The following is a 56,121-nucleotide window of genomic DNA, read 5'->3' as shown; positions in this document are numbered from 1 at the left end:
AGGGAGGGTACCGGCGCTGGCCCTCTTGCTTCTACCGCGTGGTCCAAAGTGCTGCGGTTATTCTATGAATCCAGGTCATTGAGTTCGAAGAGTTGCGCAGTCATGACATCTCTTTCGCGCAAGCTCTCTAACGAGGGGAAGGGGATGCCCGCTCGTATTGCTTGGCGATACATACGATGCAGTGCGGCCCGTGATAGCTCGGCACTGGCCTTCTGCTCGTCCGCCACCAGGCCGCCACCGATGTCTTCGCTGATTCCGGGACAGAGCTCTTCCCGCCACTGGGGGTTCCGCCCGCCCAAGGGGCGACAGCGGCGATAGAAGCGCCGCTCATGGGCGGCGATCAGATGCAGGGCACGCTGGCAGTCCGGATGAAGGGGGCCGCCATCGTCGAGCACCGGTGTCAGTGGGTGAAACCAGTCCAACGGACCCATTTCGGGATGGGTGCGATCCACGCAGTCGAACAGGCCGGCGAACACCAGTCGAACCTCGGCATCTTCAAAGCGATAGCCGTTCCCTTCCTGCTCGCAGACCTCATCGAGCAGCTCGCGCACGAAGGCCTTGGCCATGGCGGCGCCGAAATCGAAGCCGAAGACGGACACCCGGATCTGGGTCAGGGGAAGCGAACTGTTCTGCTTCACGTCTTGCACGCTTTGTCGAAAATCGCGAATGGCACTCGACTGGCGCGTATGGGAGCCGCTCATCAACAGGTTGGCGGCGAGGGAATTGTCCCGAATGGGGGCCAAGGCCTCGGCCCCGGTGCGTACTGCCGAGTCCCGCGCCTGCTTGACCCAGTTCCAGGGGCGCGTGAGCGAGCCCTTGAAGGTGCGACCGAAGACTTCCCACCAGCGCCCCTGGCGACCGCCGGAAGCCGCCTCCCCCGCTGCTTCGAGGGCGCCGTCGCGCAACCGGGCATCGCGGGTGGTCTCCGCCTCGCCGGGAGCGCGGTGGGCCATCCCTGCCAGGTTCTCGGAGAGGCTGGCTTCGAAGGGGGTGCCTAGGCCAGAGTAGTAGCGCTTGCTAACCTTTCGGGTACGGCTAGCTGTTTCCAGGGGATAGGCTTCAAACAACTTTCCAATATTGCTGACCCTGTCCTCTAGCAGGTCATTCTCCAAGTTCCGTCCCATGCCATCAAAGAAAAACCCGATCTCTAATACCTGATGGCAGTTGGCTCCCAGGCGGGGCGCAGAAGCATCACTGACTCTAGAGTTAAATGCCGCGACACCCTCCATCGTGCAAGAATCAATCATTTATTGATCTCCGGCTGTACTGACTAAGCTTTGGAGACCGGATGTTTTCGCTCCAAACGAGGTCGACCTGGCCGCCTGGAAGAAAGTGGACATGTAGGTACTGATCCCCTCTGTTATGTTCTGGCATGGATAGCGTAACACTATGTCGCTCTGACTCCATTCCCGCCCGCTCTTGCTCGCCGGTCATGCTAAGAATCCAGGTAACCTCTACAATGTCACCATTGAAAGACCAACAACAGGTGGTTCCTCCCCAGGAGTGGGCCGTTATATTTCCGCCATAGTTTCCATCGACCCAAAATCGGAAAATCGGTCGATCAGTATGATTGTAACCGGCGATGCTGCCACTCACGGAAGGGGAGAAGACACTCTGCCAGCTCACGATAGCTATAATGCCGGCCGCCATAACGACCTGAAGCCAGACAGGAATCAGACGGAAAAAACGGTTGATGGCCAAACGTACTAGCATTGCCCTTATCCTTGCTGGTTTCGAGTGGTATGACTACGGCCAATAAATCGCTCGGCAAGCGGTGACCGCAGGGTTGGGCTCCAGGCCATCTCTACCCGGTTCCCGGGAAGAAAGTGAACGTGTAGGTATTGATCCCCTCGGCTATATTCAGGCATGGGTAGCGTAATACTGTGTCGCTCTGACTCCATCCCCGATCGCTCTTGCTCTCCGGTCATGCTAAGGATCCAGGTGACCTCTACGGTGTCACCCTTGAAAGACCAGCAGCAGGTTACCCCTCCCCTGGTATAGGGCCCTCCAGAGTATGCTGACAGGTTCCCCCCCCAGTTGTCGTTAACCCAGAAGCTATAGATCGGACGGTCTATGTGCGTATGGCCGGTTAACGACCCTCTAACAGGCATACGGAAGTAAGACTGCCAAACCACGGCAATGATAACGCCTATCACTAGACATACCTGAAGCCAGACAGGAATCAGACGGAAAAAACGACTTATTGCCCAGTTGGCCAGCATCAGATTGGCTCCCCATAGGCGTTGTCGAGCAGGTCGAGCAGGGGCGTTTCGCCATTGGCGGCGTGCTCCAGCCAAGAGCGCATCTCGTCCGATTGCCAGGCGGCCTCCCCCTGGCTGAGTTGCAGATAAGCATACACTCGGCGATCTGAAATACGTGTCAATCCATACGAGTCGGCTTGTTCCAGCGCTAGTCTGACCAGGCGGGGGCGATCGCAAGAGCAGATGTCGCCGAACAACTCGGGGACAATATCGACCAGCTCGGCCGTCAGCCCCATGACCTCTGTATCACCATGCAGTGCCATCCATAGCTCATCGCCGACTCTCAACTCCCAGGGTCCCGAGGGGGCCTGGCGTGAGAAGCCTTCCAGTGCCACCCACTCTTTTCCCCCAGATCGATACCACCAGCGCTGAATATTGCCGAACAAAGCGTCATGACATGCTTGTGGAGCATCGGCATGTAGCCGCTCGATGACCTCCGGTAAATAGAAGCGCAATAGAGAGCGCCTGCCCATAGAGTTTTCGATGACCATGGCCGGGGCCAGCTGAGACGCGAGCTGTTCTCCTGGGAGCTCGCTTTCGATCCAGGCATGAAGCGCACAGTCAATCGACTCGAGGTTTCGCCAGGCGTCACCACGGGTGTCGTTGACTTCCAACAGCCATGGGCCTTCACGCTGTAAATGCGGTTGGGACGGGTCATCGAGCAATGGCCAATAGTGATCGTCCGCTTGGAATGCCGCGAAGAGCTCCGTGCGTGCATATGCCGGCAGCGAGGCCAGCTCCACCAAGGCATAACGCTTCACCTGGTAGAGAGGTGTTGTTGTCTGCCATGCACCGGGAGTCCAATCATTGTTCATGCGTTGTCCTCCGCAATGGCATATTGCCCTTCCTCAACGGCTTTTTTCCAGCACGCCTCGCACACTTCCGGAACCTTGAGTCGGGTCGTCAGCAGTGCATCCTGTGCAATACCTGCTACCCGCGTATGTGTCTCGGTTACTGCATGCCCCGGCAGCAGCGGAGCCTCGGCGGCCTGGCCGGAGCCCGAGCCGGGGCTGCCGCCGGCATTGATCTTGACGCTCGGGCCGGCCAGGGTCACGCCGCCGCCGTCGAGCTTGAGGAAGCTGCCGCCGGCGTTCAGGGTCAGCTCGCTGCCGGCCTCCAGCACCACCTTGTGGCCGGCCTTGATATGCAGCTCGCGGCCACACTCGCTGAGCCAGGCCTGGCCGGCCCGGACGTGCAGGCTGCCCTGGACGATCAGGTGCTGGTTGCCGTCGCTCTGCTCATGGCGGTTGCCGTGGACGCGGTGGTGGTCGTCGTTGTCGATTTCGGCGAGTCGGTCGTTCGCGACCCGCAGGAAGCTGTCGTGGCCGATCGCCTCGGTGCGGTCGTTATTGGTCAGCAGTTCCAGGTCCTTCTGGGCGTGCAGCCAGATTTGCTCCTGGTCGGCCTGGTCCTCGAAGCGCAGCTCGTTGAAGCCCTCGCCCTGGTGGCTCTGGGTGCGCAGCACGGTGCGGGTCTTGTGCTCGGGCAGCGCATAGGGCGGGGTGTTGACCGCGTGGTAGGTGCGCCCGGTGATAAGCGGCTGGTCCGGGTCGCCCTCCAGGAAGCTGACGATCACCTCGTGGCCGATGCGCGGGATGGCCATGGCGCCGTAGCCGCCGCCGGCCCAGCCCTGGCTGACCCGCAGCCAGGCGCTGGCCCCTCTTTCAGCGGCTGCGCCGCCAGCCCCGGCGGTATCCGGGGCCGCATAGCGGTCCCAGGGAAACTGCACCTTGACCCGGCCGTGTTCGTCGCAGTGGATCTCCTCGCCCTCGGGGCCGACCACGAAGGCCACCTGGGGGCCGTCGACCCGGGGCCGGATGGGCGGTTCGGGACGCCAGGCGCGATCGGCGGGGGCCAGCACCAGGTCGTTCGCATAGCGGGTCAGGCCGTCGGCCTGGGCGGCCTCCTCCTCCAGGGCCTGGGGCTGGCTGCCGCTGTGAACCGCCGCCACCACCTGCCAGTCGCGGTTGGTCTCCTCGAGGTCGTGGCCCTCGAGGGTGAAACGGGTGCCGGGGGCCAGCTCCGGCAGGTCGCTCTCGGCCTCGGCGGTCAGCGCCTGGCGGCGCAGGGCCTCGAGGCGGATGCGGGTAAAGGCCGTGCCGGAGGCGTCGGCCTTGTAGCGGCCCGGGTAGTCGTAGTGCTCGTACCCTCGATCAACGACGCCACGTTGCGCATGCGCATCGAGCCCGTCGGCGGCATGCTCATGCAGCTGCGAATAGGCCGGCTGCTTGAAGGAGTAGTCCTTGAGCACGGCGCTGGCCGGGGCCACCCGCGCGACCTGCTTAAGCCTGCGCAGATGGCGCCGCGGCGGGGTGCCGCCGGCGCGGCCATGGTAGGGACGCGGCCCCAGGCCGCCCAGCACCTGGGGATCGTCGGCAAACACCAGGCGATGGGTGCCGCCCTCGGCGTCTTCAAACTCGTGGAAGAAGCACAACCCCTCCTCGGCGGCCAGGCGCTGGATAAAGGCCAGGTCGCTCTCGCGGTACTGCACGCAGTACTCGCGCTCCTCGGGCTCGCGGGTCACGGCGAAGGCCACGTCGGTGAGGCCGCGCTCCTCGCACAGGGTGTTGATGATGGTCAGCGGCGAGACCCGCTGGAAGATCCGCGCGTTGTGGCGCAGGCCGAGGCGCCACAGCGCCGGGCGGACCTCGAGGTGGTAGAGGGTGCGGCGGTGGCCGCGATCGCCGCGGGCGAACTCGCTGACCAGGCCATGGACGCGGCGCAGCGGCTCGCCGTCCTGCCAGACGGTGAGGCTGGCCTCGCGGTCGAGGAAGGCCTCGGCACTCAGCTCGCCGTCGCGGCTGGCGACCTGCAGCGTCAGGCGGAAGGGCGCCGAGAGGGCCTCGTCGAGGGTGAAGTCGAGCACCGCCAGGTCGAGGTCATCGGCACCGGCGAGGGTCAGGGTGAAGTGCAGTCCGCTTGCGTGGGCCATACGGCGTCTTCCCTCCTGGAAGTCGAGTGACAGAGCTTAACGCCTCGACGCGGCGAGGCAAGGGCGCCGTGAAACGCCGACCGGCTGACGCCAGGGCGCGTCACCCCGCCCTGGCGTCAGCCGGCTCGCGATGATGGCCGCCCGCAGGCGGCCATCCTGGGGCTTACGCCTCCAGCGGCGCGCGCCAGTCGTCGGACCCGGAGGTACCGGCCACGGTGTGCTCCCAGTCGATCTTGCGATAGGCCAGGGAGACGTCCATCAGCTGGGTGAACTCGGACTGGGTCGAGTCCTGGGCATGCGGCATACGCAGGTTGATGTCGACGATGGTGGCGTCGGTCAGGGAGGTGGTGAAGAAGTGCTCCTGACGGCCCTCCACGGAGGTGCGGTACCACTTCAGCTCGACGGTCGGCAGCATCTCGCCGGAGGCCAGGGCGTTGTACATCAGCGGCACGGCCTTGTTCAGCGCCACGGTGAAGATGAACGGCTTGTGGGCGCGCTGGCCGGCGGGCTGGCCGGACTGCGGGTCGGTGGGCACGGTGACGATGTGCTTGAACTCCTGCACCAGCATCTCGTCTTCGTGGCCTTCCACGTAGATGTTGCCCACGGAATCCGGGGTGAAGGCGCCGGCGGTGATATGGCCCTGGGTCTGACCGTGGATGCTGATATAGCAAGGTGTCGGCATGAGTCTGCTCCTTGACGGTATGAGAAAATGTCCTGAGGACACCCTTTATAGCGCAGGAGCCATGCCAGAAACCACAAAGTCATTGATAATCAATGTGCTATAAAAATCATCGCGGTAAAAGCATCCCGATCGGGCAAGAAGTGGCCCGGTGATTTGTTGCCACAGGGTTGTCATTGGTTACGGGAGTTACATCCACCACCGGCGTAGCGCAGGGGCGGCGCCTTGTCCCGAAAACGGACACCTCTGTACACTGCTCGCTCTTTCCCGAGCGAGAGCGCCGCCATGCCCACCACCGATCGCGCCACCGATACGCCCGCCAAGGGCTCCCGGGACGCCTGGCTCGAGGCGGCTTTCGAGTTGCTGCTGGAATCCGGCGTGGACAGCGTGCGCATCCTGCCCCTGGCCAAGCGACTCAGGCTCTCGCGGACCAGCTTCTACTGGTTCTTCAAGGATCGCGAGGCGCTGCTGGAGGCGCTGATCGAGCGCTGGCGGGAGAAGAACACCCGGGGCCTGGTGCGCCAGAGCGAGGCCTACGCCGAGAGCATCGTCGAGGCGATGCTGAATGTCTTCGACTGCTGGCTGAATCCGCGGCTCTTCGACGCCCAACTGGAGTTCGCCATGCGCAGCTGGGCGCTGCAGTCCGAGGCCGTGGCCCGGGAGATCGACGCCGCCGACGAGGCGCGCATCGAGGCGCTGACGCGGATGTTCGTCGCCCACGGCTATGACGGCCTGGCGGCCAATGTGCGCGGGCGCACCATCTACCTGACCCAGATCGGCTATATCTCCATGAAGACCCGGGAGTCGCTGGCGGTGCGCATGGCACGCATCCCTGCTTATGTGGAGATCTTCACCGGCCAGCCCCCCACGGAACGGGAGCTGAAACGCTTCCATGCCCGGCATGGGCATACGCCACCACCGAACGCCGACCTGGGCACTTCCTGACCCCGCTCCCAGGCATCCCCCCTACGACATCCGCATACAGGATTGCGCCGGCCTAAGCGCCGGGCGGCGATCGGGCCTGGCCCTGTCTCGCCGATGAATGTACACCTATGAACACAAAGACAACGATGCTGTACATCCAGGCCACCCCACCCCCGAGAACAACGAGACACCCCCGAGGCCCACCCATGGCGAACGACCCGCTGCTGCAGCCCTTTCGGCTCAAGCACCTGACCCTGAAGAACCGCCTGATGATGACCGCCCACGAGCCCGCCTACCCGGAAGACGGCATGCCCAAGGCGCGCTACCGCGAGTATCACGTCGAGCGCGCCCGGGCCGGCATCGGCCTGACCATGACCGCGGGCTCGGCGGCGGTGGCCCGGGACAGCCCGCCGGTGTTCAACAACATCCTCGCCTACCAGGACGAGGTGGTGCCCTGGCTGCGCGAGCTCGCCGACGCCTGCCACGAGCACGGCACCGCGGTGATGATCCAGCTGACCCACCTGGGCCGACGCACCCGTTGGGACAAGGGCGACTGGCTGCCGGCGGTGTCGGCCTCCCACCGCCGCGAGGCGGCCCACCGCGCCTTTCCCAAGCGGGTCGAAACCTGGGACATCGAACGCCTGATCCAGGACTACGCCGACGCCGCCGAGCGCATGCAGGCCGCCGGCCTCGACGGCATCGAGCTGCAGGCCTACGGCCACCTGCTGGATCAGTTCTGGTCGCCACTGACCAATACCCTCGACGCCCCTTACGGGGGCGATCTCGATAACCGGCTGCGCTTCACCTTCGAGGTGCTCAGCGCCATTCGCCAACGGGTCGGCGACGACTTTATCGTCGGCGTGCGCTACACCGGCGACGAGCGGCTGGAGGGCGGGCTGACCGCCGAGGAGGGATTCGAGATCTCCCACCGCCTGAAGGCCAGCGGCCAGGTCGATTTCCTCAATGTGGTGCGCGGGCATATCGACACCGACCCGGGGCTCACCGACGTCATCCCCATCCAGGGCATGCCCAGCGCCCCACACCTGGACTTCGCCGGGGAGATCAAGCGCCGGGTCGATTTCCCCACCTTCCACGGCGCCAAGATCCAGGACGTGGCCACCGCCCGCCATGCCATCGCCTCGGGCAAGGTGGACGTGGTCGGCATGACCCGCGCCCATATGGCCGACCCGCATATCGTGCGCAAGATCATCGAAGGGCGTGAGGAAGAGATCCGCCCCTGCGTCGGCGCCAACTACTGCCTGGACCGCATCTACCAGGGCGGCGCCGCCTACTGTATCCACAACGCCGCCACCGGGCGGGAAACCCATATGCCCCACACCCTCCCCAAGGCAACGCAACGGCGAAAGGTGGTGATTATCGGCGCCGGGCCCGCGGGCCTGGAGGCGGCCCGGGTGGCCGCCGAGCGGGGCCATCGGGTGCTGGTGCTGGAGGCTGCCAGCGATGCCGGCGGCCAGGTGCGCCTCACCGCCCAGAGCGAGCGGCGCCGCGAGATGCTGGGCATCATCGACTGGCGCCTGGCCCAGTGCGAGGCGCTGGGCGTCGAGATCCGCTACAACGTCTGGGCCGAGGCGGAGGACGTACTGGCAGAAAACCCGGAGGTGGTGATCGTGGCCACCGGCGGTTTCCCCGCGGAGGACCAGCCGGCGCAGGGCCGCGACCTGGTGGTCACCAGCTGGGACATCCTCTCCGGCCATGTGGCGCCGGGAAGCCGGGTGCTGCTGTTCGACGAGGCCGGCGACCATGCCGCGCTCCAGGCCGCCGAGATCATCGCCGCCAGCGGCGCCAAGCTCGAGATCATGACTCCGGATCGCACCTTCTCGGCGGAGATCATGGCCATGAACCTGGTGCCCTATATGCGCGCCCTGCAACGCCCCAACGTCACCTTTACGCCCACCTACCGGCTCGAGTCCGTGACCCGGGACGGCGGCGAGCTGCTGGCGACGATCGGCAGCGACTACCTGGACCTGGATCAGCAGCGACGCCTCGACCAGGTGGTGGTCAACTACGGCATCACGCCCATGGAGGAACTCTACTTCGCACTCAAGCCGCACTCGTGCAACGGCGGCGAGGTGGACTACGACGCCCTGATCGCCGGTCGTCCTCAGGCGGTGGTGCGCAACGAGGCAGGCAGCTTCCAGCTGTTTCGCATCGGCGACGCCGTGGAACCCCGCAATACCCACGCGGCTATCTACGACGCCCTGCGGCTTCTCAAGGAGGTGTAAGACTCGGGGCCCCAAACCAACCGCGGGGCGCCCACTCAGGGCACCCCGCGGTTGCGGTTCAGGCGATGAACAGGCCTTAGCCGGCGGCGGCGCGGGCCTCGGCGAGCCAGGCGTCGAACTGTTCACGATGCGCCTCTATCCACTCGGCGGCGTGGCGCCGAATGTCTTCGGAACTATCCTCGCCTTCCTGCATGCGCAGGTTCTGGGCGCTCTCGTCCTCGGTGGTGAGCTGCACCCGGGCGAGAAACTCGCGGGCGGCGGGGTTCTGCTCGGCGAAGTCGCGATTGAGCAGCGACTGGATGGCATCCACCGCGAAGCCCAGGTTCTGACCATTGAAGTGGGTATTCACGTCGTTGTTGCCATCCGGCAGCGAGGTGTGCGGCACCTCCAGCCAGACCACGTCTTCGCCCGGCACCAGCACCCCGGAGATCCACTGCGGCACCCAGGTGTAGTAGAGGATCGGCGCGCCCTGCTCGTGGCGAGCGATGGTGTCGGCCATCAGCGAGAAGTAGGGGCCGCGGTGATGGGTGACGGTATTCGTCAGGCCGTAGGAGAGCAGGTGGTAGTCGATCACCTGCTCGCAGCCCCAGCCGGGGTTGCAGCCGGTGAGGTCGGCCCGGCCATCGCCATTGGCATCGAAGAGCGCGGCGACCTCGGGGTCGCGCAGGTCCTCCAGGGAGGTGATGCCATGCGCCTCGGCGGTGGCGCGATCGATCAGGTAGCCCTGGAGCACCCCGGGGATGATCTCGCCGGCCTTGACCAGCGCCTCGTCGCCGCCGACCTGCTGGTAGAAGTCGTCGTGCAGCTTGTCCCAGGCATGGACGGTGAAGTCCCCCTCGCCATAGGCCAGGCCCAGGAGGATGCCGGCATACTCGGTTTCCCGGGGCGCCTCCACCGCATAGCCCAGCGCCTCCAGGCCCATGATGGCGATCTGGCCGCGGAAGTGCTCCTCGGCCACCGACGGGAAGATGGGCGTGACGCTCACGCCCTCCCCCGGCCGCGCCTCGGCCAGGGCAGGCAGCGGCGTCAGGGCGGCGGTGGCCAGCGCCAGGGCGGTCAACATCGGTTTCCTGCGAATCAATCTCATGACTTACCTCTTGTTGTGGTTATTACGGTCTTGCGATCCGGTGCCGGGTCCGGGAGACCCGGGGTTCGGCGCCGGGGTGAAAAGCCAAGACAGGCAACCGGGACGTCCGCCCCGCTTGGCTTCTCGGTCGGGTGCGATGCAAAAAGCCCCATGTCGTTGAGACGGCATGGGGCGCTTTCGACTATCGTGGTAGGGGGCCTTCCGGGATCATCGGGGGCGATCAGTAATCGACCACCACATCGCCCAGTGGCTTGCTGCAGCAGGAGAGGATATAGCCCTCGGCCACGTCCTCGTCGGTGATGCCGCCGTTGTGCTCCATCTCCACCTGACCGGCGGTGAGGGGCACCCGGCAGGTGCCGCAGATCCCCATGCCGCAGGCCTTGGGAATATGCAGCCCCAGCTTGGCGGCGGCGGTGTGCACGGTCTCGCCGGGCTGGATGCGCACGCTCTTGCCGGTGGTGGAGAACTCCACGCTGAGCATATCGGCGACATCCAGTTCCTCGGCTTCCACCTCGGCCTGCTCGGCATGCTCGATCGCCTCCTCCTGCACATCGGCCGGGGTCTCCCCGAAGGACTCCTCATGGTAGTGGGCCATGTCGAAGCCGTTGTTCTTGAGCAGGTTCTTGACGGCGTTCATATAGGGAGTGGGGCCACAGCAGAAGATCTCCCGCTCCATGAAGTCGGGGGCCATCAGCTCCAGCATGGCCTGGCTCAGGTAGCCGCGGAAGCCGGCCCAGGCCTCGCCCAGCTCGTCGCTGCGTTCGCAGACGATATGCAGCTTGAACTCGGGAATCCGCGAGAAGATATGCTCCAGCTCGCGGTGGAAGATCACGTCCTTGGGCGAGCGGGCGCTGTGCACGAACTCGATGTCCACCAGGGAGTTGGTATCGAAGAACCAGCGCGCCATGGACATCAGCGGGGTCACGCCGACGCCGCCGGAGAGCATCAGGATCTTCTCCGCCGGGTAGTCGATGCAGTTGAAGTTACCCACCGGGCCATGCACCGCCAGCTCGTCATTGACGCGCAGGTTGTCGTGCAGCCAGTTGGAGACCCGGCCCCCGGGCATCCGCTTGACGGTGATGGAGAAGCTGTAGGGCACCGAAGGGGAGCTGGAGATGGTGTAGGAGCGCATCACCTGCTCGCCGTCGATCTCCAGCTCCAGGGTCACGAACTGCCCCGGCTTGAAGAAGAACATCACCGGCTGCTCGGCCATGAAGCAGAAGGTACGCACGTCCCAGGTCTCCTGGATCACCTTGACGCAGCGCACCAGGTGGCGGCCATTGGTCCAGGTCTGGGTGGTGACGGGGTTGAGGAAGTTCATTGTCATTATCGGTTCGCCTGGGCTGCACCATGGGGGCTGTCTCCGACCGCGGTGCCACCGCTTGTCGTTGAGCGAATTTTGCGCCAAGGGATAGCGTCGTCACATGCCTGTTCGCGACACGGGCATATCCCTGGCATCCAGGCCCCGAGGGCGATATTTCGCCGGGCGTCGCCGGCGCATCACCTTTTGTCGCCGGCAGATAACTGTCTTTCCCGACTCTGCCCCACACTCGCCGCAAATCAGGGTCACGCCGATGCAGCGCGACCCCCAGCCGCTGACGAAGCTCACAATCAACAATGACTCGGCCTGACCCGCCGCCCGTAATGAGGAAGTGCCCCATGGAATCCAAGCCCCTCGCTCGTCTGGACGATCCGCTGGCCCCCGCCCGGGAAGCCACCGCGGAGATGCTGCGCAGCCGTCAGCGGAATTTCTCCCTGCCCCAGCCCTTCTACAATGACGAGCGTGTCTTCGCCCTGGACATGCAGGAGATCTTCGGCAAGGAGTGGCTCTTCGCCGGCATGACCAGCGAGATTCCCACCAAGGGCAACTTCATGACCGTGGAGATCGGCGACAACCCGGTGATCCTGGTGCGCGGCAACGACGGTCAGGTGCATGGCTTCCACAACGTCTGCCGCCACCGCGGTTCGCGGCTGTGCGTCAAGGAGAAGGGCAAGGTCGCCAAGCTGGTCTGCCCCTACCACCAGTGGACCTATGAGCTGGACGGCCGCCTGCTGTTCGCCGGCTCCGACATGGGCGAGAACTTCGACCTCAACCAGTACGGCCTCAAGCCGGTGCAGGTGAAGACCGGGGGCGGCTTCATCTTCGTCAGCCTGGCCGACGAGCCGCCGGCCATCGATGACTTCCTGGCCACCCTGACGCACTACCTCGAACCCTATGACATGGAGAACACCAAGGTCGCGGTGGAGTCCTCCATCGTCGAGCAGGCCAACTGGAAGCTGGTGATCGAGAACAACCGGGAGTGCTACCACTGCAACGGCTCCCACCCGGAGCTGCTCAACTCCCTGCAGGAGTTCGACGACACCGACGACCCCCGTGCCACCCCCGCCTACAAGGCCCTGGTGGCCCAGAAGCAGTCCGACTGGGACGCCCTGCAGGTGCCCTGGCAGCTCAAGCGCTTCGGCAAGCGCAACCGCCTGACCCGCACCCCGCTGCTGGACGGCGCCGTCTCCATGACCATGGACGGCAAGCCCGCTTGCCAGAAGCTGATGGGACGCCTCCAGAGCGCCGACCTGGGCTCGCTGCGCATCCTCCACCTGCCCAACTCCTGGAACCACTTCATGGGCGACCATGCCATCGTCTTCCGGGTGCTGCCGCTGGGTCCCCAGCAGACCCTGGTGACCACCAAGTGGCTGGTGCACAAGGATGCCGTGGAGGGCGTCGACTACGACCCCGCCGAGATGCGCAAGGTGTGGGACGCCACCAACGACCAGGACCGTCGCCTGGCCGAGGAGAACCAGCGCGGTATCAACTCCCAGGCCTACCAGCCGGGTCCCTACTCCGAGACCTATGAGTTCGGCGTGATCGACTTCATCGACTGGTATGGCGAGCGCCTGCTGGAGAACCTGGGCCACACCGCCCCGGAACTCAAGGTGGTGCAGGGCTAAGCCCCTTCGTTCTGCCCCGTCGTCCCCCGCAGGCCCGCCATCGGCGGGCCTGCGGCGTTATGGCCGGCGGCTGGATTTTCCCCGGTGCCCATGGTGGGATAGGACGGCCCCTATCACGACGAGCCCCTATGCGCCTGCGCAATATCATTATCGCCACCGTCCTGACTCCCCTCTTCCTGGTGCTGCTGGTGGTCAGCCTGGTGGCCATCGTCTCCCTCGAGGACAACCTACGCACCAAGCTGCAGAGCGAGGTGCAGATCCTCAGCCAGGCCATCGGCACCTCCCTGGGCTATGCCCTGACCCAGGAGGCGCCCCGGGAGGCGGTGCAGGAGTCCCTGCATGCGGCCTTCTCCTTCCATCGCATCTACGGCGCCTATGTCTTCGACACCCGGGGCGACAAGGTCTATGGCCTGGGCCTCGGCGAGACCCTGTTCGCCCCCGAGGAGATCCGTGCCGTGGCCGAGAGCGGCGAGGAACTGGGGGAGTACCGCCAGCACGAGCGCTGGAGCTACTACTCGGCCCTGGTACCCCTGACCACGCCGGGGGGCGAGCCCCGCGGCGTGCTCCAGGTCAACCGCCTCAACACCGGGGTGGAGAACTACATCGGCTTCCTCAGCCTGGTGGCCCTGGGCGCCTTCCTGATCGCCGCCGTCGGCATCGTGGCGATGATCTGGTGGGGCTTCCGGCGCCATATCGAGCGCCCCCTGGAGCGTCTGCTGGCGGTAATGGAGCGGGTCGGGAGCGGCGAGCGCCAGCGTCGCGCCGAGGTCGAGGGCCCCGCCGAGTACCGCCGCCTGTCGCTGGCCCTCAACGAGATGCTCGATGCCCTGGCCGAGAAGGATGCCGATATCGAGGCACGGCGGCGCAAGGAGATCGCCCTGGAGCGGCGCCTGCGCAAGTCCAGGAAGCTCGCCGAGCTCGGCGTGCTGGCCGCCGGCGTCGCCCACGAGCTGGGGGCGCCGCTGTCGGTGATCGACGGCCAGGCCCAGCGCCTGGAGCGCCGTGCCACGGACGAAACCCAGCGTCGCCCGCTCGCCCGGATCCGCGGCGAGGTGGCACGGATCGTCACCATCGTGCGCCAATTGATGGAACTGGGGCGCCGCCATAACCTGGAGCTGGCCCCCTGCCGCCTGGACGACCTGGTGCGCGGCGCCCAGGCCCTGGTAGAGGGTGGCGAGGCCATCGAGGTGGACCTCCCCGAACCGCCGCCGACCCTGATGGGTGACGAGCAGCAGCTCACCCAGGTACTCACCAACCTGCTGCACAACGCCCGTCAGGCCAGCCCCGAGGGGCGGGTGCGCCTCTCGGCCCGGGTCGTCGATGGCGCCCTCTGCCTGCGGGTGGAGGACGACGGCCCCGGCATTCCCGAGGAGCACCAGGGGCGGGTCTTCGACCCCTTCTTCACCACCAAGCCGGTGGGCCAGGGCAGCGGCCTGGGGCTGGCCATGGCCCACCGCATCGTCAGCGACCACAGTGGTAGTATCGTCCTGGGCGACGCCGAGCTGGGCGGCGCCGCCTTCGACCTCACCCTGCCCCTGGATAGCGAGACCTGACCATGGATGACACCGGCCACCACCTGCTGATCGTCGAGGACGACCCCGCCCTGCAAGAACTGCTGGTGGAGGAACTGAGCGAGGCCGGCCACCGGGTGACCGCCTGCGACAGCGCCGAGGCCGCCATGGCCGCCCTCAGCCAGGCCCCGGCGGACCTGATCATCAGCGACGTGCGCCTGCCCGGCATCAGCGGCCTGGCCTGGCTGGAGCGGGTACGCGGCGAGGGCCTCGAGTGCGGCTTTATCGTCATCACCGCCTTCGGCACCATCGAGCAGGCGGTGGAGGCCCTCAAGCGGGGCGCCGACGACTTCCTGACCAAGCCCCTGGACCTGGCGGCGCTTCAGGAGGCGGTATTCCGGGTCCTGGAGCACCGCCGCCTGGCGGCCCGCGGCGAGGGCGAGGCGCCGGCGCACTTCCACGGCATCGTCGGCGCCAGCGACGCCATGCAGTCGCTCTTCCACGACGCGGCGCGGCTGGCCAACAGCGAGGCCCCCATCCTGCTGCTCGGCGAGAGTGGCACCGGCAAGGAGCTGCTGGCCCGGGCCATCCATGCCGAGTCGCCTCGGGCCGAGGGGCCCTTCGTGGCGGTGAACTGCGCCAGCGTGCCGGCGGAGCTGATGGAGAGCGAGTTCTTCGGCCACACCAAGGGCGCCTTCACCGGCGCCCACGAGGCCCGCAGCGGCCTCTTCCAGGCCGCCCAGGGAGGCAGCCTCTTCCTCGACGAGATCGGCGAGATGCCCATCGCCCTGCAGGCCAAGCTGCTGCGCGCCCTGCAGGAGAAGCGGGTGCGCCCGGTGGGCGGCGAGCGGGAGCTGCCGGTGGACGTGCGGATCATCGCCGCCACCCACCGTGACCTGGAGCAGGCGATCACCGACGGCGACTTCCGCAGCGACCTCTTCTACCGGCTGGAGACCTTCTCCCTGCGCCTGCCGCCGCTGCGCGAGCGTCACGGCGACCTCCAGCCGTTGATCACCGCGCTGATCGACAAGCACGCCGAGGCCCAGGGCAAGCGCATCCTCGGCGTCGAGCCCCAGGCCCTGGAGGCGCTGCTCGGCTACCCCTACCCGGGCAATGTGCGCGAGCTGGAGAACGCCATCATGCGCGCCGTGACCCTGGCCGAGGGGGAGCGCCTCAGCCACGGCGACCTGCCGGAGCGCCTGCGCCAGCACCGCCCCACCCCCGCCACCACCCTGCCCAGCGCCGAAGGCCAGGCCCCCTGGCCGCGCCTGGAAGACGTGGAGAAGCGCTATATCCACAAGGTGCTGGAGGCCACCGGCGGCAACAAGCGGCGCACCGCCGAGATCCTCGGCATCGCCCGCAAGACCCTCTATCGGCGGCTGGAGGAGTAGCCCTTAGGCTTTGCCTGAAAAGTCGGCGAGCGAAGGTCAGACAAGGCAAAAATCGGCGAAAAGACGGACCGGGCTCGCGTACGAGTTTACGGGGTGTAAATGAGTATTTTGATCGGACTCGCGCACGAGCCGATTTTTAACGCCGTATGGTCGAGCACAGCCAGTTTTCGGACATAGCCTAGAGAATCAGGTGGGGCAGAAAACAGGAACTGTCCTTGGTAATGGCTCCCACGTCTTCGCGCAGCCCCATGCCGCAGGCGCGATCCCCCACCACCCAGCTCCCCACCAGGGTATGCCGGGCCCCGAAACGCGGCAGCGGTGCCAGGGCCTGGAGGATCCGGGGACTGTCGGTATAGGGCCCGTCCACCCAATGGCGCTCCCCGGCCGCGGTCACCAGTTCGATATTGCTGCCCTCCCGGGAGAAGAACGGCTTGCGCACCCAGCCCGGGCCCAGGGCGCGACCGGGCGCCTCCTCGAAGAAGGCGGGCAACAGGTTGGGGTGGCCCTCGAAGTGCTCCCAGAGCAGCGGCAGGATCCCCTTGTTGGAGAGGATCATCTTCCAGGGGGGCTCGAACCAGCGGGTCCGCTTGTCGGGCAGATGGGCACCGAAGTCCTCGTGGACCATCTCCTCCCAGGGGTAGAGCTTGAAGATCGCCTCGATGGGCTCGTCGTCGAGGCCGACGAAGGCATCGCCACGATTGAGGCCGATCTCCTCCACATGCAGGAAGGGGACCTCGAAGCCGGCCTGCAGGGCGATATCCTGCAGGTAGCGCACCGTGGCCCGGTCCTCGACGCTGTCCTGGACGCTGGCGAAGTGCAGGGTCCCGCCGGGCAGGCGCTCACGCAGGTGCGCGAAGGCCATCAGCAGGCGCTCCTGAATGGCGTTGTACTGGTCGGCCTGGCGCGGGATCAGCCCCAGTTGCATGGCCTGTTCCAGCCACACCCACTGGAAGAAGGCCGCCTCGTAGAGGCTGGTGGGGGTGTCGTAGTTGAGCTCCAGCAGCTTGGCCGGCCCCCGTCCATCGTAGGAGAAGTCGAGGCGCCCGTAGAGCGATGGCTGGCCACCACGCCAGGAAGCGACCAGGGTCTCCCACATGAACTCGGGAATGGCCAGGCGCGCCAGCAGCGCCTCCGAGTCACAGACGCGATCCACCAGCTCCATGCACATCTCGTGGATCGCTTCGGTGGGGGCCTCGATCTCCTCCTCGACCTGCCGCAGGGTGAACTGATAGTAGGCCGATTCGACCCAGTAGGGTTCGCCCTCCAGGGTGTGGAAGTGAAAGCCCAGCTCCTCGGCCAGGGCCTTCCAGTGGGGTCGCTCGGGGACATCGAGACGCAGCATGACGGCTCCTGGGACAGGACAGCGGAAATGACCCGGCGCACCGCCGGGTCGGCGTCGATAACGGGGGTCAGGAGCCCCAGCCCCCGCGCGCCGCCGAGCGCGAGCCGAAGCCGCTGCGCTGGGTTGCCCGGGGGCTCGAGGTGGTCATGCGGTTGCGGTAGGCCCGTTCCTGGTTGGAGATGTTCTGCTCCATGCGCGCCTGCCGGCTCAGGGTACGGCTACTGGCGCCGACCACCGCGGCGTCCCAGTCGCCACGATTGCCACGGTCGCGGTAGACCGGCTCCTGATAGACCTGCTGCAGGGTGCGGCCCCGGCTGGTGTTGGACATCATGTTGCCGACCATGTAGCCCATCATCGCCGGCATGAACCAGCCGCCGCCCTGCTGGCCGGTGGCCGCCGGCTGGGGAGGCGCCTCGCAGCTCCCCTCGCCGAAGCGGGCCTCGCACGCCTCCAGGGAGGTAAAACGGGGAGCCGCCTCGAGGGCAAGGCGGTAGGCATCCTCGCAGGTGGAACGGGTATAGACATCGGCCGCCACGCACTCATCGACGCTCCGATAGGCCTGCTCGCCCTCGAAGTCGACACCGACCACCCGCTCGCGCTCGTCCTGCGGATTCGGCGCCTGGCCACAGGCGCTCAGGGTGACGGAGGCGACGCCCATGGCGGCAAGAACCAGGCGCTGACTGCGCTTGCGCCGGGGGCGTGCCATCGGCGGTTGCTGTACTTCACTCATGGATTTCGGCTCTCGCTTACCAGGACATGGAGGCGGCATTCAACAGGCCGACGGCAATGGACACCGAGGCCACCAGGATGCCGAAGGCCTGGTGATCCTCGGTGATGTGTTGCGCCAGGCTCTCGCCGCTGCGACGCAGCACCAGCTTGATGGTGAAGAAGGTCGCCAGTTGCACGATGAAGGCGACCACGCCCCACAGCACGAAATCGAGCAGGCTGACCGAATGGCTCATGGCGCTGTACAGCGGAATCACGAAACCGAGGATCGAGCCGCCATAGGCGATGGAGGCCGCGGTATTGCCCTTGCGGATCAGCGACCACTCATGGTGCGGCGTCAGCTTGCTGTAGCAGATCATGAAGGTGACCAGCAGCAGCACCGCGATGCCCAGGTAGAGGAAGAAGAGCGGCAATCCCTGCAGATAGAGGGCAAGACGAGACATGGCGTGAGGTTCCTTTTCGCATGTGAGGGGCCCGATCAGGCGCGGATGGCATCGATATCCACCCAGGAGAGATCGATGCCCAGGTTCTCCACCAGCATGAAGCCGCCGTCGTGGTCGTCTTCGGCGCTGAGGAAGAGGTACTCCCGCAAGGGAGCGTCGGTCACGGAGCGCTCGTAGAGCATTCCATAATGGGTCACGGGGCGCCGGCCCGGGCGCTCCCGGGACACCACCGTCTCGTGCAGCATCACCGGCGGCGTCCAGGCCTGCCCCGGCTCCCCCCAGACCCGCGTGAACTCGAAGGTCGTGCCGGTATCGGCCCTCAGCGCATGGCGCTCGGCCCCCAGGGCATGGGCCTGGCTTCCGGCGGCGGGGGCATTGATCAGGCGATCGAATTCGCGATCGGCCAGGTGCGTCACGGCGAAGAAGTCGAACAGCTTGATCTCGGCCAGTGCCCCGCCCTCGAGGCTGAGCTGGAGGAAGGTGTCGTTGTCGAGGTAGAAGCGGCAGAGGTGGGCGTCGCCGCCCAGGTCGATATGTCCGATGGCGGCGATGGCATGGTAGCTGGGCGTTGCTTCCCAGCGAAACACCAGGCGATCGTGATAGGCCCGATGGGCGAGCAGGTCGATGCGGACACGCCCCCCCAGGCGCAGCTCGCCCAGGGCCTCGGCCCCCGCCAGCCCGGAGAAGAGCGGGTCCACTTCCGCCGGCTCGTTGACGGCCCGGTCCTCGGCACCGAGCCACCGCCTGAGGACGCCTAGCATGGGGCCACCTCCCGGGGTGCCGCCAGGGCCCCGATCAGCTCGGCCAGTTGCTCCTGGGAGAGCCGCGAGGGCCCCATGTAGTAGAGCACATCGCCTTCGCAGACCGGGGTCCGGGACGGCGGATTGAGGATCTGATGACCATTGCCCCCGGCCTTGCACAGCCCCAGCAGGGTGATATCGGCACGCTGCTTGGCGACGACCAGCAGGTCCCCGTAGCAGGGACGCGCGCCGTCTCCAGCGGGTACCGTCTGCTGGAATTGGGTCGCGCCGTGGTCGAGGGCCAGCAGCTCGTTGACGACCCGGCTGATGCCCTTGTCCATGGCCGAGCGCACCAGCATCTCGATGGAGAGCCCCTGGGTGCACTCGATGCCCGGCAGGGCATCGCGCAGCATCGCCGCGGTGGCCCGATTATCGCAGTGGGCCACCACATGACAGCCCGGGTGCTTGAGCCGATAGACCGAGAGGGCGATGGTGGCGACCCGCTCGTCCGCATAGTCGTAGATGATCACCCGATCCGCTCCCCTCACCCCGGCGCGCTCCAGTAGCTGGGGGCTGGAGAAGCTCTCGCCGCGCACGAACTTCACCCGCCCGGGCAGCGGGTTCTCCATCTCGTTGACGACGCAGAGCACGATCTCGTTGGAGAACTGGGTGTCCTTGAGCAGGATATCGACCATGGCTTCGGTGGGCTCGCCGTGCCAGCCGATGATCAGGGTGTGCCCCTCGAGGTTGCCGTAATTACCCTTGCCGCACATGGCACGTCTCCAGTGTTCGGCCACGAAGGTAGCCGCCTTGCCGATGAAAGAGGCAAACAGCATGATCGAACCGGGAATCAACCAGAGGGCGGCGATCAGCTGTCCCCCCTCGGTGGTCGGCGAATAATCGCCATAACCCACCGTGGTGGCCGTGGTGACATAGAAGTAGAGCCAGCGCGTGGCCTGAGTGGCCACCGACTCCCCGGCCAGGAAGAACAGCAGCCAGGCACTGGCGCCATGCAGCAGCACCAGGACCATCAGCACCGGCCACGACAGCGTCAGCGCCGCGGCCTGAAGGCGCTGGTAAAGCCGTATGAGAAACATGCCCTCGCTCCTTGAACGGGCGGGCCCGCGACACGGCGGGCGCGGGTCGATCAGGGCGTCTCGTCACTCTTGGCCGGGGTCTCCCCCGCCGGCTGGCGCAGCCTGGCCAGGATATCCTCGGCCTGGCTGGGCCGGGCGCCGATGCCGGCCGCCTTGAGGCGTGCCTCGAGGGAGGCGCCGCTCTGCTCGTCATGGAGCTGCTCGGCCGCCTGCATCTGGGCGCTGCGTAGCTGCTGGCGCTCCTTGATGCGCTCCAGCGACTCCATGGCGGTATGCATGCGCGAGGTCTGCCCCGAGTGCTGGGCCGCCACCGCGGACTGGGCCTTCTGCACGCTATCGGTCGCCTTGACCACGGAGACCTGCTGCTTGAGCTGGCGTACCTTGTTCTCCGAATCACGGATGGCCGCCCGCAAGGACGCGATGCTCTCGTCGAACTGGGCGACGATGGTGGTCTCGGCCTCCAGCTCGCCTTGCAGCTCGACCAGGCGTTCCGCCACCTCGAGGGCCAGCCCCTCCTCGCCCTTGGCGAGGGCGGCACTGGCACTGGCCTCGAGTTCGGCGTGCTTGGCTTCGAGCTCGCCGGCCTTGTTGGCATTGAGCTGACGCTTGGCCATCACCTCGGTCAGGTGGTGCTTGGACTGCCGCAGCGCGGCCTCGGCGTCGCGGATTTCCTGATCGAGAATTCGCATGGCCTGGGAATCGACGACGGCCTGACCGGTCTCACTGGCACCGCCGCGCAGCGCGGTCAGCAATTTTCCGAAGATAGACATGGGCAACGTCCTTGTTTCGCGGCGGCGGAATTACCGCAACTCATCCTGAAGCAGCTCGGCGGCCTGGAGGGCGGCACCGGCGGTGGCATGAAGCTCGGAGCAGATCGACGCCGGCTTCGATTCGGCGAACAGCTGGCCATAGGCCACGTAATAGTCCTGGCCATTGATCTCGGTCAGGCCGATGGAGGCCAGGGGAATCGCCATGCCCAGCCGCAAGGCCATGGCATTGAAGCGCTCCGGGGAAGCCACCGCGGCCAGCGGGGCGATGGGCGCCATCACGACCCACTGTTCGCTCTGGCGGGTAATCGTCATGGAGAGCGAGGAATAGTCGTCCAGGGACATGGCGATGGCATGGTTGCGCATGTCCAGCTCGAAATCCCCCAGGGGCCAGGCAAGCCCTCCCTCCAGAGGGAGTCGCTCGGGACGGGTCAAAATCTCGAAAAGCTCGGCAATCGAGAGCCCGGATTCCTGCGTATCGTTTGGCGCCATCGTTTCTCTCTTCCTTGATGTGAAGGGGAACCACTGGACGATGGCGATACCTCCCACGACCACCGGGACGGTGGAGAGGTCAAGGCGGGGTATCGACATCCTTGTCGGGCCATTGTTTGCCCAACACTGACAAATAATGGCCAATCCCCTGGGCCCTCACCGGCATTGCCGATGCCCTAGGCCCAGAAAATGGCGAAGAAGAATATTCTAAATTAATAGATAAAGACAACCCCCAGGCAGAGCGGCCCGGCAGGACACAAAAAAGCCCCCGGCGGGTGCCGGGGGCCAATGCGTCCGTTGGAAACGTCATGCCTCAGGGAGAAAGGCCTTACCAGCTGCTGTCATCCTCCTCCTCGTCTTCCCAGTCGTCCCAGGGGGTCTCCTCCTCTTCTTCCTCGTACTCGTAGGTCTCATGGGGCTGGCCTTCCGGCTCGGGCATCGGTTCGGCCTCCTGGGCCTCGCCCGGCATCGGTTCGGTGCCGCCGCCGAAGCCGGCATCATCCTGGCCGCCATAGGCGTCCTGGGGCTCGCCGCCCATGGGCTCCTGCTGCTGGCCATGCTCCTGGTACTGCTGCTGGGCCGGATCCTGCTGGGGTTCCTGCTCGAAGGCGAAGGCCAATGGGCTGGCCATCAGGCCGAAGGAAACACCGAGAATACCGACTTGCTTGAGTGCCTTCTTGGAGAGCATCACTACCTCCTTGATGGGTTGCACGTCTTGCGGGGTGTGGGAGAAACCAGGGCCTGGGCCCCGTGGCGAAAGCGCCATTCATCGGGAGGGCCTAGAAGCCCTCGTCGTCGAAACCTTCCTCATCGAAACCGTCGTCATACTCCGGCATCGGTTCCTGGCTGCTCATGGGATCCGCCTCCATGGCGGGGTCCTGCATGCCGGGATCCTGGGCCGACTCCATGGGCTCGGGCTGCTCCATGGCCGGTTCTTCCATGGGCGGCAGGTCGTCATCGTTGCCGCAGCCGGCCAGGGCCAGGGAGCCCAGCGAGAGGGCGGCGATGGCCGCCAGGGCCTTGAGTTTGCGGGCGGGGTGACCTTTCATGCCCATCCTCCTGATATTCGTGGGTGGCACCTAACCCATAGCAGCGGCTATGCCAGCTCATGCCATAAAAATAAAAACAACTTTAAAATCATAAAGATAAAAACACCAAAGCATGCCGGGTCCGCGTCGCTCCAGGCGCCGGCGACCCCGTCCGGGGTGGGGAAAAATGACACATGGGTCAGGGAGAGACGGTGGCCAGGCGCCACAGGAGATCGCCAGGACGGCAACAGACAGCGCGGAAACAGGCGCGGCGCCCGAAGGCGCCGCGTAAGGCAGGTAAGCCGAGACCGACTGAGGGGATTAACGCAATCCCGGCAGCAGATAGCGCTCCAGGGCCTGGCGCACCGAGGGCAGCATCACATCGGTCTGTTCGCTGAGTTCGCGCACCAGGTCCTGGAGGCCGGGCACGCCCACCTCCACATGCTTGAGTAGCGCCATGCGCGCACAGGTCTCGGGGCAGGCCCCCTCGGGGATGCGAATCCCCAGGGCCACCAGGCGATGGCGGAAGTCGTCGCCATCGATCAGGTCGGCGATCATCATGGGTTGGCCCTCCTTAGTGGGAAAAGTCGTGGGGCAAAGGGCGGGGCAGGACCGGCCGGGGCCGGTCCTGCCCGCCGATCAGGCCGCCTCCGCCGGGCTCAGGCGACAGGCCGCATACTTGAACTCCGGAATCTTCCCATAGGGGTCGAGGGCCGGGTTGGTCAGCAGGTTGGCCGCGGCCTCCCCGTAGCAGAAGGGCACGAAGACCATGCCCTCCGGCATCGCCGGGTCGACCCGCGCCCTGAGGGTGATCGCCCCCCGTCGGGTGGTGATGGTCAGCGCATCCCCCGGGGCCAGCCCCAGCCGTTGCAGCTCGGCGGGGGCCAGGCTGGCCACCGCCTCCGGCTCCAGGTCGTCGAGGACGGTGGCACGGCGGGTCATGGAGCCGGTGTGCCAGTGCTCCAGCTGACGCCCGGTGGTCAGCACCGTGGGGAAGGCATCGTCCACCGGCTCATCCGGCGGCAGCGGCCGGGTGGGCGAGAATTTCGCCCGTCCGCTGGCGGTGGGGAAGGCGTCGGAGAAGACCACGTCCGCCCCCGGGGCGTCGTCCGCCGGGCAGGGGTAGGTCACCGACTGCTCCCGCTCCAGGCGCTCCCAGGAGATATGATCCAGGGACGGCATGCCGCGCTTCATCTCGGCGAAGACGTCCCGCGGGTGCTGGTAGTTCCAGTCCAGGCCGAAGCGCTTGGCGATCTCCTGGATGATCCACCAGTCCGGCTTGGCCTGGCCCGGCAGCGGCAGGGCCGCGCGGCCCAGCTGCACCTGGCGGTTGGTGTTGGTAACGCTGCCGTCCTTCTCCGGCCAGGCGGAGGCGGGCAGGATGACGTCGGCGAACTGGGCGGTCTCGGTGACGAAGAGGTCCTGCACCACCAGGTGCTCGAGCTCGCCGAGCGCCTGGCGGGCGTGCTCCAGGTCCGGGTCGGACATCGCCGGGTTCTCGCCCTGGATATACATGCCCTTGATGGTACCGGCATGGATGGCGTCCATGATCTCCACCACGGTGAGGCCCGGCTCCGGGTCCAGGGGCGTGTTCCACAGCTCCTCGAAGGCGGCGCGTACCTGGTCGTCGCTGACCGGCTGATAGTCCGGCATCACCATGGGGATCAGGCCCGCATCGGAGGCGCCCTGGACGTTGTTCTGGCCGCGCAGCGGGTGCAGGCCGGTGCCGGGGCGCCCGGTCTGGCCGCAGGCCAGGGCCAGGGAGATCAGGCAGCGGGCGTTGTCGGTGCCGTGAGTATGCTGGGAAATACCCATGCCCCAGAAGATCATCGCCCGCTCGGCGGTGGCGTAGAGCCGCGCCACCTCGCGGATGGTCTCCGGCTCGACGCCGCACAGGCCGCTCATCGCCTCGGGGGTCATGTCCACCACATGAGCCTCGAGGGCCTCGAAGCCCTCGGTGTGCTGGGCGATATAGGCCTCGTCGTAGAGCCCCTCGGTGACGACCACGTTGAGCATGGCGTTGAACAGCGCCACGTCGGCCCCCGGCGAGAAGCGCACGCTCAGATGGGCGTAGGCGTCGAGGGCCTGGCCGCGGGGATCGAGGATCAGGATCTTGGTGCCGCGCTTGGCGGCCTGCTTGAAGAAGGTCGCCGCCACCGGGTGGTTCACCGCCGGGTTGCAGCCGGTGAGGATCACCACGTCGGCCTCGCTGGCCTGCATGAAGGAGGCAGTCACGGCGCCGGAGCCGATGCACTCCATCAGCGCCGCCACCGAACTGGCGTGGCACAGCCGGGTGCAGTGGTCCACATGGTTGGAGCCGAAGCCGGTGCGCACCAGCTTCTGGAACAGCCAGGCCTCCTCGTTGGAGCACTTGGCGCTGCCGAAGCCGGCCAGCGCCGCCGGGCCGTGGGCCGCCTTGAGGTCGACGAGCCCCCGGGCGGCGACGTCCAGGGCCTCCTCCCAGCTCGCCTCGCGGAAGTGAGTCAAGGGGTTCACCGGATCGAAGGCCGGATCGATGCCCTTGGCCACCCCGGGCTTGCGGATCAGCGGCGTGGTGAGCCGCGAGGGGTGGCGCGGGTAGTCGTAGCCGAAGCGCCCCTTGACGCACAGGCGGTTCGCGTTGGAGGGGCCGTCGCGCCCCTCGACGAAGAGGATCTCGTCGTCCTTGATATGGTAGGTCAGCTGGCAGCCCACCCCGCAGTAGGGGCACACCGAGTCGACCTGGCGATCGGCCACCGCGGAGTCGCCATGGCCCGCCTGATCGATCAGGGTGGCCGGCATCAGAGCGCCGGTGGGACAGGCCTGGACGCACTCGCCGCAGGCCACGCAGGTGCTGTCGCCCATGGGGTCGTCGAAGTCGAAGACGATCTTCGCCGCCGAGCCACGGTGGGCCAGGCCGATGACGTCGTTGACCTGGACCTCGCGACAAGCGCGCACGCAGAGGTTGCACTCGATGCAGGCGTCGAGATTGACGCGCATGGCGGAGTGGCTGGCATCCTGGGTTAATGAGCCCTCACGGGGGGCCACATGATGCACCACGCCCTCCCGGCGGGTCGGCAGTTGGCTGCGCACCGCCGTGGCGTCGATGGCCAGCTGGTCGGCCATGGCCCAGAAGTGGCTGGACCGGTCGGGGCCGTCGTCGCGCTCCGGCTGGTCGACCAGCAGCAGCTCCATCACCCCTTCCCGGGCGGTACGCGCCCGCTCGGAACTGGCGCTCCTGACCACCAGGCCCGGGGCCGCCTCGCGCAAGCAGCTGGCGGCCAGGGCGCGCTCGCCCTCGATCTCCACCATGCAGGCGCGACAGTTGCCATCGGCGCGGTAGCCGCTGGCGTCCTTGAAGCAGAGGTGGGGAATGGTCTCGCCGGCGCGCTTGGCCACCTGCCAGAGGGTCTCGCCCCGGTAAGCGCTCACTTCCACGCCATCCAGCGTCAGGGTAAAGCTTTCGTTTGAGCTCGGTTCGGTCATGCTCATTCTCCCTTACCCCTTGACGATCACGTTCTGGGCGGCGAGTTCACCGCGGAAATCCTTGAGTAGCCCCAGCACCGGATTGGGGGCCGCCTGGCCGAGGCCACAGATGGAGGCGTCCATCATCACCTGCGACAAGCGGGTCAGGACTTCGGCGTCCCATTCGTCGCCCTCGAGCAGGGTCAGCATCTTCTCGGTGCCCACCCGGCAGGGGGTGCACTGACCGCAGGACTCGTCGGCGAAGAAGGCCAGCAGGTTGGTGGCCACGGCGCGCAGGTCGTCCTGGTCGGAGAGCACCATCACCGCCGCCGAGCCGATGAAACAGCCGTGCTCCTGGAGGGTGTCGAAGTCCAGGGGAATGTCCGCCTTGGACGCCGGCAAAATGCCCCCGGAGGCGCCGCCGGGCAGGTAGGCGGCCAGGCGATGGCCCTCGGCCATGCCACCGCAGTGCTCCTCGATCAGCTCATTGAGGGTGATGCCCGCCGGGGCCAGGTAGACCCCGGGACGCTTGACCCGGCCGGAGACCGAGAAGCTGCGCAGCCCCATCCGACCGTGGCGGCCCTGGCTCGAGAAGGCCTCGGCGCCACGCTGCCAGATCAGCGGGATCCAGTAGACGGTCTCCACGTTGTTGACCAGGGTGGGCCGGTCGAAGAGGCCCTTCTGGGCGACGAAGGGAGGACGGTGGCGGGGCTTGCCCGGCTTGCCCTCCAGGGACTCGATCATCGCCGACTCCTCGCCGCAGATATAGGCGCCAGCACCGCGACGCACCACGATATACCCCGGCGCCACCAGCCTGGCGGCCTCGAGTTCGGCGATCGCCTCGGCGAGCACGGCGTGCAGGCCCGGGTATTCGTCGCGCAGGTAGATATAGAGGGCCTCGGCCTCCACCGCCCAGGCGCTGACCAGGGCCCCTTCCAGGAAGCGGTGCGGGGCCCGCTCCAGGTAGTAGCGATCCTTGAAGGTGCCGGGCTCGCCCTCGTCGGCGTTGATGGCGCAGTAGCGCGGCCCCGCTTCCTGACGCACGAAGTGCCACTTCTTGAAGGTCGGGAAGCCGGCGCCGCCCAGGCCGCGCAGGTTGGCCTGCTGCATGGCCTCCATCAGCGCCTCCACCGTCACCTCGCCGTCGTGGCAGGCCTGCAGCAGCTCGAAGCCGCCCTCGCAGCGGTAGGCCTCGAGGCGCTGCCAGTCGATGGCCTCGGGGTGGGTCTCGTCGGCCTCGATGGCCGCCCGGACCCGGGCCGCATCGGCCCGGCCCAGGTGGCGATGCCCCACCTCCACCACCGGCGCCGTGTCGCAGCGCCCCATGCAGGGCGCCCGCAGCACCCGCACCGCCTCGGCATCCAGGCCCGCTTCCAGCTCCGCGCGCAGCGCCTCGGCGCCGGCCAGCTGGCAGGAGAGCGAGTCGCAGACACGGATGGTCAGTGCCGGCGGCGCCACCTGGTCGTCATGCACCACGTCGAAGTGGGCATAGAAGGTGGCGGTCTCGTAGACCGCCGCCATGGGCAGGTTCATGTAGGTGGCCAGGGCGCGCAGGTCCGCCAGGGCGAGATGGCCCCGGGCGTCCTGGATGACGTGCAGGTGTTCGATCAACAGGTCGCGGCGGCGCAGCGCGGCATCCCGGCGCTCGTCGCCCAGCAGTTCACGCAATCCCTCGAGACGAGCGGGATCGAGCTCTCGTCCGCGGGGCTTGCCGCGGAAGCGGCGCTTGGGGGTCACGGTCTGGACGGTCATTGGGCACTCGTTATTGTCTTGATCGGCGTCTTACCGAATGTTGGCACTCCCCCCGCGGGCTGACAACGGCCGATTGGGCCGCCCATGGAAGCATAGGCATGTGGATGTCGCCCTCAGCTAGGGTGGGCCGAAGAATCAACGACGACGGCGCCCCGTAGGGCGCCGTCGAGGGCCGCAAAAAGAGCGGGATTAAGCGGCGACGCTACCGTGGGGGTCGATACCCCGGACTAGCTCGCCGCAAGCGGCTTCCTAAGCTAGGCGGCGACGCTACCGTGGGGGTCGATCACAAACTTCTTGGCGGCACCGCCATCGAAGTCGGCATAGCCCTGGGGCGCCTGGTCCAGGGTGATCATCTGGACGTTGACCGCATCGGCGATCTTGACCTTCTCGAAGAGGATCGCCTGCATCAGCGGCCGGTGATACTTCATCACCGGGCACTGGCCGGTGTGGAAGCTGTGGGACTTGGCCCAGCCGAGACCGAAGCGCATGCTCAGGGCGCCCTGCTTGGCGGCGTCGTCGGCCGCGCCCGGGTCTTCGGTCACGTAGAGGCCGGGAATGCCGATCTGGCCACCGGCGCGGGTCAGTGACATGGCCGAGTTGAGCACGGTGGCGGGCGCCTCCTTGCCATGGTTGCAGCCGCAGGCGTGGGCCTCGAAGCCGACGCAGTCGACGAAGGCATCGACCTCGCGCTCGCCGAGGATCTCCTCGAGCTTGTCGGCCATGTCGCCGTCCTGGGTCAGGTCGATGGTCTCGCAGCCGAAGCTGCGGGCCTGGGCCAGACGATCCTCGATCATGTCACCGACGATCACGCAGGCCGCCCCCAGCAGCTGGGCGGAGACCGCCGCGGCCAGGCCCACCGGACCGGCCCCGGCGATATAGACGGTGGAGCCCGGGCCGACGCCGGCGGTGACGCAGCCGTGGAAGCCGGTGGGGAAGATATCGGAGAGCAGGGTCAGGTCCTTGATCTTCTCCATGGCCTGATCGGCATCCGGGAACTTCAGCAGGTTGAAGTCCGCATAGGGCACCATGACGTACTCGGTCTGGCCGCCGACCCAGCCGCCCATGTCCACGTAACCGTAGGCGGCACCGGGGCGCGCCGGGTTGACGTTGAGGCAGATGCCGGTCTTGCCTTCCTTGCAGTTGCGGCAGCGGCCGCAGGCGATATTGAAGGGCACCGAGACCAGGTCGCCCGGCCGGATGAATTCGACGTCGCGACCGCACTCGACCACCAGGCCGGTGATCTCGTGGCCCAGCACCAGGCCGGAAGGCGCGGTGGTACGGCCGCGCACCATGTGCTGGTCGCTGCCGCAGATATTGGTGGTGACCACCTTGAGGATCACGCCGTGGTCGCACTTGCGATTGCCGATGGCGAGTTCCGGATAGGGGATGGATTCGACGGCGACTTCGCCCGGACCCTTGTAGACGACGCCGCGGTTGGCTGCATTCATGGCTGGCTTCCTTCGCGTTATTGTGTGTCTGGAGGCGGAGGCGGAAGCTCCGCCCTACGACCTTAGCCACTCGAGACCACCCCAACGGTTGTCAATGCGCCGTCACCGTATCTGATCGAGACACGCCCCTTTTCCGGACTCCACGGGATAGCCGGAGGTCGCTTTCACGACACCCTCGTTGTCGCCCAACCCCAAGAATGCGAGGGCACCCCGGGCTCGCCCGGGGGCAAGGTGACAATAACAACGAGGGCTTTCCATGAAGCAAGACGATGCGCCGGTCTTGACCCCCGGCCAAGACAATACACAAATCATGGGGCTGGACTTTCACAACCCCGTCTTTCCCCTCTCCGCCCTGGCCATCCTGGCCTTTATCCTCTACGCACTGGTCTATCCCGATGCCGCCAACAGCCAACTGGGCGCCGCCCGCGGCTGGTCCATCGAGCATTTCGACTGGCTGTTCATGATCGCGGGCAACTTCTTCGTGCTCTTCTGCCTGGCATTGATCGTGCTGCCCCTGGGCAGGATTCGCCTCGGTGGCGCCCAGGCCAGGCCGGAATATTCCCGGCTCTCCTGGTTCGCGATGCTGTTCGCCGCGGGCATGGGCATCGGCCTGATGTTCTGGAGCGTGGCGGAGCCGGTGGCCTACTACACCGACTGGTACGGCACCCCGCTCAACGCCGCCGCCGGCACCGCCGAGGGCGCCAGCGCCGCCATGGGCGCCACCATGTTCCACTGGGGCCTGCACCCCTGGGCGATCTACGGCGTGGTGGGCCTGTCGCTGGCCTTCTTCGCCTATAACCGCGGCCTGCCGCTGACACTGCGTTCCGCCTTCACGCCGCTGCTGGGCCGTCATACCCGGGGCTGGATCGGCCATACCATCGATATCGTCGCGGTGCTGGCGACCATCTTCGGCCTGGCCACCTCGCTGGGCTTCGGCGCCTCCCAGGCCGCCGGCGGCCTGGCCTATCTGTTCAATATCCCCAACACCCTGGGCACCCAGATCGCGATTATCGTGCTGGTCACCGTGGTGGCACTGTTCTCCGTGTGGCGCGGCATCGACGGCGGCGTGAAGCTCTTTTCCAACATCAATATGGTGATCGCCCTGGCCCTGCTGCTGTTCGTGGTGATCACCGGCGGCACCCTGATGTTCGTCAACGGCCTGGTCTCCACCACCCTGGATTACGTGACCCATATCGTACCGCTCTCCAACTGGATCGGCCGCGAGGACACCACCTGGTACCACGGCTGGACCGTCTTCTACTGGGCCTGGTGGATCTCCTGGTCGCCCTTCGTCGGGATGTTCATCGCCCGCGTTTCCCGCGGACGTACCGTGCGGGAATTCCTCACCGCGGTGCTGCTGGTACCGACCCTGGTGACCATCGTCTGGATGAGCGCCTTCGGCGGTAACGCCCTGAGCCAGTCGGCGGCCGGCGTCGGCGAACTGGCCAATGGCATCGGCGACGTCTCCCTGGCAATGTTCCATATGCTCGAGCAACTGCCGCTGACCACCCTCACCTCCTCCCTGGCGATCCTGCTGGTGTTGATCTTCTTCATCACCTCGTCGGATTCCGGCTCCCTGGTGATCGATAACATCACCGCCGGCGGCAAGACCGATGCGCCGCGCAGCCAGCGGGTCTTCTGGGCCACCCTGGAAGGGGTGATCGCCGGGGTCTTGCTCTACGGCGGCGGCAGCACGGCGCTCAGCGCCCTCCAGGCGGGCGCCGTGGCCACCGGCCTGCCCTTCACCCTGGTCCTGCTGGTGATGTGTTTCAGCCTGGCCCTGGGGCTCCACCAGGAGCAGCGCAAGCAGCGCCTGGCCGCGGCCTGACGGGCCTCGTAGCAGCGTCCACGCAGCCTGCCAGGGGGTTAACGTTGGTTAACCCCCTGGCATTCCCTGTATAAAGCGTCACAATATTAGGGCGTCATGGCGCTAACGAGATCATCAACAAGAGGCCGCCATGGGCCCAGCCTGGAGGGCAACGATGTATAACAAGATCATGGTACCGGTGGACCTGGCCCACCTCGATCCGTTGGCCAAGGCGCTCGAGGTCGCTGCCGATCTGGCCAGGCATTACCGTGCCGAGGTGTGCTATGCCGGCGTCACCGCCACGGCACCCAGCCCCCTCGCTCATACTCCGCAGGAGTACCAACAAAAGCTTGATGCCTTCTCCAAACAGCAAGCCGCCGAGCATGGCCAACCGGTCAGTGCCCGCGTGGTAATCAGTCATGACCCCGCCGCCGACCTGGACGCCGTCCTGGTCAAGGCCATCGAGGAATCCGGCGTCGACCTGGTGGTGATGGGAACCCATCTGCCACGTCACCTGGGTATTTTGATGCCGTCACATGGCGGTAAGGTCGCAACTCATACCGATGCATCTATCCTTTTGGTGCGTCCGTAAGCTTCGAAGTCCTCAAGACGGAGAAAACCTGTGGCTACACATTCCAATGACCCCAATGCCAAGGAGCGGAGCCAACCCTCCGAAGGCATACCGGCCCCGGAAGGGCCGGCAAACCTGATCGATACCGACTATGTGATCGGTCAGGACAACCTCACGACCACGGCCCTCGGCGTCAACGTCGACCTGCATGGCAAGGTGTTCGCCGTGTCGGCCATCGTGGTGATGTTCTTCGTGATCGTCACCCTGGCCCTGCAGGATCAGGTGGCACCGCTCTTCGATGCTACCTTTAGTTTCCTGACCGGCAACCTGGCCTGGTTCTTCCTGCTATCGGCCAATATCTTCGTGGTACTTTCCCTGGTGCTGATCTTCACCCCCCTGGGGAAAGTCCGCATCGGTGGTCGCGATGCCACCCCCGATTTCAGCTATGCGGGCTGGTTCGCCATGCTGTTCGCGGCGGGGATGGGCATCGGCCTGATGTACTTCGGCGTCTCCGAGCCCATGTCCCACTATCAGAGCGCGATGGGTGGCATTGCCACCGAGAATGGCGTGCGCACCGATTGGGCACCCCTGGGAGCCGCCGAAGGGGATCAGGGCGCGGCCATTTCACTGGGCATGGCCGCCACCATCTTCCACTGGGGCCTGCACCCCTGGGCGATCTATGCCGTGGTGGCGCTGGCCCTGGCGATCTTCTCCTATAACAAGGGGTTGCCGCTGACCATGCGCTCCATCTTCTACCCGATCCTGGGTGAGCGGGTCTGGGGCTGGCCGGGCCATGTGATCGATATCCTGGCGGTCTTCGCCACCCTCTTCGGCCTGGCGACGTCCCTCGGCCTGGGGGCCCAGCAGGCCACCAGCGGCCTCAACGACCTCTTCAACATTCCCGACACCCACACCACCATGGTGCTGCTGATCATCGCCATCACCATCGTGGCCATGGGCTCGATCGTGTTGGGGGTCGACAAGGGCGTGAAGCGTCTCTCCCAGCTCAATATGGGCCTGGCCTTCCTGCTGCTGGCGTTCGTGATCATCGTCGGCCCGACCCTGCTGATCGCCACCGGCATCTTCCAGAACCTGGCCTCCTACCTGATCAATCTCCCGGCGCTCTCCATGCCCTTCGCCCGCGAGGACGCCAACTTCAGCCAGGGCTGGACCGCCTTCTACTGGGCCTGGTGGATCTCCTGGTCGCCCTTCGTCGGCATGTTCATCGCCCGGGTCAGCCGTGGCCGTACCGTGCGTGAATTCCTGATCGCCGTGCTGCTGGTGCCCTCCTTCGTCTCGGTGATCTGGATGACCTCCTTCGGTGGCGCCGGTATCGACCAGCTGCTCGCCGGCACCTTCGAGGGAGAGGCCGACGCCCTCTTCGTGATGCTGGCCGGTCTGCCCCTGGTGGAGATCACCTCCTTTATCGCCATCGTGCTGGTGGTGGTGTTCTTTATCACCTCCTCCGACTCCGGCTCCCTGGTGATCGACACCATCACCGCCGGCGGCAAGGTGGATGCGCCCAAGCCCCAGCGGGTCTTCTGGGCCATCATCGAAGGCGCCATCGCCATCGCCCTGCTGATCGGCGGCGGCCTGGCCGCCCTCCAGGCGGCGGTCATCTCCACCGGCCTGCCCTTCACCCTGGTGCTGCTGGTGGGCTGCTACGCCATCATCAAGGGACTGATGAGCGAGCCTCGCGGCTGATTGCCCGGCGATCTCGCCAACGCGACCAGGGCGGCCTTCGGGCCGCCCTGGTTTTTTTATGCTTCATTGAAAAAAGGGGTCAGCTCCAGAGGCTGCCGACCGGGGTCTCCGGGCGGTAGTGGTTGGCGATCTGGGCCTGGAGCAGCTCCGCCGTCGCCAGGGCATCCACCAGGGCATGGTGGCCCTGGTAGGGCGGCAGGCCATAGCGCTCGCGGCTGTTGTGCAGGCGAATGGAGACCGGCGGGCGCCCCAGCCAGCGGCGGAAACGCGCCCATAGCGACTGGCGGTGGATACGCGCCTCCAGGGACATGGTGTCGATCACCGGGAACTTGAACTCCTCCCCCAGCCGGGCCTGGATCGCGGAGTTGAGGAAGGGCCGCTCGATATGCCGGAAGTGGACCACCGCCAGGCGCCCGCTCAGCTCGGCGAGCAGCTCGTCGAGGATCGCCTCCAGGTCCGGCGCCTCGGCCACCTCGGAGTGGGTGATGCGGTGCAGGGCCACCGATTCGCGGCTCAGCGGGCGGGTCGGATTGACCACCCAGTAACGCCGTTCGGCCAGACAGATGCGTTTCAGGGTAAAGGGCACCAGGCCGATGCTGACGATGGCATGCCGGTTGACGTCCAGCCCTGTGGTCTCCATGTCCAGCGCCACCAGGGTGGCATCGCCGATGGGGGTCTGGGGATCCAGGGTGCCGGCGCTGAAGAAGCGCGCCAGGCGCGGGTCATGGGTGCTGCTGGCCCGCGCCTTGAGGTACTCGGGCCAGCGCTGGCGGTCGGGCTCGGCGGCCCGCAGGGAGAGCATCGCCTAGCGCCCCCGGGAGGGAATGGGGTAGCGGAACTTCATGAACTTCTGGGCGTTGCTGAGCACCTGGAAGGCCTCCTTGAGGTTGTGCCGCTCGCTGTCGGAGACATTGGCCGGCTCGATATTGTTGTCCGGCTCGCGCTCCTCCTCGATATCGATCACCTGGTGGCGAATCCGCACCATGGAGATGAATTCCATGGCGTAGCGGATCTTGTCGCCGGTGCCGGCGGGCAGCAGCTGGGTCTGGGCGATATCGTCGAGGCGATCGAAGGAGTTCTGGGCCCGGGAGCCGCAGGCCAGGGCATGCACCCGGATCAGGTCCACCAGGGGCGCGGTACCACGCCGCTTGAGGTTGATGGAGTTGTTCTGCTTGCCGTCCTTCTCCATCACGAAGGTGCGGAAGAAGCCCAGGGGCGGCGTCCGGTTCAGCGCATTGCGGGCCATGGCGGCCAGGAACAGCGGGCTCCTGGCGGCCTTCTCCGCCACCAGGTCCTGGAGCTGCTCGACGAAGGCCTCCTCGCCGTAGACGCTGTCCAGGTCGAAGAAGATCGAGCTGTGCAGCAGGTGCTCCGGATTGGGGTTGTCGATCCAGTCGCTGAAGTAGCGCTTCCACACCGCCAGGGGCTGACGCCACTTGGGGTTGGTGGCCATGATGTCGCCCTTGCAGTAGGTATAACCGCAGGTATCCAGGCCATCGGAGACCCGCTGGGCCAGGGCCAGGAAGTAGGCGTCATGCTGTGCCGGGTCGAAGCTGTCGTCGAGCACCAGGGCATTGTCCTGGTCGGTGACGATGCTCTGCTCGTTGCGGGCCATGGAGCCCATCGCCATGAAGCAGTAGGGGACCGGGGGCGGCCCCAGCTCCTCCTCGGCCAGCTCCAGCAGGCGCCGGGTGAAGCTGCGGCCGATGGTGGAGAGCGCGCTGCCCACCATCAGCGAGTTGGCCCCCTCGTGGACCATGCGCACGAAGGCGGCACGCACCTCCGGCTCCAGCCGCGCCAGCCCCTTGGGGCCCGGCTGGCTGAAGATATTGCTGACCAGGTAGAGGCTCGAATGGGTCTCGTAGCGGATGATATCGGAGAGGTGCAGTACCCCCAGGGGGCGCCGGCGATACAGCACCGGCAGGTGGTGCACGTTGTTGCGCAGCATGCTGAGCATCGCCTCGTGCACCGACTCGTCGGACTGGATGGTGATCACCCGCTCGGTGACCACCTGACCTACCGGGATGGTGGCATCGAGCCCCTCGGCCAGCACCCGGTTACGCATGTCCTGGTCGGTGAGGATGCCCATCAGGGTATGGGACGCCCCCTGGCGGTCGACGAAGGTGCGCCGGGGATCCTCCTCCCCGCCGGGGTCGGCGATCACCAGTACCGAGGAGACGTTCTCCTCGTGCATGCGCCGGGCCGCCTCCTGGACGCTGGCGTTGACATCGATCATCAGCGGCTTGCGGGTGAGCAGCTTGCGCACCCGGGTAATCATCATGTCGTTGCTCTTGTGCTGCTCCTCCACCACGGCCTTGAGCCGCGAGCGCCCCAGCTCGACGAAATCGGCGAAATGCTCGTCCACCTCGCAGAGGCGCTGGAAGAGCTCATCGGGGATAAAGTAGATCAGGGTGTCTTCGATGGCGGTGGCCGGAAAGCGCACCCGGTGGTTTCGCAACAGGCTGAACTGGCCGAAGATATCCCCCTCGCCCAGGCAGTTGTAGAGATCGCCGTTGCGGCGATAGATCTCCACCGCCCCGCTGCGGATATAGAGCAGCTCGTGGAGGGACTCATCGAGGGTGAGGATCGGCGTGCCGGCCTTGAAGTAGCTGACCTCCACGCAGCCGGCGAGCTCATCGAGCAGGTCATCGGAGAGCCCGTCGAAGGGCGCGAAGCGCGCCATATGCTCACGAATTTCCAGCAGTTCCACTTCCATGGGAGGAGGCCTCCGACCACGACGCTTGGCCTCTCAGTCTCCATTGGCCCCGGGGCCCTGTAAACCCCCGGTGGCGTTCCAGAAACGACGCCCGCCCAACGCAAGACGGGGCCGCCCCATGGGCGGCCCCGTCAGCTTGCAACCATGCCTGGAAAGGCAGGGAGCGGCTTGGCTCAGGATTGCTCGGCCATCGCCTGCACGCGCTGCAGCAGCTCCGGGTCCTGCTGGATGGCATGACCGATGGCATTGAAGGTGTCGACCTCGAGGCCGGAGGCCTCGACTTCCTCGACCATGCGGTCGTTGGCTTCCAGGCGGATCTCCTGCTGGGCGGCCTCATCGTCGGCGGCCTGCAGGCGCTGGGTGTACTCCTGAGAAATCACGGCGATCTCCTGGGAGGCATCGGCGAACTGCTGGAGCTGTTCGTCGGTGAAGTTCTGGGCCGCCTGGGCCTGCGGCTGAGCGGCCTGGGCGGCCGGATCGTCCTGGGCCATGGCGCTGGAAGCGGCCATCAGGCCGGCGCTCAGCAGTGCGGCGGAAAACAGGGCGGTCATGCGTTTCATCCAATACCTCCAGGGAACTGACAATGTATGCGCTAGGTGTGACGGCCATGATGGCGCAGGGTTCACCCTTTTCGTGTAACTCATGGAAACAGAAAGTCAGAACAAGATTACAGTCGTCGCGGCATGGCGACAGGGTAAACGGCTACCAACCCGACAAGGGTGCCATGGGCGCCTCAGCAGAAATCCCCAGGCAGCAAACAAGAATAAGTCGCATCGGCAAAAATTCGGCGAAACCGGAAAAAAACAGGCCCCCGGCGGAGATTCCACCGGGGGCCTGGGTAGGCGAGACTCGCGACGCCTTAGCGCAGCACGCCTTCCTCATTGAGCAGCTTGAGGATCGCCTCGGCGCCCTGCTCCGCCGAGACGCCTTCCAGCACCTGGCCGCTGCCGCCCTCCGCCTTGGCGGCGGCGGCCTTGAAGCGATCCCGGGCCGAGGCGGCCTTGACGATCTTCAGGCGCTTGGGCCGCTTGCGGGCCGGGGCCAGCTGCCACTCGGCCAGCTCCCGATCCGGCTCGGCGGAGACCGCCGTCGCCGCCAGCTCCGCCCGGCGAGCCGGGCCGAAGGCACTCTGGCGCGCCACCGGGGCCGCCGCATCCACGCTGACGATGGCCGGCAGGCGCACCTTGAGGCGCCGCCGCTGGCCCCGGGGCAGGGCCTGCAGCAGGGTCGCCACGCCGTTCTCGACCTTCTCCACCGCGGCCAGGCCATTGACCAGCGGCCAGCCCAGGCGCTCGGCCAGGGCATAGGGCAGGAGCCCCGAGCCCTCGCCGCGCTCCGCCCGGGCCCCGGTGATCACCAGCTGCGGCGGCGCCGCGGCCAGATGCTCGGCCAGGGCCGGGATGGCATCGCTGCCCTCGGCCTGCTCCAGCAGGGTCAGGGTGTCCAGCCCCATGCCCAGGTAGCCGCGCAGCGCCGCTTCGCCCTCCTCGCTGCGTGGGCCGGCATGCAAGAGGCTGACCCGGCTGCCGGGCAGCTGGTGCTCCAGGCCCAGGGCCATCTCCAGGCCCCGGGCATCCTGATCGGCGCGGCGGGCGCGCCCGGTGATGGGGTGACGCCCCACCGAGACCAGTACCGCCACCTCGATTCCCTGCTGCTCAGGCCGCATCGCGCTGCCCTCCTCGCTGCTGTTCCACCATGGCCACCAGGGCGGCGAGGATCTCGGCGCTGTCGCCGATCACCGCCAGGTCGGCGCGCTTGATCATGTCGCATCCGGGGTCGAGGTTGATGGCCACCACCTTGTCGCAGGTCTGGATCCCCTGCAGGTGCTGAATGGCGCCACTGATGCCCACCGCCAGGTAGACCCGGGCGGTGACCCAGGTACCGGTGGCCCCCACCTGACGATGACGCGCCATAAAACCGTCGTCCACCGCCACCCGGGAAGCGCCTTCCGTCGCCCCCAGCACCTTGGCGGCCTGGTGGAAGCCCTCCCAGTCCTTGACGCCGTTGCCGCCGGAGAGGATGAACTCCGCCTCGGCCAGCGCCACCCCGGCGGGGTCCACCGCCACCTGGCCCAGGTCCTCGATCCGCGAGAAGGCGCTGGGAATCGTCTCCGTGAGGCTCACCGGCTCGGCGGCGTGACGGGTCTCGTCCACCGGCTCGGCGCACTCGGCCAGCGCCAGAGCGACCCTGGGCAGGGGGCGCTGGATATCCAGGCTCTCCGCCGCGCCGCGGGCGGTGCAGCGCCAGCCCAGCGGCGCGGCGTCATCGGCCTCGAGCTGCCAAACGCCGGTGGCGGGGCGCTCGCCCAGGCGCAGCGCCAGGCGCCGGCCCAGGTCGGCCCCGCCCAGGGGCGAGTCGGGGAGCAGCCAGTGCCGCGGCGTCAGCTCCCGCTCCACCGCGGAGAGCGCCGCCAGGCGTGCCTCGGGGGCGAAGCCGGCGTAGGCGTCGTCCTCGAGGTGCAGCAGGCGATCGATGCCCGCCTCGCCAAAACTGTCTTCCTTGTGCTCGCCGAAGACCACCGCCAGCACGGCGCCGGGACGCGCCGGGTCGGCATCGGCCAGGCGCCGGGCCAGGCCCAGCAGGTCCTTATCGTGACCGGAGAGCCGCCCGCCGGAGAGCTCCGGCACCACCGCCACCAGGAAGGCCGGTTCGGGAATCTCCACCTGGCGACGGCTATCCTGGGCCGCCTGACGGGCCGCGCCCGCCGCCTGGCCGCCCTGCTGGGCGCCGCTGCGGTCGATGCGCTTGATGCCATTGGGGCCGATAAAGCCGATGGCGCGGGGGTTCTTGCGAATCACCCCGTTGGGGCCCAGCCACTCGCTGGCGGCGCCCCCCTGCTCGGCGAGCACGCTGGCGTGCTCGGGATGCAGGCGGTTACGGGCGATCCACTCGCGGCGTGGATCGCGACGACGAATCTCGCTCATCAGATCACCTCCTCGGCGGTCTTGCCGGCGTTCCGGCGGCTCGCATCGACCGCCTCCGGGGCGGCCCGCGCCACCAGGGCATCGGCCACCAGCTCGGCGATATCGCGCACCTCGGCGGCGGCATCCACCACGCCCTCGAGCATGGCGGTACACTGGGGGCAACCCACCGCCACCAGCTCGGCGCCGCTCTCCTTGACGTCGTTCATGCGCATATCGGGAATCCGCCGCTCGCCGGGAATGTCGGTGATCGGCGCCCCGCCGCCGCCGCCGCAGCAGCGCGAGCGGAAGCCGGAGCGTTCCATCTCCTTGACCTCGATGCCCAGCGCCTTGAGCACGTTGCGCGGCGCCTCATACTCGCCGTTGTAGCGGCCCAGGTAGCAGGGGTCGTGGTAGGTGACCCTGCCGCCCTTCCAGGGCGCGAAGGCCAGCCGACCGGCGTCGTACAGCTCGGCGATAAAGGTGCTGTGGTGACGCACCTCCCAGTTTGCATTGAAATCAGGGCCGCCCAACTCGCCGTACTCGTTGCCCAGCACATGGAAGCTGTGGGGGTCACAGGTCACGATGCGCTGGAAGCGGTACTTCGCGAGGGTCGCGATATTGCGCTTGGCCAGGGACTGGAAGGTCGCCTCGTCGCCCAGGCGCCGCGCCACGTCGCCGCTGTCGCGCTCCTCGGTGCCGAGCACCGCGAACTCCACCTCGGCGGCGCGCAGCACCTTGACCAGGGCGCGCAGGGTACGCTGGTTGCGCATATCGAAGGCCCCATCGCCCAGCCACAGCAGCACCTCGGCCTGCTTGACGTCGGCCATCAGCGGCAGGTTGAGGTCCGCCGCCCAGTGCAGCCGCGAGCCGGGATCGAAGCCGCCGGGGTTGTCGGTGGCGATCAGGTTGTCGAGCACCTCGGCGCCCTTGTTGGGGGTCTGACCCCGCTCCAGGGTCAGGTGGCGGCGCATGTCGACGATGGCGTCCACGTGCTCGATCATCATCGGGCACTCTTCCACGCAGGCGCGGCAGGTGGTGCAGGACCACAGGGTCTCGGCGTCCACCAGGGCCTTGCCCTCGCGGGCCACGATGGGCCCATGGGGGGAACCGACGTGCTCGCCCACCGGCTTGCCGGGGTAGGGAGAGCCGGCATAGTTGGCATCGCTGCCCCCGGCCAGGCCCACCACCATGTCCTGGATCAGCTTCTTGGGGTTGAGCGGCTGGCCGGCGGCGAAGGCCGGGCACACCGCCTCGCAACGACCGCACTGCACGCAGGCGTCGAAGCCAAGCAGCTGGTTCCAGGTGAAGTCGGCGGGTTTCTCGACGCCCAGGGGCGCCGCCTCGTCGTCCAGGTTCAGCGCCTTGAGGCCGGTGGAGCGGTTGCCTTCCCCGAAGCGCTCGGCGCGGCGGTGGAAGGCCAGGTGCAGGGCCCCGGCGAAGGCGTGCTTCATGGGCCCGCCCCAGGTCATGCCGAAGACCATCTCGCCCAGGCCCCAGACCACCACGGCGGCCAGGACCAGCGCCAGCAGCCAGTGCCCGAAGTCGGCGGGCAGCAGCCCCACCGTGGGCAGGGTGATCAGGAAGACGCCCAGGGAGAAGGCCGCCAGGCTCTTGGGCAGGCGCATCCAGGGGCCCTTGGAGAGCCGCGCGGGCGGGTTACGGCGGCGCCGGGCCACGAAGCGGCTGCCCACGAACATCACGGCGCTGGCCGCCAGCAGCAGCCAGCCCAGCACGCCCTGAGCCAGCCCGAAGCCATGCACCAGGATCATCAGCACGGCAGCGGCCACGAAGCCACCGGCGGTGGCCACGTGGGTATTGGACATCACCTTGTCGCGCCCCACCACATGGTGCAGATCGACCAGGTAACGGCGCGGCATGGCCGCCAGGCCCTTGAGCAGCGGCACGGCGGAGGGCCGCCCCTGGCGCCACAGGCGAACACGCCGCCAGGCGCCGATCACCGCCAGGCCCAGGGCGGCGAAGATAAGTATCGGCAGCAGGGTCTCGAGCATCTCGCTCACCTCATCGACAAGCTGGAAGCGGGAAGCCGGAAGCTGGAAGAGAGGGCGAAAAACGCACCTTCGACTTCCAGCTTCGAGCTTTGGGCTTACGGCTAGGGGTTAGAAGTCCTTGCAGATCCGCAGGGCGTCGTAGATGGCCGCGTGGGTGTTACGCGGCGCGGTGCAGTCGCCCAGACGGAACAGCAGGAAGCCGTCGCCCGCCTCGCTCAGGCAGGGCTGGGGCTGGATGGCGTAGAGCGCCTCCAGGTCCAGCTGGCCCTTGTTGCGAGACTGCTCCTTGAGGGCGTAGTAGAGGCCCTCGTCGGGACGCACGCCGTTCTCCACCACCACCTGGTCGACCACCCGCTCCTCCAGGGCGCCGGTGTACTCGTTCTCGAGCACCGCCACCAGGGAGTCGCCCTCGCGGTAGACCTTATGCAGCATCAGGTCGGAGGTCATGATCACCTCCTTCTCGTAGAGGCTGCGGTAGTAGGTCGGGAAGGTGGTGCCGCCCACCGCCGCGCCCGGCTTGATGTCGTCGGTGACGATCTCCACCTTGGCGCCCTTGTCGGCCAGGTAGTCCGCCGCCGAGACGCCGGAGAACTCGCAGATGGCGTCGTAGATCAGCACGTTCTTGCCCGGGGCGACCTTGCCGCTGAGCACGTCCCAGGTGCTGACCACCAGGCTCTCCTCGGGGTTCTCCGAGTAGCCCCACTCCGGGAACTGGCTGAGGAAGGGCTGGCCGCCGGTGGCCAGCACCACGATATCCGGGCGCAGGTCGAGCAGGGTCGCCTCGTCGGCGCGGGTGCCCAGGCGCAGGTCGACGCCCAGGCGCACCAGCTCCAGCTGGTACCAGCGGGTGATGCCGGCGATCTGGTCGCGCTGCGGGGCCTGGGCGGCGATGGTGATCTGCCCGCCCAGGGCCTCGGCGGCCTCGAACAGGGTGACGTCATGGCCACGCTCGGCGGCGACGCGGGCCGCCTCCATGCCGCCGGGGCCACCGCCGACCACCACGACCTTACGCTTGGGCCCTTCGCTCTTCTCGATGATATGGGGCAGGCCCATGTACTCGCGGGACGTCGCGGCGTTCTGGATGCACAGCACGTCCAGGCCCTGGTACTGGCGGTCGATGCAGTAGTTGGCGCCCACGCACTGCTTGATCTGGTCGATCTGGCCCATCTTGATCTTGGCGATGATGTGCGGGTCGGCAATATGCGCCCGGGTCATGCCCACCAGGTCCACGTAACCGCCTTCCAGGATGCGCTGCGCCTGGTTGGGGTCCTTGATGTTCTGGGCGTGGATCACCGGCACGCTGACCACTTCCTTGATGCCTGCCGCCAGGTGCAGGAAGGGCTCCGGCGGGTAGGACATGTTGGGAATGACGTTGGCCAGGGTGTTGTGGGTGTCGCAGCCGGAACCGATCACGCCGAAGAAGTCGAGCTGCCCGGTGGCGTCGTAGTAGGCGGCGATCTGCTTCATGTCCTCATGGGAGAGGCCGTCCGGGTGGAACTCGTCACCACAGATGCGCATGCCCACCACGAAGTCGTCGCCGACCTCGGCGCGCACCGCCTTGAGCACCTCCATGCCGAAGCGCATGCGGTTCTCGAAGCTGCCGCCCCACTGGTCCTCGCGCTTGTTGACCCGCGGGCTCCAGAACTGGTCGATCAGGTGCTGGTGCACGGCGGAGAGCTCGACGCCGTCGAGGCCCCCTTCCTTGGCCCGGCGCGCGGCCTGGGCGAAGTCACCGATGATGCGCCAGATCTCCTCCTCCTCGATGGTCTTGCAGGTGGAGCGGTGCACCGGCTCGCGGATGCCGGAGGGCGACAGCAGGGTCGACCAGTCGTAGCCGTCCCAGCGCGAACGGCGCCCCATGTGGGTGATCTGGATCATGATCTTGCCGCCGTGCTTGTGCACGGCATCGGCCAGGTTCTGGAAGTGCGGGATGATCCGGTCGGTGGAGAGGTTCACCGAGCTCCACCAGGCCTGGGGGCTGTCGATGGAGACCACCGAGGAGCCGCCGCAGATGCACAGGCCGCAGCCGCCCTTGGCCTTCTCCTCGTAGTACTTGACGTAACGGGCGGTGGTCATGCCGCCGTCGGTGGCGTGCACCTCGGCGTGGGCGGTACTGACGACCCGGTTACGGATGGTGAGCTTGCCGATCTGGATCGGCTGGAAGATCGCGTCGAATGCCATGGTTCTCTCTCCTCGTTCCCGGGACTTAGCGGGCGGCGCCGGTCAGCGGCTGGGTCTCGAAATAGCCCACCTCGCAGCCCTCTTCGGCGGCGCTCTGGGTCTGCTCGGCGACGGTACGCAGGTCGCTGCCGCGGGCGGCGAGGATCTGGTCCATGGCCCCGGCGAACCAGCCGGTGAACATGTACTCGATCTTGCGACCCACCTTGCCCAGCTGGTAGACGAAGGCGCTGTGCTCCAGGCGCACCCGGCAGGTGCCGGCGTCGAGGTCGATGGCCTCGGTGATGAAGTGGCCCCAGCCACGCTGGGAGAGACGCTTCATGTAGTGCTCGAACACCGCCTCGCCCTCGAGGCCATGGCACTCGGCCTCCTTCTCGCACCAGTGCCAGGCGCTCTTGTAACCGGCGTGGTAGAGGATCTCGGCGTACTTCTCGGCGCCCAGCGCCTCCTCCACGGCCACATGGTTGTTGATAAAGAAGTGCCGCGGCACATAGAGCATGGGCAGGGCATCGGTGGTCCAGACGCCGGTTTCGCTATCCACTTCGATGGGCAGTTCGGGGGCCATCTTGGTCACGGGCAGAATCCTCGAAAGTCGTTGTTGTTGAAGAAGGAAGAGGCAGGACGGTCAGGCGCCCCAGACGTCCTTGAGGACGCGAACCCAGTTCTCGCCCATGATCTTGCGCACCTGGGCCTCGCTGAAGCCGCGACGCGAGAGCGCTTCGGTCAGGTTGGGGAACTCGCCGATGGTGCGAATGCCCTCGGGGTTGATGATCTTGCCGAAGTTGGTCAGGCGGCGGGCGTAGCCCTTGTCGTGGGTCAGCCACTCGAAGAAGCTCTTGTCGTGGCCCTGGGTGAAGTCGGTGCCGATGCCGATGGCATCCTCGCCGACGATGTTCATCACGTACTCGATGGCCTCGACGTAGTCGTCGACGGTGGCGTCGATGCCGGCGCGCAGGAAGGGGGTGAACATGGTCACGCCGACGAAGCCGCCGTGGTCGGCGATGAACTTCAGCTCCTCGTCGGACTTGTTGCGCGGGTGCTCCTTGAGCCCGGAGGGCAGGCAGTGGGAGTAGCAGACCGGCTTCTTGGACTCGAGGATCACCTCCTCGGAGGTCTTGGCGCCCACGTGGGAGAGGTCGCACATGATGCCGACGCGGTTCATCTCGGCGACGATCTCGCGGCCGAAGCCGGAGAGGCCCCCGTCGCGCTCGTAGCAGCCGGTGCCCACCAGGTTCTGGGTGTTGTAGCACATCTGCACGATGCCCACGCCCAGCTGCTTGAAGATCTCCACGTAGCCGATCTGGTCCTCGAAGGCGTGGGCGTTCTGGAAGCCGTAGATGATCCCGGTCTTGCCCTCTTCCTTGGCGCGGGTGATGTCCGCGGTGGTGCGCACCGGGCGCACCAGGTCGCTGCACTCGGCCATCAGCTGGTTGGACTTGACGATATTGTCGACGGTGGCCTGGAAGCCCTCCCACACCGAGACGGTGCAGTTGGCGGCGGTGAGTCCACCGCGACGCATGTCCTCGAAGAGCTCACGGTTCCATTTGGCGATGATCAGGCCGTCGATAACGATGGCGTCGTCGTGCAGTTCACGGGGGGTCATGGGAGGTGCTCCGGCATTGTCGTTGACTTGCCGGCAGCATAGCGCCGCCCCCCTTCCCCCCGGCGCTTGGAAGCGACCGGCAAAATTCCAAAAACGTCAGGGGTGTCGCAATCGCGATAAAGGTCTATTGGAAGCCCTGGTGGCCACGGGTTTTGTGGGAGCCTTGGCTATCGCTCGGCACAGCCGGAACACCAACAATAGGCTGGGTGGCCGCGGGTTTTGTGGGAGCGCAGATTCTGCGCGATTGGGCGACGCAGTCGCCCCTGGCTATCGCTCGGCACAGCCGGAACGCCGGACCGCGAGCTCCCACAATTAAAAACTCCAGCGGAGGAGGAGTCTTAATAAAGCCGCTCCAGGTAGACGGTGCCGCCCAGGTTGCGCATCTGCTGGCGGATCCAGGCAGCACGCTGGGCGACCTGGGGCGACGGACGCGCCGCATCCCGGGCCCGGGGGTTGGGCAGGATGGCGGCCAGCAGGCTGGCCTGATGGGGATTGAGCTGGGCAGCGGAGACGCCGAAGTAGTGCTGGGCGGCGGCCTCCAGGCCGAACACCCCGGTGTCCCACTCGGCGATATTGAGGTAGACCTCGAGGATGCGCTCCTTGGGCCAGAGCGCCTCGATCAGCAGGGTGAACCAGGCCTCCAGGGCCTTGCGGGCCCAGCTGCGCCCGCTCCACAGGAAGAGGTTCTTGGCGGTCTGCTGGCTCAGGGTACTGGCGCCGCGCAGCCGCGCGCCATTGCGGCTGGCCTCCCAGGCGCGACGCAGCTCCACCAGGTCGAAGCCGCGATGCACGGGGAAGCGCTGGTCCTCGGCGGCGATCACCGCCAGCTTGGCGTGGTCGGAGAGCGCTTCCCAGCGCCGCCACTGCTGCTCGATGCGGATCGGCTCCCGGGCGATCCACGACTGCACCTTGCGCTCCACCATCACCATGGAGCCGAACACCGGCACCACCCGGAACAGCAACACCAGCAGCACCGAGACGGCGACGAAGCCGAGCAGGGCGAGCAGCAGCAAACGGATCAGGCGGCGGAGCCAGTCGGCGAGCATGGGGGACCTCATCGAAAACAGGCGCCCAGTATACGGCAAAGCCGCGCCCCGATAAGGGACGCGGCTTAACGCTGGGTATGACGTAGAAAAAAACTCATCGCACTCTGGCGTGAATCCTATTGTGGGAGCGCAGATTCTGCGCGATATCGCCCGAAGGGCGATCAAGGCGCCTGACGGCGCCAATCGTTCGGCAGAGCCGAACTCCCACAATAGCCAGCCGAGGCTATGCCATGTCGTGGCATCACGCTGATCTGCGAAGACCCCTTTAGAGCGGCACGCTGGCGTAGGTGGGCTCACCCTGGGCCTGGGCCAGCGCCAGCACGGCGCTGGAGACCGGCGCATCGGCGCCATCGCTCGGCGAGATACCGGCCAGGGCCTTGGTGTGCAGCGGCTCGGCGGCCGGCGCCCGGGACCCGATGCCCAGACGCTCGTCCCGGGGCGGGATACCGAAGTACTCCCGGTAGCACTTGGAGAAGTGCGGGGTGGAGACGAAGCCGCAGGCCGAGGCCACCTCGATGATCGACATCGGGGTCTGCTTGAGCAGCTGGCGGGCCCGGGTCAGGCGCAGCTTGAGGTAGTAGCGGGACGGCGAGCAGTGCAGGTACTTCTGGAACAGCCGCTCCAGCTGACGCCGGGAAACGTCCACGTAGTGGGCCAGCTCGTCGAGGCCGATGGGCTCCTCCAGATTGGCCTCCATCAGGGCGACGATCTCCAGCAGCTTGGGCTGAGTGGTGCCCAGCACATGCTTGAGGGGCACCCGCTGCTGGTCCTGCTCGCCGCGCACCCGGTCATAGATGAACATCTCGGAGATGCCGGCGGAGAGCTCGCGGCCATGATCGCGACCGATCAGGTTGAGCATCATGTCCAGCGGCGCGGTGCCGCCGGAAGCGGTGGCCCGGTCGCGGTCGATGGAGAACAGCCGGGTGGTCAGGGCCACCCGCGGGAAGGCCTCCTGCATGGCGGCCAGACACTCCCAGTGGATGCTGGTCTCGTAGCCGTCGAGCAGGCCGGCGCGGGCCAGGGCCCAGCTACCGGTACAGACCGCACCCAGGCGCCGGGACTGGCGGGCCTGCCCCTGCAGCCAGGCGATGTGCTCGCGCTGCACGCTGCGGCTGGGGCCGATACCGCCACACACGATCACCATGTCCAGCGCCAGGGGCATGTTGGTAGCGGCGTCCGGGGTGACCTGCAGGCCATCGCTGGCGCGCACCGGGGCGCCGTCCAGGCTCAGGGTGTACCAGCGGTAGAGTTCACGACCGGCCAACTGATTGGCCATGCGCAGCGGCTCGATGGCCGAGGCCAGGGAGATCAGGGTGAAGTTGTCCAGCAGCAGGAAGCCGAGGGTCTGAGGGGTGCTGGCGGAAACGGGGGTGCTGTTGGTCATGGTCGAGTCTCCTCTGCCCGGTGGGCCCGACGATCGTCATGGCGATCGTTTTATGCTTGTGTCGAGTCGTTCGGCAGTCGCCCCGAATGCGCCATGGGTGTCGCGTATAGGCAAGCCTTGCGTGAAATGTACTCCCTGTGTCGCCGGCTGACATGACAAATTTGGCTATCAGCCGGCAATAGGTTATTGCACACAGACAATAACGTCGTTTCTGGATAAGCCGAGGTCGCTTGCCAGGGGCAAGGCGGGCTACAGCGGCAGCGGCCCCCCCTCCTTGACCGCGCGAATGGCAAAGCTGCTATCCACGGTATTGACCATGGGCAGCTTCTGCAGGCGACGGACCCACTGCTCGTAGCCGCGCAGGTCGGCGCTGACCACCTGGAGCAGATAGTCGAAGGCGCCGGAGACGGTGTGGCAGTTGATCACCTCGGGCATGCCGCGTACCGCTGCCTCGAACTGCTCGACCAGGTTGTCCTGATGCTGGCTGAGGCGCACCTGCACGAAGATGGTGATACCCAGCCCCAGCTTGTCCTTGTCCAGTACGGCGCGGTAGTGGGCGATCAGTCCTTCCTGCTCCAGACGCCGGATGCGCCGGGCGCAAGGCGAAGGGGTCAGGCTGACGCGCTCGGCCAGTTCGGCAGTGGTCAGCCGGGCATCCCGCTGCAGAGCATCGAGCAGCTGGCAATCGATTCGGTCGAGAGGCGTGGCAGTCATGACGTGGCTCATAATAGCGAATTGTTGATATATCTTGGCTTTTTCTGCCAAACCTTGCGAGAAGCCTGGGGGGTTTTGCCCACGATCGCCAGTCGAGCTGCCCCATACTGGTGGCTCTTTATCCCCTTGCCGCGAGCCGCCGCCCATGACCGCCAGGATGCCCTCTCTCACCCATGTACAGCCGCTGATCTCCAGCCGCTCCCAGCGCCTGCTGGGCTATGCCGCCGCCTTTGGCATGGTGCTGACCTGGTCCTCCTACTTTCTTTCGCTCCGACTCGGGGCCCTGTCGCCCATCGGCCAGCTCGACATGACGCTGTTCCGCTATGCCGTGCCTGGACTGGTGCTACTGCCACTGCTGATCCATCGCTGGCCAACGATACGCCGGGTACACCCTGTCTGGCTGATGGGCATGGCGCTGGGGGCCGGGCTGCCCTTCTTCTTGTTGGGTGCCATCGGCATGGGCTGGGCGCCGGTGGCCCAGGGCAGCACCCTGATTCCGGGCACCGCGCCTCTGTTCGTCACCCTGCTGGCGGTGGCGGTGTTTCGTCAGCCGCTCTCGTCCTGGCGTCGTCTGGGGCTCTGCGCGGTGCTGGCCGGCGTCATCTGCCTGTTATGGGGCGGCCAGGCCGAAGGTAGCGCTCTGGGGCGCGGCCAGGCGCTGTTTCTGGTGTGCAGCCTGCTGTGGGCGGTCTTCACCGTGTCGATGCGCCAGAGCGGGCTCAGCGCCCTGGAGGCGGCAGCCGTGGTGACCGTGCCCAACGGTGCCATCGCCCTGCTATACCTGCTGGCCACCGCCAGCCCCCTGACGCTAGGTAGCGTGCCAAGCAATGAATGGCTGCTTCAGCTGCTGGTGCAGGGCGTGGCCGTGGGGCTAGGGTCGAGCTTTCTCTACGGGTTCGCCATTCGCCAGCTAGGTGCCGAGATAACCTCGTCGATCGGGTCGTTGACCCCCGTCTGCGCCACCCTGATGGCCTGGCTGCTGCTCAACGAGAGCATCGCCGCCGTCACCGCCCTGGGCATGGCCCTGGTCAGCCTGGGGGTGGTGTTCGCCAGCGGGCTGCTGCAGCGTCGGCGGCGCTGAAGTCGAGGCATCGAATCGCCCCACCCACAGAGCCAGCTCACGCCAGTCTGCGAAAGCCACAAAAAAGCGCCGCACAAGGCGACGCCGGTAGGGAAAGCAAGGATCCCGCAACCACCACTCAGCTCTTCTTGTGCAGCTTCTCCGCGTGGTAGCGCAGGTGGTCGTCGATAAAGCTGGCGATAAAGAAGTAGCTATGGTCATAGCCCGGGTGGCGACGCAGGGTCAGCGGGTGGTCGTGCTCGGCGCACACCGCCTCCAGGCGCTCCGGCTTGAGCTGCTCCTCCAGGAAGTCATCCGCCTCGCCCTGGTCGATGAACAGCGGCTGGCGCGAGGCGCCCTTGGCCACCAGTTCGCAGGCGTCGTACTGGGTCCAGTTGCCCGCGTCGTCACCCAGGTAGCCCTGGAAGGCCTTCTGGCCCCAGGGGCAGGCGCTGGGATTGACGATGGGCGCGAAGGCCGACACCGAGCGGAAACGCCCCGGGTGGCGCAGCGCCAGGATCAAGGCGCCATGGCCGCCCATGGAGTGGCCGCTGATCGACTCGCGACCATTGACCGGGAAGTGCTGACGCACCACCGAGGGCAGCTCCTCGGCCACATAGTCGTACATGCGGTAGTGGCGCTTCCACGGCGCCTGGGTGGCGTTGACATAGAAGCCGGCGCCGGAGCCGAAGTCGTAGCTGTCGTGCTCGCCGGGCAGCTCGGTGCCCCGCGGGCTGGTGTCCGGGCAGACGATGGCGATACCCAGCTCCGCGGCCAGGCGCTGGGCGCCGGCCTTCTGCATGAAGTTCTCGTCGGTGCAGGTCAGTCCCGATAGCCACCACAGCAGCGGCACCCGCTCGCTCTCCGCCTGGGGCGGCAGGTAGATCGCGAAGGTCATCTCGCAATCCAGCGCCCGGGAGCGATGCTTGTAGCGCTTGATCCAGCCACCGAAGCTCTTGGTGGCCGACACCAGTTCCAGGCTTTCAGACATGGTCATCCGCAGTCTCCTTGGGCCCCGCCGTGGCGGGGCCGCCTCTCGAATAAAGTCGCCTTAGAAGTGGAGTACGCTACGGATGCTCTTGCCCGCGTGCAACAGATCGAAGGCCTCGTTGATCTTCTCGAAGGGCATATCCTGGGTGATGAACTCGTCGATCTTGAGCTCGCCGGCCATGTAACGGTCCACGTAGCCCGGCAACTCGCTGCGGCCCTTGACGCCACCGAAGGCTGAGCCCTTCCAGACCCGGCCGGTGACCAGCTGGAACGGACGGGTGGAGATCTCCTCGCCGGCACCGGCCACGCCGATGATGATCGACTCGCCCCAGCCCTTGTGGCAGCACTCCAGGGCCGAGCGCATCACGTTGACGTTGCCGATGCACTCGAAGGAGTAGTCAACGCCGCCGTCGGTCAGGTCGACGATCACCTGCTGGATGGGGTCGGCGTAGTCCTTGGGATTGACGAAGTCGGTGGCACCGAACTGGCGGGCCAGCTCGAACTTGTCCGGGTTGACGTCGATGGCGATGATGCGGCTGGCCTTGGCCATCTGCGCGCCCTGGATCACCGCCAGGCCGATGGCACCCAGGCCGAACACCGCCACGGTGGCGCCCGGCTCGACCTTGGCGGTGTTGAGCACGGCACCGATGCCGGTGGTCACGCCGCAGCCCAGCAGGCAGATCTTGTCCAGCGGCGCCTCCTTGGAGACCTTGGCCAGGGAGACCTCGGGCAGCACGGTGTATTCGCTGAAGGTGGAGCAGCCCATGTAGTGGTGCAGGGTCTTGCCCTCGAAGGAGAAGCGCGAGGTGCCGTCCGGCATCAGGCCCTGGCCCTGGGTGGCGCGCACCGCCTGGCAGAGGTTGGTCTTGCCGGAGAGGCAGAACTTGCACTTGCCGCACTCGGCGGTATAGAGCGGAATGACATGGTCACCCGGCTGCAGGCTGGTGACGCCCTCGCCCACCGCCTCGACGATACCGGCGCCTTCATGGCCCAGCACCGAGGGGAAGAGCCCTTCCGGGTCGGCGCCGGAGAGGGTAAAGGCATCGGTATGACAGACGCTGGTGGCCGCGATCCGCACCAGCACCTCGCCGGCCTTCGGGCCCTCCACGTCGATTTCGACCAATTCCAACGGCTTGCCGGCTTCCAGGGCAATAGCGGCACGTGATTTCATAGCGGTTCCTCGACAGCGAGTGACACGGTAAAAGGGCGCCAGAGAGGCGCCGTGTACTTGCAGTCTAGGTGATGGGTCGGTGGCAGATAAATCGGGTCGCCGGCACAAGATTATTGTTACTGAGCAACAACCAACCGAGGGGGCGTCCACCATGCAACGTTGGGACCGTATCGAAGCCTTCATCGAGGTGGTGCGCCTGGGCACCTTCTCGGCGGCGGCGCGCCACCTCCAGGTCTCCAACTCCCATGTCAGCCGCCTGGTGGGCCAGCTCGAGAACCAGCTAGGCACCCAACTGCTCTACCGCACCACCCGGCAGATCCGCCTCACCGATGCCGGCGCCCTCTACTATGAGCACTGCCGCCACCTCTTCGACGGCTTCCGCGAGGCCGAGGCGGCGATCACCGACTTCCAGGCCCGCCCCAAAGGAGTGCTCAAGCTGACCGCCGCCACCACCTTCGGCGAGCGCTTCGTGGCGCCTCTGGTCAACGACTTCCAGCGCCTGCACCCGCAACTGGAGGTGCAGATGCACTTCACCAACCGCCAGGTGGAGCTGATCGACGAGGGCTACGATATCGCCGTGCGCATGGGGGTGCTCAAGGACTCGACGCTGATCGCCCGGCGCCTGTGCGAGCGCCGCGAATACGTGGTGGGTTCCCGGAGCTACTTCGAACAGGTCTCGCGCCCGCATAGCCTGGCCGAGCTAAGCAACCACCGCTGCCTGGTCGGCAGCCGCGATTCCTGGCTGTTCGAGGTGGAAGGCGTGCGCCGGGAGATTCGCGTGCAGGGCAAGTGGCGGGCCGACTCCGGCCCCGCCCTGCTGGACGCCGCCCTCAAGGGCCTCGGCCTGGCCCAGCTGCCCGACTACTACGTGGAGGAGTACCTGGCCAGCGGCGAGCTGATCTCGGTGCTGGACACCTTCCGCCACCGGGACACCGCCGTCTGGGCGGTCTACCCCCGCCATCGCCACCTCTCCCCCAAGGTGCGGCAGTTCGTCGATCATCTGGTGGCGTATTTGCCGGGGAGCCTGCCGAAGCGGAGGGAAGTGGGGATGGAGGTGTGATGTTGGCAGTGGGGGATGTGTCAGGGGAAGACCATTACTGTACATATAAAATACAGCCCAGCCCAACCTAAAGCTTATAATCCAAGAGAACATCTCCAAGATTAAAACCCTCCCCCTCCTTGACATAAATTCTATTTATACGACCTGAAAAAAATGAGGGAAAACAGTATTCCATGACAACTTTATCAAACTCACATTCCAGCAAAAACAAACAATCTCCTTCTTTTATCTTATCGCCATCCTTGAAAAAAACCTTCAAGACATTTAGTTTCTCAGCATTACGTATTTTGTATTTTTCACCAACTTTTAAATCACCTTCTTCATGACCGAGCCTGAGCTCTTTTACAACAGCCTCCTCTAGAGACTCATCTTCTTGAAAATTTACAGGCAGCGCTGACTCCTCACCTAAAAATAAAAGTATATTTTCGTTCTCACCCCTTACAAAATCAGACAACTCCAACCATGGAACATTCTCCTCAACTAAAAACCTTGACTTAACCTTATTCAATATTTCAAATCTAAAAAACTTGACCTCCTCATTCAGCAGCTTTCTAGCCCCCGAAGTATTTGCCGAAAGCCTTAAAGCCAAAAGACTTATAGAGGTCGCTTGCATCCATGGCAAAAACCATTGCTCTTTATTTTCATTCAATCGACTCAAGGCATACTTTGACAAAGGAAGGAGATCGGACAATATGGAATTGACGAGATCCATATTCTCCAGGTCTATTGCAAACCTCAAGGTTTCCGTTCTATTAACCAACTCCTCTAACTTATCAGACTCAATTTTACTAACAATTCTATCAGGAATCTCACTAACCTGGCGCGACAAAACCTCATTAGACTCTATTACAAGAGCCCTAAGCTTTTCTTGGACGACTATATTATCGCTATGATGCCGCTCGTTAACCTCCCGATTTCTCTCATCATTTTCACGTATAAACTCCAATACATTTGAAGCAAGCTCAAAACCTTTATCCAAAATGCTTAAATACATGAACCTTCCTTAAAAACCAAGACCGAACAAATATTTATCAACCTACCACCACATTACTAATTTTAATGGAAAAATAATAGACGTGCCAACCATCGCTTTCCTACCATCTAAGCAATTAAAACACATGAGAATCTGAAAATCTTCACTGGTATTGATACCACCGCCACATCTCCCCAGAGCATGGTGTTTCGTCGATCATTTGGTGTCGTATTTTCCGGCAAGCCTGCCGAAGCAGAGGGAGATGGAGTTGTGATGCTGGCAAAAGGGGGTGTGTCAGATGATTACCATCACTGTGCCCTCATTATCAGCCTTTCTCGATCTTAGCTTTTCCATAGTGTGCTACCACACTTTCGGCAAATATGTTTTTTAGGTCCAAAACCAGCCCGCGGACCAAAGAGCCACCACAAATAGATATTATTGGAATTGCATTGCACGCACCGAACATTTCCGTTCCTATCAACTGCTTTAGGGTTTCTTTGCTTGTATTCCTCAATAGACGGAAGCGACGACACCATCGAAATTCGGATAACCCAGACGGCAACTATAAGGAATAGCACGAAAAACCATACTGCGAAAAAGTTATCGAACAACCATTCAACTATCGGTGGATGCATAGATACCTCCTGAAACCTAACGAGGCTGTAGAAAAAGGCACGAGCCTTTCAAAACTCTCGAACCTATCAATTTTTAACTAATTTTCGTACTCTCTCGTAAAATCGAGACCAGTTCTCATAAGAAACTCGACCAGGTTTTTCATACGAGCGAGAGCATCTGAAGTACATGGGCTTTTGCTACAGCTCAACGCCAAGATATGCGGCGCCCGACGCAGGAGGGCGTCCGGCGCGTGAAACGCGCGTACATAATTTTTTTGTTAGCTCCGTTGATCAACCCTGGTCTTTCTCATCCCAGAAGTGCAAGTTTCTTCCCTCTCGAAGACCCGTTTTTACTTCATCAACTAGTTTTTTCATTCGACCATCTCCGTCTGATTCCGATAGTGCTTCCATCATATCGAACACGTTTTTTCGTCTTTTGCTGAAAATATGACGTCGAGCCATAGTCGCTTGTATCGTTTGGCATGCAAGCTGGTACGGAAAGGGGTTCTCGCGAATATCGACAAGTCGCTCTCTATACTCGTCCGTGACATCTTCCCACTCTGCTTGCAAATCGGCCTCAGCATCAAAGTGTGCCGGCGCTACCTTGCTCGGTTGTTTGCCATTGAGCACCTCAATTCCGGCACGCTCATATGCTTTAGCAACAAGCTCAGAGCAAAATGATGAATTCTCGGTCCCTTTTCCCATAAAGGCTTTATTGTACCCTTGTCTTAGGAAGTACAGCGCCTGCTTTCCCAGCTCCTCTTCCTGTTCTTCGGTAAGTCCTTTTAATCTGATGGCACGCCAGCCCTCCTTCACTTTAGCCAGCTCATCAAGTATGAATACGACGTGAACTCCGCCGTCCCCGGTTGCATGAACGAATGTTCCATCCCCCAAACCGATTTCCACATGGCTTGATACTGCCGCCGCGTAAAGTGGTTTCTGGGCAGCCACTAAACCTGAGGACTTAATGCTATCTCCTGCAACCAGGAGGACATCGCCGATTTTCACTATTTAATCCTTTAGAAGCTAACGAGGCTGTAGAAAAAGGTACGAGCCTTTCAAAAGCCACGAATTGATCAATTTTTGTACTGGATTTCGTACTCTCTCGTAAAATCCAGATCAGTTGGCATCAGAATCTCGGTCAGATTTCGCGTACGAGCGCGATCTTCTGAAGTGCATGGACTTTTGCTACAGCCTCAACGCTAGCGGCAGGGGCGCGACGTCAGGAGCGTCCCTTGGCCGCACTTGTTAAATTTCTCAAGTCGGGCTCTTGAGATCATCAACTAGTTGATCTGATGACTTTGTTTCCAATGAGTTTCTTTTGGTTTTAAGCCGTTCAAGCAAATAGTGGTTCGATAAATCAAATTCAGCGAAAATCGTACCCCATGTCTTAACATAGCCTTTGATGCGATCATTTTTTGTACTGAAAACTAATCCAGGCTCATTCTTCGCTTCTGCAGTTTCTAAAGCCGAATTAATATCAAAATCTCTTTCGGATATTTTTCTGCCAACCAAAATGATTTCAAAGCGCATCTTCTCCATAGAGAAGCCCGCATGCTCAGATATAATCCTTGCATAATCTTTTATTTGCTTGAGATGCTTTTCATTTAATGCAATTGCAGGCTTCTTGATTTCTATGATCGTACATTGATAATAGGACTCGCCTCTAGAATTGAAATTCAACTTCTTTCTAGCCAAGAAGAGATCCACTTGTCGTCTGACACCAGCTATGCTTAGGCCAGCGTCTAAGTCTGCAGGTTCAAAATCATTTTCATCTATTATTTCTATGCCTTTAACAGACTCTCTCAAGTTCAATGCAACTCTTTGAAAATCGTCTTCCTCAGCACCAATAATTGTATATTGATTACCGAACAGCCACGTATTACTTTCAATAATACCTTGCAGATCGGGTGTTTCAAGGACCTCCTTGTAATGCTTTACCATTATTTCGCGCAATTTATGCACCGCAAGCTCTCGCTTCTGCAGTATCTCAATTGTGCTTACTATATTTTCAAGCGAAGAGTTATTAATTTGATCCGACAGCACTTCGATTTGGCTTTCGCTTAGGTCAAGGATTTCTCCAATGACATCAAAAATGGTATCATTTTCGTTTGACACAAGAATTTTATCAATTAGTGCAATAAGAATCTTTAATGGCTTCTCTTTGGTGTTATTAAATATAGAAGGGTCTACTATATACAATTTTTTTACAAAGGACTTAGTATTACTTCTCCGCCAAGCAGACTCTTCTTGGCTAATGAATTTATGGTCGGGGAAATACCCTTTAGCGGCTCTTCGTCGTTGGGTGTGGAATTTGCCCCCTGAACTGGCCCAGGATATGACCTCCACATGGACAGGAGGTAGA

At 64.9% G+C, this 56,121-nt stretch carries 48 protein-coding genes; 10 read left to right on the top strand and 38 right to left on the bottom strand.

Translation table 11 applies throughout. From position 1 onward, the window contains the following. Window positions 1-62: 62 nt before the first annotated feature. The 6 genes from IHD13_RS14130 to IHD13_RS14105 form a co-directional block, all read right to left on the bottom strand. Window positions 63-1,247 (bottom strand): phospholipase effector Tle1 domain-containing protein, encoded by a 1,185-nt coding sequence (locus IHD13_RS14130; protein WP_195861681.1) that lies wholly within the window; start codon window positions 1,245-1,247, stop codon window positions 63-65. Next, window positions 1,240-1,650, bottom strand: a complete 411-nt coding sequence (locus tag IHD13_RS14125; protein WP_230086333.1) for a DUF3304 domain-containing protein — start codon at window positions 1,648-1,650, stop codon at window positions 1,240-1,242. Before IHD13_RS14125 ends, IHD13_RS14130 begins: the two co-directional genes overlap by 8 nt. Before the next feature lie 68 nt (window positions 1,651-1,718). Beyond that, complete coding sequence (locus tag IHD13_RS14120) at window positions 1,719-2,111, bottom strand: DUF3304 domain-containing protein (RefSeq protein WP_230086332.1); 393 nt, start codon at window positions 2,109-2,111, stop codon at window positions 1,719-1,721. A 110-nt stretch (window positions 2,112-2,221) separates the two neighbouring features. Further along, entirely contained in the window at window positions 2,222-3,076 is an 855-nt protein-coding gene (locus tag IHD13_RS14115) for a DUF4123 domain-containing protein (protein WP_195861678.1), read from the bottom strand. Then, window positions 3,073-5,193, bottom strand: coding sequence for a type VI secretion system Vgr family protein (locus tag IHD13_RS14110; protein WP_195861677.1), 2,121 nt, complete (start codon window positions 5,191-5,193; stop codon window positions 3,073-3,075). The genes IHD13_RS14115 and IHD13_RS14110 overlap by 4 nt, the downstream gene beginning before the upstream one ends. Window positions 5,194-5,356: 163 nt before the next feature. Then, window positions 5,357-5,875 (bottom strand): Hcp family type VI secretion system effector, encoded by a 519-nt coding sequence (locus IHD13_RS14105; RefSeq protein WP_195861676.1) that lies wholly within the window; start codon window positions 5,873-5,875, stop codon window positions 5,357-5,359. Between the two features lie 282 nt (window positions 5,876-6,157). Between IHD13_RS14105 and IHD13_RS14100 the strand changes: the two genes are divergently transcribed. Both IHD13_RS14100 and IHD13_RS14095 read left to right on the top strand, forming a co-directional pair. After that, the gene (locus IHD13_RS14100; protein ID WP_195861675.1) at window positions 6,158-6,817 is read left to right on the top strand and encodes a TetR/AcrR family transcriptional regulator; all 660 of its coding nucleotides are present in this window, start codon (window positions 6,158-6,160) and stop codon (window positions 6,815-6,817) included. 185 nt (window positions 6,818-7,002) lie between these two features. Then, on the top strand, window positions 7,003-9,039 hold the full coding sequence (locus tag IHD13_RS14095; RefSeq protein WP_195861674.1) for an NADH:flavin oxidoreductase: 2,037 nt from the start codon (window positions 7,003-7,005) through the stop codon (window positions 9,037-9,039). 76 nt (window positions 9,040-9,115) lie between these two features. Here IHD13_RS14095 and proX read toward each other — a convergent pair whose 3' ends face one another. Continuing rightward, window positions 9,116-10,102 carry a glycine betaine/L-proline ABC transporter substrate-binding protein ProX gene (gene proX / locus IHD13_RS14090; RefSeq protein ID WP_230086329.1) on the bottom strand — a complete coding sequence of 329 codons (987 nt, stop codon included), beginning with the start codon at window positions 10,100-10,102 and terminating at the stop codon, window positions 9,116-9,118. A gap of 244 nt (window positions 10,103-10,346) precedes the next feature. After that, window positions 10,347-11,453 (bottom strand): hybrid-cluster NAD(P)-dependent oxidoreductase, encoded by a 1,107-nt coding sequence (locus tag IHD13_RS14085; RefSeq protein ID WP_195861672.1) that lies wholly within the window; start codon window positions 11,451-11,453, stop codon window positions 10,347-10,349. Window positions 11,454-11,785: 332 nt separating this feature from the next. Here IHD13_RS14085 and IHD13_RS14080 point away from each other — a divergent pair, with 332 nt between their 5' ends. The 3 genes from IHD13_RS14080 to IHD13_RS14070 all read left to right on the top strand — a co-directional run bounded on the left by IHD13_RS14080 (window position 11,786) and on the right by IHD13_RS14070 (window position 15,974). Next, window positions 11,786-13,072, top strand: coding sequence for an aromatic ring-hydroxylating oxygenase subunit alpha (locus IHD13_RS14080; RefSeq protein WP_195861671.1), 1,287 nt, complete (start codon window positions 11,786-11,788; stop codon window positions 13,070-13,072). 128 nt (window positions 13,073-13,200) lie between these two features. Continuing rightward, window positions 13,201-14,625 carry a sensor histidine kinase gene (locus IHD13_RS14075; protein WP_195861670.1) on the top strand — a complete coding sequence of 475 codons (1,425 nt, stop codon included), beginning with the start codon at window positions 13,201-13,203 and terminating at the stop codon, window positions 14,623-14,625. Between the two features lie 2 nt (window positions 14,626-14,627). Next, window positions 14,628-15,974, top strand: a complete 1,347-nt coding sequence (locus IHD13_RS14070) for a sigma-54-dependent transcriptional regulator (RefSeq protein WP_195861669.1) — start codon at window positions 14,628-14,630, stop codon at window positions 15,972-15,974. 178 nt (window positions 15,975-16,152) lie between these two features. Here IHD13_RS14070 and IHD13_RS14065 read toward each other — a convergent pair whose 3' ends face one another. The 13 genes from IHD13_RS14065 to fdhA all read right to left on the bottom strand — a co-directional run bounded on the left by IHD13_RS14065 (window position 16,153) and on the right by fdhA (window position 29,253). Continuing rightward, a complete protein-coding gene (locus tag IHD13_RS14065) occupies window positions 16,153-17,316 on the bottom strand; it encodes a glutathionylspermidine synthase family protein (RefSeq protein ID WP_195861668.1) in 1,164 nt (387 codons plus the stop codon). Window positions 17,317-17,383: 67 nt separating this feature from the next. After that, window positions 17,384-18,046 (bottom strand): DUF1190 domain-containing protein, encoded by a 663-nt coding sequence (locus IHD13_RS14060; protein WP_230086328.1) that lies wholly within the window; start codon window positions 18,044-18,046, stop codon window positions 17,384-17,386. 16 nt (window positions 18,047-18,062) lie between these two features. Beyond that, window positions 18,063-18,485: a DUF350 domain-containing protein gene (locus tag IHD13_RS14055; protein ID WP_195861667.1), complete on the bottom strand. Its 423-nt coding sequence runs from the start codon at window positions 18,483-18,485 to the stop codon at window positions 18,063-18,065. A 35-nt stretch (window positions 18,486-18,520) separates the two neighbouring features. Beyond that, window positions 18,521-19,246 (bottom strand): DUF2491 family protein, encoded by a 726-nt coding sequence (locus IHD13_RS14050; RefSeq protein ID WP_195861666.1) that lies wholly within the window; start codon window positions 19,244-19,246, stop codon window positions 18,521-18,523. Further along, window positions 19,240-20,322: a potassium channel protein gene (locus IHD13_RS14045; protein ID WP_195861665.1), complete on the bottom strand. Its 1,083-nt coding sequence runs from the start codon at window positions 20,320-20,322 to the stop codon at window positions 19,240-19,242. Before IHD13_RS14045 ends, IHD13_RS14050 begins: the two co-directional genes overlap by 7 nt. 50 nt (window positions 20,323-20,372) lie before the next feature. After that, entirely contained in the window at window positions 20,373-21,092 is a 720-nt protein-coding gene (locus tag IHD13_RS14040; RefSeq protein ID WP_195861664.1) for a PspA/IM30 family protein, read from the bottom strand. Window positions 21,093-21,122: 30 nt separating this feature from the next. Further along, window positions 21,123-21,581, bottom strand: a complete 459-nt coding sequence (locus IHD13_RS14035; RefSeq protein WP_195861663.1) for a DUF2170 family protein — start codon at window positions 21,579-21,581, stop codon at window positions 21,123-21,125. Between the two features lie 328 nt (window positions 21,582-21,909). Continuing rightward, window positions 21,910-22,269 (bottom strand): hypothetical protein, encoded by a 360-nt coding sequence (locus IHD13_RS14030; RefSeq protein ID WP_195861662.1) that lies wholly within the window; start codon window positions 22,267-22,269, stop codon window positions 21,910-21,912. 91 nt (window positions 22,270-22,360) lie between these two features. Further along, entirely contained in the window at window positions 22,361-22,630 is a 270-nt protein-coding gene (locus tag IHD13_RS14025; protein WP_195861661.1) for a hypothetical protein, read from the bottom strand. Between the two features lie 300 nt (window positions 22,631-22,930). Further along, window positions 22,931-23,170, bottom strand: coding sequence for a hypothetical protein (locus tag IHD13_RS14020; protein WP_195861660.1), 240 nt, complete (start codon window positions 23,168-23,170; stop codon window positions 22,931-22,933). Window positions 23,171-23,248: 78 nt separating this feature from the next. Further along, window positions 23,249-26,074 carry a formate dehydrogenase subunit alpha gene (gene fdhF, locus IHD13_RS14015; RefSeq protein ID WP_195861659.1) on the bottom strand — a complete coding sequence of 942 codons (2,826 nt, stop codon included), beginning with the start codon at window positions 26,072-26,074 and terminating at the stop codon, window positions 23,249-23,251. Window positions 26,075-26,086: 12 nt separating this feature from the next. Then, complete coding sequence (locus IHD13_RS14010; protein WP_195861658.1) at window positions 26,087-27,805, bottom strand: NADH-ubiquinone oxidoreductase-F iron-sulfur binding region domain-containing protein; 1,719 nt, start codon at window positions 27,803-27,805, stop codon at window positions 26,087-26,089. A gap of 254 nt (window positions 27,806-28,059) precedes the next feature. Next, the gene (fdhA, locus tag IHD13_RS14005; RefSeq protein ID WP_195861657.1) at window positions 28,060-29,253 is read right to left on the bottom strand and encodes a formaldehyde dehydrogenase, glutathione-independent; all 1,194 of its coding nucleotides are present in this window, start codon (window positions 29,251-29,253) and stop codon (window positions 28,060-28,062) included. Between the two features lie 256 nt (window positions 29,254-29,509). Here fdhA and IHD13_RS14000 point away from each other — a divergent pair, with 256 nt between their 5' ends. The 3 genes from IHD13_RS14000 (at window position 29,510) to IHD13_RS13990 (ending at window position 33,335) form a co-directional block, all read left to right on the top strand. After that, the gene (locus IHD13_RS14000; RefSeq protein ID WP_195861656.1) at window positions 29,510-31,081 is read left to right on the top strand and encodes a BCCT family transporter; all 1,572 of its coding nucleotides are present in this window, start codon (window positions 29,510-29,512) and stop codon (window positions 31,079-31,081) included. A gap of 154 nt (window positions 31,082-31,235) precedes the next feature. Continuing rightward, the gene (locus IHD13_RS13995) at window positions 31,236-31,652 is read left to right on the top strand and encodes a universal stress protein (protein ID WP_195861655.1); all 417 of its coding nucleotides are present in this window, start codon (window positions 31,236-31,238) and stop codon (window positions 31,650-31,652) included. 30 nt (window positions 31,653-31,682) lie between these two features. Then, complete coding sequence (locus IHD13_RS13990; protein ID WP_195861654.1) at window positions 31,683-33,335, top strand: BCCT family transporter; 1,653 nt, start codon at window positions 31,683-31,685, stop codon at window positions 33,333-33,335. 79 nt (window positions 33,336-33,414) lie between these two features. Here the strand turns inward: IHD13_RS13990 and IHD13_RS13985 are convergent, their stop codons facing one another. From IHD13_RS13985 to IHD13_RS13930, 12 genes are all read right to left on the bottom strand, one after another. After that, entirely contained in the window at window positions 33,415-34,137 is a 723-nt protein-coding gene (locus tag IHD13_RS13985; protein ID WP_195861653.1) for a 3'-5' exonuclease, read from the bottom strand. 3 nt (window positions 34,138-34,140) lie between these two features. Continuing rightward, window positions 34,141-36,051 (bottom strand): DUF294 nucleotidyltransferase-like domain-containing protein, encoded by a 1,911-nt coding sequence (locus IHD13_RS13980; RefSeq protein WP_195861652.1) that lies wholly within the window; start codon window positions 36,049-36,051, stop codon window positions 34,141-34,143. A gap of 173 nt (window positions 36,052-36,224) precedes the next feature. Further along, entirely contained in the window at window positions 36,225-36,611 is a 387-nt protein-coding gene (locus tag IHD13_RS13975; protein WP_195861651.1) for a DUF4168 domain-containing protein, read from the bottom strand. Window positions 36,612-36,910: 299 nt separating this feature from the next. Then, the gene (gene etfB, locus IHD13_RS13970) at window positions 36,911-37,717 is read right to left on the bottom strand and encodes an electron transfer flavoprotein subunit beta (protein ID WP_195861650.1); all 807 of its coding nucleotides are present in this window, start codon (window positions 37,715-37,717) and stop codon (window positions 36,911-36,913) included. Continuing rightward, window positions 37,707-38,975 (bottom strand): electron transfer flavoprotein subunit alpha, encoded by a 1,269-nt coding sequence (gene etfA, locus IHD13_RS13965; RefSeq protein ID WP_195861649.1) that lies wholly within the window; start codon window positions 38,973-38,975, stop codon window positions 37,707-37,709. The genes etfB and etfA overlap by 11 nt, the downstream gene beginning before the upstream one ends. Next, the gene (locus IHD13_RS13960; protein WP_195861648.1) at window positions 38,975-40,963 is read right to left on the bottom strand and encodes a (Fe-S)-binding protein; all 1,989 of its coding nucleotides are present in this window, start codon (window positions 40,961-40,963) and stop codon (window positions 38,975-38,977) included. The genes etfA and IHD13_RS13960 overlap by 1 nt, the downstream gene beginning before the upstream one ends. Before the next feature lie 108 nt (window positions 40,964-41,071). Continuing rightward, on the bottom strand, window positions 41,072-43,144 hold the full coding sequence (gene dgcA, locus IHD13_RS13955) for a dimethylglycine demethylation protein DgcA (RefSeq protein ID WP_195861647.1): 2,073 nt from the start codon (window positions 43,142-43,144) through the stop codon (window positions 41,072-41,074). Between the two features lie 25 nt (window positions 43,145-43,169). Further along, window positions 43,170-43,715, bottom strand: a complete 546-nt coding sequence (locus IHD13_RS13950; protein ID WP_195861646.1) for a DUF5943 domain-containing protein — start codon at window positions 43,713-43,715, stop codon at window positions 43,170-43,172. 51 nt (window positions 43,716-43,766) lie between these two features. Further along, on the bottom strand, window positions 43,767-44,744 hold the full coding sequence (locus tag IHD13_RS13945) for a dipeptidase (RefSeq protein ID WP_195861645.1): 978 nt from the start codon (window positions 44,742-44,744) through the stop codon (window positions 43,767-43,769). A gap of 338 nt (window positions 44,745-45,082) precedes the next feature. After that, complete coding sequence (gene mtgA, locus IHD13_RS13940) at window positions 45,083-45,790, bottom strand: monofunctional biosynthetic peptidoglycan transglycosylase (RefSeq protein ID WP_195861644.1); 708 nt, start codon at window positions 45,788-45,790, stop codon at window positions 45,083-45,085. Between the two features lie 265 nt (window positions 45,791-46,055). After that, entirely contained in the window at window positions 46,056-47,174 is a 1,119-nt protein-coding gene (locus IHD13_RS13935) for a GlxA family transcriptional regulator (protein WP_195861643.1), read from the bottom strand. A gap of 249 nt (window positions 47,175-47,423) precedes the next feature. Continuing rightward, a complete protein-coding gene (locus IHD13_RS13930; RefSeq protein WP_195861642.1) occupies window positions 47,424-47,888 on the bottom strand; it encodes an Lrp/AsnC family transcriptional regulator in 465 nt (154 codons plus the stop codon). 145 nt (window positions 47,889-48,033) lie between these two features. Between IHD13_RS13930 and IHD13_RS13925 the strand changes: the two genes are divergently transcribed. Further along, window positions 48,034-48,969, top strand: coding sequence for a DMT family transporter (locus IHD13_RS13925; protein WP_195861641.1), 936 nt, complete (start codon window positions 48,034-48,036; stop codon window positions 48,967-48,969). Window positions 48,970-49,087: 118 nt separating this feature from the next. On the opposite strand, the gene fghA is transcribed toward IHD13_RS13925, so the two are convergent. Together fghA and IHD13_RS13915 are read right to left on the bottom strand one after the other, a co-directional pair. Further along, window positions 49,088-49,945, bottom strand: a complete 858-nt coding sequence (gene fghA, locus IHD13_RS13920; RefSeq protein WP_195861640.1) for an S-formylglutathione hydrolase — start codon at window positions 49,943-49,945, stop codon at window positions 49,088-49,090. Between the two features lie 54 nt (window positions 49,946-49,999). After that, window positions 50,000-51,109: an S-(hydroxymethyl)glutathione dehydrogenase/class III alcohol dehydrogenase gene (locus tag IHD13_RS13915; protein WP_195861639.1), complete on the bottom strand. Its 1,110-nt coding sequence runs from the start codon at window positions 51,107-51,109 to the stop codon at window positions 50,000-50,002. Between the two features lie 151 nt (window positions 51,110-51,260). On the opposite strand from IHD13_RS13915, the gene IHD13_RS13910 reads away from it, so the two are divergent. Then, the gene (locus tag IHD13_RS13910; RefSeq protein ID WP_195861638.1) at window positions 51,261-52,169 is read left to right on the top strand and encodes a LysR substrate-binding domain-containing protein; all 909 of its coding nucleotides are present in this window, start codon (window positions 51,261-51,263) and stop codon (window positions 52,167-52,169) included. A 67-nt stretch (window positions 52,170-52,236) separates the two neighbouring features. On the opposite strand, the gene IHD13_RS13905 is transcribed toward IHD13_RS13910, so the two are convergent. The 3 genes from IHD13_RS13905 to IHD13_RS13895 all read right to left on the bottom strand — a co-directional run. Beyond that, entirely contained in the window at window positions 52,237-53,163 is a 927-nt protein-coding gene (locus tag IHD13_RS13905; protein ID WP_195861637.1) for a biotin/lipoyl-containing protein, read from the bottom strand. 884 nt (window positions 53,164-54,047) lie between these two features. Further along, on the bottom strand, window positions 54,048-54,764 hold the full coding sequence (locus tag IHD13_RS13900; RefSeq protein WP_195861636.1) for a YiiX/YebB-like N1pC/P60 family cysteine hydrolase: 717 nt from the start codon (window positions 54,762-54,764) through the stop codon (window positions 54,048-54,050). A 249-nt stretch (window positions 54,765-55,013) separates the two neighbouring features. Continuing rightward, window positions 55,014-56,121: hypothetical protein (locus IHD13_RS13895; protein ID WP_442786573.1), on the bottom strand; the 1,108-nt coding region annotated here is incomplete at its 5' end.

The sequence above is a fragment of the Halomonas sp. 328 genome (genome assembly GCF_015645095.1).
Lineage (GTDB): Bacteria > Pseudomonadota > Gammaproteobacteria > Pseudomonadales > Halomonadaceae > Bisbaumannia.
This window is presented reverse-complemented; position numbering and strand designations above follow the sequence as displayed.

Coding starts and splice junctions, on each gene's coding strand:
- IHD13_RS14130 (WP_195861681.1), bottom strand. CDS start 1,247: ATGATTGATTCTTGCACGATGGAGGGTGTCGCGGCATTTAACTCTAGA.
- IHD13_RS14125 (WP_230086333.1), bottom strand. CDS start 1,650: ATGGCGGCCGGCATTATAGCTATCGTGAGCTGGCAGAGTGTCTTCTCC.
- IHD13_RS14120 (WP_230086332.1), bottom strand. CDS start 2,111: ATGCCTGTTAGAGGGTCGTTAACCGGCCATACGCACATAGACCGTCCG.
- IHD13_RS14115 (WP_195861678.1), bottom strand. CDS start 3,076: ATGAACAATGATTGGACTCCCGGTGCATGGCAGACAACAACACCTCTC.
- IHD13_RS14110 (WP_195861677.1), bottom strand. CDS start 5,193: ATGGCCCACGCAAGCGGACTGCACTTCACCCTGACCCTCGCCGGTGCC.
- IHD13_RS14105 (WP_195861676.1), bottom strand. CDS start 5,875: ATGCCGACACCTTGCTATATCAGCATCCACGGTCAGACCCAGGGCCAT.
- IHD13_RS14100 (WP_195861675.1), top strand. CDS start 6,158: ATGCCCACCACCGATCGCGCCACCGATACGCCCGCCAAGGGCTCCCGG.
- IHD13_RS14095 (WP_195861674.1), top strand. CDS start 7,003: ATGGCGAACGACCCGCTGCTGCAGCCCTTTCGGCTCAAGCACCTGACC.
- proX (WP_230086329.1), bottom strand. CDS start 10,102: ATGTTGACCGCCCTGGCGCTGGCCACCGCCGCCCTGACGCCGCTGCCT.
- IHD13_RS14085 (WP_195861672.1), bottom strand. CDS start 11,453: ATGACAATGAACTTCCTCAACCCCGTCACCACCCAGACCTGGACCAAT.
- IHD13_RS14080 (WP_195861671.1), top strand. CDS start 11,786: ATGGAATCCAAGCCCCTCGCTCGTCTGGACGATCCGCTGGCCCCCGCC.
- IHD13_RS14075 (WP_195861670.1), top strand. CDS start 13,201: ATGCGCCTGCGCAATATCATTATCGCCACCGTCCTGACTCCCCTCTTC.
- IHD13_RS14070 (WP_195861669.1), top strand. CDS start 14,628: ATGGATGACACCGGCCACCACCTGCTGATCGTCGAGGACGACCCCGCC.
- IHD13_RS14065 (WP_195861668.1), bottom strand. CDS start 17,316: ATGCTGCGTCTCGATGTCCCCGAGCGACCCCACTGGAAGGCCCTGGCC.
- IHD13_RS14060 (WP_230086328.1), bottom strand. CDS start 18,046: ATGAGTGAAGTACAGCAACCGCCGATGGCACGCCCCCGGCGCAAGCGC.
- IHD13_RS14055 (WP_195861667.1), bottom strand. CDS start 18,485: ATGTCTCGTCTTGCCCTCTATCTGCAGGGATTGCCGCTCTTCTTCCTC.
- IHD13_RS14050 (WP_195861666.1), bottom strand. CDS start 19,246: ATGCTAGGCGTCCTCAGGCGGTGGCTCGGTGCCGAGGACCGGGCCGTC.
- IHD13_RS14045 (WP_195861665.1), bottom strand. CDS start 20,322: ATGTTTCTCATACGGCTTTACCAGCGCCTTCAGGCCGCGGCGCTGACG.
- IHD13_RS14040 (WP_195861664.1), bottom strand. CDS start 21,092: ATGTCTATCTTCGGAAAATTGCTGACCGCGCTGCGCGGCGGTGCCAGT.
- IHD13_RS14035 (WP_195861663.1), bottom strand. CDS start 21,581: ATGGCGCCAAACGATACGCAGGAATCCGGGCTCTCGATTGCCGAGCTT.
- IHD13_RS14030 (WP_195861662.1), bottom strand. CDS start 22,269: ATGCTCTCCAAGAAGGCACTCAAGCAAGTCGGTATTCTCGGTGTTTCC.
- IHD13_RS14025 (WP_195861661.1), bottom strand. CDS start 22,630: ATGAAAGGTCACCCCGCCCGCAAACTCAAGGCCCTGGCGGCCATCGCC.
- IHD13_RS14020 (WP_195861660.1), bottom strand. CDS start 23,170: ATGATGATCGCCGACCTGATCGATGGCGACGACTTCCGCCATCGCCTG.
- fdhF (WP_195861659.1), bottom strand. CDS start 26,074: ATGACCGAACCGAGCTCAAACGAAAGCTTTACCCTGACGCTGGATGGC.
- IHD13_RS14010 (WP_195861658.1), bottom strand. CDS start 27,805: ATGACCGTCCAGACCGTGACCCCCAAGCGCCGCTTCCGCGGCAAGCCC.
- fdhA (WP_195861657.1), bottom strand. CDS start 29,253: ATGAATGCAGCCAACCGCGGCGTCGTCTACAAGGGTCCGGGCGAAGTC.
- IHD13_RS14000 (WP_195861656.1), top strand. CDS start 29,510: ATGAAGCAAGACGATGCGCCGGTCTTGACCCCCGGCCAAGACAATACA.
- IHD13_RS13995 (WP_195861655.1), top strand. CDS start 31,236: ATGTATAACAAGATCATGGTACCGGTGGACCTGGCCCACCTCGATCCG.
- IHD13_RS13985 (WP_195861653.1), bottom strand. CDS start 34,137: ATGCTCTCCCTGCGGGCCGCCGAGCCCGACCGCCAGCGCTGGCCCGAG.
- IHD13_RS13980 (WP_195861652.1), bottom strand. CDS start 36,051: ATGGAAGTGGAACTGCTGGAAATTCGTGAGCATATGGCGCGCTTCGCG.
- IHD13_RS13975 (WP_195861651.1), bottom strand. CDS start 36,611: ATGAAACGCATGACCGCCCTGTTTTCCGCCGCACTGCTGAGCGCCGGC.
- etfB (WP_195861650.1), bottom strand. CDS start 37,717: ATGCGGCCTGAGCAGCAGGGAATCGAGGTGGCGGTACTGGTCTCGGTG.
- etfA (WP_195861649.1), bottom strand. CDS start 38,975: ATGAGCGAGATTCGTCGTCGCGATCCACGCCGCGAGTGGATCGCCCGT.
- IHD13_RS13960 (WP_195861648.1), bottom strand. CDS start 40,963: ATGCTCGAGACCCTGCTGCCGATACTTATCTTCGCCGCCCTGGGCCTG.
- dgcA (WP_195861647.1), bottom strand. CDS start 43,144: ATGGCATTCGACGCGATCTTCCAGCCGATCCAGATCGGCAAGCTCACC.
- IHD13_RS13945 (WP_195861645.1), bottom strand. CDS start 44,744: ATGACCCCCCGTGAACTGCACGACGACGCCATCGTTATCGACGGCCTG.
- mtgA (WP_195861644.1), bottom strand. CDS start 45,790: ATGCTCGCCGACTGGCTCCGCCGCCTGATCCGTTTGCTGCTGCTCGCC.
- IHD13_RS13935 (WP_195861643.1), bottom strand. CDS start 47,174: ATGACCAACAGCACCCCCGTTTCCGCCAGCACCCCTCAGACCCTCGGC.
- IHD13_RS13930 (WP_195861642.1), bottom strand. CDS start 47,888: ATGACTGCCACGCCTCTCGACCGAATCGATTGCCAGCTGCTCGATGCT.
- IHD13_RS13925 (WP_195861641.1), top strand. CDS start 48,034: ATGACCGCCAGGATGCCCTCTCTCACCCATGTACAGCCGCTGATCTCC.
- fghA (WP_195861640.1), bottom strand. CDS start 49,945: ATGACCATGTCTGAAAGCCTGGAACTGGTGTCGGCCACCAAGAGCTTC.
- IHD13_RS13915 (WP_195861639.1), bottom strand. CDS start 51,109: ATGAAATCACGTGCCGCTATTGCCCTGGAAGCCGGCAAGCCGTTGGAA.
- IHD13_RS13910 (WP_195861638.1), top strand. CDS start 51,261: ATGCAACGTTGGGACCGTATCGAAGCCTTCATCGAGGTGGTGCGCCTG.
- IHD13_RS13905 (WP_195861637.1), bottom strand. CDS start 53,163: ATGTATTTAAGCATTTTGGATAAAGGTTTTGAGCTTGCTTCAAATGTA.